At 66.3% G+C, this 55,643-nt stretch carries 55 protein-coding genes, 2 tRNA genes and 1 riboswitch (2 of these 58 only partly in view); of the genes, 43 read left to right on the top strand and 14 right to left on the bottom strand.

Translation table 11 applies throughout. From position 1 onward, the window contains the following. On the top strand, positions 1–383 hold the end of the coding sequence (locus tag DIZ22_RS20145; RefSeq protein ID WP_048936240.1) for a serine protease. It extends 448 nt beyond the left edge of the window; the window shows 383 of its 831 coding nt (coding positions 449–831); the start codon falls outside the window, past its left edge; the stop codon is at positions 381–383. Between the two features lie 56 nt (positions 384–439). Then, entirely contained in the window at positions 440–718 is a 279-nt protein-coding gene (locus DIZ22_RS20140) for a DUF3297 family protein (protein WP_004209867.1), read from the top strand. 38 nt (positions 719–756) lie between these two features. Here the strand turns inward: DIZ22_RS20140 and DIZ22_RS20135 are convergent, their stop codons facing one another. From DIZ22_RS20135 to DIZ22_RS20120, 4 genes are all read right to left on the bottom strand, one after another. Further along, positions 757–1,512 (bottom strand): CHAP domain-containing protein, encoded by a 756-nt coding sequence (locus DIZ22_RS20135; protein WP_048936239.1) that lies wholly within the window; start codon positions 1,510–1,512, stop codon positions 757–759. Positions 1,513–1,592: 80 nt separating this feature from the next. Continuing rightward, complete coding sequence (locus tag DIZ22_RS20130) at positions 1,593–2,126, bottom strand: CHAP domain-containing protein (protein WP_004209865.1); 534 nt, start codon at positions 2,124–2,126, stop codon at positions 1,593–1,595. A gap of 107 nt (positions 2,127–2,233) precedes the next feature. Beyond that, positions 2,234–3,307: a DNA replication/repair protein RecF gene (gene recF / locus DIZ22_RS20125; protein WP_048936238.1), complete on the bottom strand. Its 1,074-nt coding sequence runs from the start codon at positions 3,305–3,307 to the stop codon at positions 2,234–2,236. Positions 3,308–3,347: 40 nt separating this feature from the next. Continuing rightward, positions 3,348–3,854 carry a hypothetical protein gene (locus DIZ22_RS20120; protein WP_234893095.1) on the bottom strand — a complete coding sequence of 169 codons (507 nt, stop codon included), beginning with the start codon at positions 3,852–3,854 and terminating at the stop codon, positions 3,348–3,350. Positions 3,855–3,955: 101 nt separating this feature from the next. On the opposite strand from DIZ22_RS20120, the gene DIZ22_RS20115 reads away from it, so the two are divergent. Both DIZ22_RS20115 and DIZ22_RS20110 read left to right on the top strand, forming a co-directional pair. Next, positions 3,956–4,348 (top strand): VOC family protein, encoded by a 393-nt coding sequence (locus tag DIZ22_RS20115; protein WP_004209861.1) that lies wholly within the window; start codon positions 3,956–3,958, stop codon positions 4,346–4,348. Between the two features lie 21 nt (positions 4,349–4,369). Then, the gene (locus DIZ22_RS20110; protein WP_004209859.1) at positions 4,370–4,903 is read left to right on the top strand and encodes a peroxiredoxin; all 534 of its coding nucleotides are present in this window, start codon (positions 4,370–4,372) and stop codon (positions 4,901–4,903) included. 24 nt (positions 4,904–4,927) lie between these two features. On the opposite strand, the gene DIZ22_RS20105 is transcribed toward DIZ22_RS20110, so the two are convergent. Together DIZ22_RS20105 and DIZ22_RS22020 are read right to left on the bottom strand one after the other, a co-directional pair. Then, a complete protein-coding gene (locus DIZ22_RS20105) occupies positions 4,928–5,839 on the bottom strand; it encodes a dienelactone hydrolase family protein (protein WP_048936236.1) in 912 nt (303 codons plus the stop codon). A gap of 239 nt (positions 5,840–6,078) precedes the next feature. Next, positions 6,079–6,246, bottom strand: coding sequence for a hypothetical protein (locus tag DIZ22_RS22020; RefSeq protein WP_010336493.1), 168 nt, complete (start codon positions 6,244–6,246; stop codon positions 6,079–6,081). A 141-nt stretch (positions 6,247–6,387) separates the two neighbouring features. Here DIZ22_RS22020 and DIZ22_RS20095 point away from each other — a divergent pair, with 141 nt between their 5' ends. Both DIZ22_RS20095 and guaA read left to right on the top strand, forming a co-directional pair. Further along, positions 6,388–7,623, top strand: coding sequence for a TCR/Tet family MFS transporter (locus DIZ22_RS20095; protein ID WP_122928691.1), 1,236 nt, complete (start codon positions 6,388–6,390; stop codon positions 7,621–7,623). A 182-nt stretch (positions 7,624–7,805) separates the two neighbouring features. Continuing rightward, positions 7,806–9,377, top strand: a complete 1,572-nt coding sequence (gene guaA, locus DIZ22_RS20090; protein WP_010336491.1) for a glutamine-hydrolyzing GMP synthase — start codon at positions 7,806–7,808, stop codon at positions 9,375–9,377. A 170-nt stretch (positions 9,378–9,547) separates the two neighbouring features. On the opposite strand, the gene DIZ22_RS22420 is transcribed toward guaA, so the two are convergent. Next, positions 9,548–10,384 (bottom strand): LysR family transcriptional regulator, encoded by an 837-nt coding sequence (locus DIZ22_RS22420; RefSeq protein ID WP_048936233.1) that lies wholly within the window; start codon positions 10,382–10,384, stop codon positions 9,548–9,550. A gap of 102 nt (positions 10,385–10,486) precedes the next feature. On the opposite strand from DIZ22_RS22420, the gene DIZ22_RS20080 reads away from it, so the two are divergent. Further along, positions 10,487–11,947: an amidohydrolase family protein gene (locus DIZ22_RS20080; protein WP_048936438.1), complete on the top strand. Its 1,461-nt coding sequence runs from the start codon at positions 10,487–10,489 to the stop codon at positions 11,945–11,947. Positions 11,948–11,951: 4 nt separating this feature from the next. On the opposite strand, the gene DIZ22_RS20075 is transcribed toward DIZ22_RS20080, so the two are convergent. Beyond that, positions 11,952–12,728, bottom strand: a complete 777-nt coding sequence (locus tag DIZ22_RS20075) for a carbonic anhydrase (protein WP_122928689.1) — start codon at positions 12,726–12,728, stop codon at positions 11,952–11,954. Between the two features lie 96 nt (positions 12,729–12,824). Between DIZ22_RS20075 and DIZ22_RS20070 the strand changes: the two genes are divergently transcribed. Continuing rightward, complete coding sequence (locus DIZ22_RS20070) at positions 12,825–14,009, top strand: aminotransferase (protein ID WP_122928686.1); 1,185 nt, start codon at positions 12,825–12,827, stop codon at positions 14,007–14,009. Here DIZ22_RS20070 and DIZ22_RS20065 read toward each other — a convergent pair. The 3 genes from DIZ22_RS20065 to DIZ22_RS20055 form a co-directional block, all read right to left on the bottom strand. Continuing rightward, on the bottom strand, positions 13,964–14,476 hold the full coding sequence (locus DIZ22_RS20065; protein ID WP_048936230.1) for a hypothetical protein: 513 nt from the start codon (positions 14,474–14,476) through the stop codon (positions 13,964–13,966). The genes DIZ22_RS20070 and DIZ22_RS20065 overlap by 46 nt on opposite strands. Before the next feature lie 67 nt (positions 14,477–14,543). After that, positions 14,544–15,329 (bottom strand): SDR family oxidoreductase, encoded by a 786-nt coding sequence (locus tag DIZ22_RS20060; protein WP_048936229.1) that lies wholly within the window; start codon positions 15,327–15,329, stop codon positions 14,544–14,546. Positions 15,330–15,397: 68 nt separating this feature from the next. Beyond that, entirely contained in the window at positions 15,398–16,228 is an 831-nt protein-coding gene (locus DIZ22_RS20055) for an alpha/beta hydrolase (RefSeq protein ID WP_048936228.1), read from the bottom strand. Between the two features lie 131 nt (positions 16,229–16,359). Between DIZ22_RS20055 and DIZ22_RS20050 the strand changes: the two genes are divergently transcribed. Continuing rightward, a complete protein-coding gene (locus DIZ22_RS20050; RefSeq protein WP_048936227.1) occupies positions 16,360–17,343 on the top strand; it encodes a GlxA family transcriptional regulator in 984 nt (327 codons plus the stop codon). A 77-nt stretch (positions 17,344–17,420) separates the two neighbouring features. Next, positions 17,421–18,902, top strand: coding sequence for a DNA recombination protein RmuC (gene rmuC, locus DIZ22_RS20045; RefSeq protein ID WP_048936226.1), 1,482 nt, complete (start codon positions 17,421–17,423; stop codon positions 18,900–18,902). A 12-nt stretch (positions 18,903–18,914) separates the two neighbouring features. On the opposite strand, the gene DIZ22_RS20040 is transcribed toward rmuC, so the two are convergent. Then, positions 18,915–19,931 carry an acyltransferase gene (locus DIZ22_RS20040; RefSeq protein ID WP_080993505.1) on the bottom strand — a complete coding sequence of 339 codons (1,017 nt, stop codon included), beginning with the start codon at positions 19,929–19,931 and terminating at the stop codon, positions 18,915–18,917. A 35-nt stretch (positions 19,932–19,966) separates the two neighbouring features. On the opposite strand from DIZ22_RS20040, the gene DIZ22_RS20035 reads away from it, so the two are divergent. The 10 genes from DIZ22_RS20035 to DIZ22_RS19990 all read left to right on the top strand — a co-directional run bounded on the left by DIZ22_RS20035 (position 19,967) and on the right by DIZ22_RS19990 (position 27,007). Next, on the top strand, positions 19,967–20,596 hold the full coding sequence (locus tag DIZ22_RS20035; RefSeq protein ID WP_048936224.1) for a nicotinate-nucleotide adenylyltransferase: 630 nt from the start codon (positions 19,967–19,969) through the stop codon (positions 20,594–20,596). 12 nt (positions 20,597–20,608) lie between these two features. Next, positions 20,609–20,998 carry a ribosome silencing factor gene (rsfS, locus tag DIZ22_RS20030; RefSeq protein ID WP_004209841.1) on the top strand — a complete coding sequence of 130 codons (390 nt, stop codon included), beginning with the start codon at positions 20,609–20,611 and terminating at the stop codon, positions 20,996–20,998. A 53-nt stretch (positions 20,999–21,051) separates the two neighbouring features. After that, on the top strand, positions 21,052–21,474 hold the full coding sequence (locus DIZ22_RS20025) for a 23S rRNA (pseudouridine(1915)-N(3))-methyltransferase RlmH (RefSeq protein ID WP_004209840.1): 423 nt from the start codon (positions 21,052–21,054) through the stop codon (positions 21,472–21,474). 57 nt (positions 21,475–21,531) lie between these two features. Next, on the top strand, positions 21,532–22,782 hold the full coding sequence (locus DIZ22_RS20020) for a peptidoglycan DD-metalloendopeptidase family protein (RefSeq protein WP_048936222.1): 1,251 nt from the start codon (positions 21,532–21,534) through the stop codon (positions 22,780–22,782). Between the two features lie 119 nt (positions 22,783–22,901). Next, the gene (locus DIZ22_RS20015) at positions 22,902–23,336 is read left to right on the top strand and encodes a hypothetical protein (protein WP_048936221.1); all 435 of its coding nucleotides are present in this window, start codon (positions 22,902–22,904) and stop codon (positions 23,334–23,336) included. 124 nt (positions 23,337–23,460) lie between these two features. Further along, the gene (locus DIZ22_RS20010) at positions 23,461–24,816 is read left to right on the top strand and encodes a S41 family peptidase (protein WP_048936220.1); all 1,356 of its coding nucleotides are present in this window, start codon (positions 23,461–23,463) and stop codon (positions 24,814–24,816) included. Between the two features lie 73 nt (positions 24,817–24,889). Beyond that, positions 24,890–25,384 (top strand): disulfide bond formation protein B, encoded by a 495-nt coding sequence (locus DIZ22_RS20005; protein WP_004209835.1) that lies wholly within the window; start codon positions 24,890–24,892, stop codon positions 25,382–25,384. Further along, complete coding sequence (locus DIZ22_RS20000) at positions 25,381–25,935, top strand: demethoxyubiquinone hydroxylase family protein (RefSeq protein ID WP_048936219.1); 555 nt, start codon at positions 25,381–25,383, stop codon at positions 25,933–25,935. The genes DIZ22_RS20005 and DIZ22_RS20000 overlap by 4 nt, the downstream gene beginning before the upstream one ends. 15 nt (positions 25,936–25,950) lie before the next feature. After that, positions 25,951–26,511: a hypothetical protein gene (locus DIZ22_RS19995; protein WP_010336965.1), complete on the top strand. Its 561-nt coding sequence runs from the start codon at positions 25,951–25,953 to the stop codon at positions 26,509–26,511. Positions 26,512–26,608: 97 nt separating this feature from the next. After that, positions 26,609–27,007: a hypothetical protein gene (locus tag DIZ22_RS19990; protein ID WP_004209832.1), complete on the top strand. Its 399-nt coding sequence runs from the start codon at positions 26,609–26,611 to the stop codon at positions 27,005–27,007. A 179-nt stretch (positions 27,008–27,186) separates the two neighbouring features. On the opposite strand, the gene DIZ22_RS19985 is transcribed toward DIZ22_RS19990, so the two are convergent. Continuing rightward, entirely contained in the window at positions 27,187–27,603 is a 417-nt protein-coding gene (locus tag DIZ22_RS19985; protein ID WP_048936218.1) for a DUF1801 domain-containing protein, read from the bottom strand. 34 nt (positions 27,604–27,637) lie between these two features. Beyond that, positions 27,638–27,746: riboswitch (yybP-ykoY riboswitch) on the top strand. A gap of 93 nt (positions 27,747–27,839) precedes the next feature. On the opposite strand from DIZ22_RS19985, the gene DIZ22_RS19980 reads away from it, so the two are divergent. The 6 genes from DIZ22_RS19980 (at position 27,840) to gltB (ending at position 37,460) form a co-directional block, all read left to right on the top strand. Then, the gene (locus DIZ22_RS19980; RefSeq protein ID WP_048936217.1) at positions 27,840–28,418 is read left to right on the top strand and encodes a TMEM165/GDT1 family protein; all 579 of its coding nucleotides are present in this window, start codon (positions 27,840–27,842) and stop codon (positions 28,416–28,418) included. A 162-nt stretch (positions 28,419–28,580) separates the two neighbouring features. Continuing rightward, positions 28,581–29,510: a complex I NDUFA9 subunit family protein gene (locus DIZ22_RS19975; protein WP_048936216.1), complete on the top strand. Its 930-nt coding sequence runs from the start codon at positions 28,581–28,583 to the stop codon at positions 29,508–29,510. A gap of 183 nt (positions 29,511–29,693) precedes the next feature. Continuing rightward, on the top strand, positions 29,694–30,503 hold the full coding sequence (locus DIZ22_RS19970; RefSeq protein ID WP_048936215.1) for an undecaprenyl-diphosphate phosphatase: 810 nt from the start codon (positions 29,694–29,696) through the stop codon (positions 30,501–30,503). Positions 30,504–30,668: 165 nt separating this feature from the next. Beyond that, positions 30,669–32,120: an NAD(P)-dependent oxidoreductase gene (locus DIZ22_RS19965; RefSeq protein WP_004209812.1), complete on the top strand. Its 1,452-nt coding sequence runs from the start codon at positions 30,669–30,671 to the stop codon at positions 32,118–32,120. Continuing rightward, positions 32,120–32,839, top strand: a complete 720-nt coding sequence (locus DIZ22_RS19960) for a DUF2059 domain-containing protein (protein WP_048936214.1) — start codon at positions 32,120–32,122, stop codon at positions 32,837–32,839. The genes DIZ22_RS19965 and DIZ22_RS19960 overlap by 1 nt, the downstream gene beginning before the upstream one ends. An 85-nt stretch (positions 32,840–32,924) precedes the next feature. Beyond that, on the top strand, positions 32,925–37,460 hold the full coding sequence (gene gltB, locus DIZ22_RS19955) for a glutamate synthase large subunit (RefSeq protein WP_048936213.1): 4,536 nt from the start codon (positions 32,925–32,927) through the stop codon (positions 37,458–37,460). Here the strand turns inward: gltB and DIZ22_RS19950 are convergent, their stop codons facing one another. Beyond that, positions 37,461–37,976 (bottom strand): hypothetical protein, encoded by a 516-nt coding sequence (locus tag DIZ22_RS19950; protein ID WP_048936212.1) that lies wholly within the window; start codon positions 37,974–37,976, stop codon positions 37,461–37,463. Positions 37,977–38,116: 140 nt separating this feature from the next. Here DIZ22_RS19950 and DIZ22_RS19945 point away from each other — a divergent pair. The 17 genes from DIZ22_RS19945 to DIZ22_RS19870 all read left to right on the top strand — a co-directional run. Beyond that, positions 38,117–38,203: transfer RNA gene (locus tag DIZ22_RS19945), tRNA-Leu, on the top strand. A gap of 136 nt (positions 38,204–38,339) precedes the next feature. Further along, positions 38,340–40,607, top strand: a complete 2,268-nt coding sequence (locus tag DIZ22_RS19940; RefSeq protein WP_048936211.1) for an FdhF/YdeP family oxidoreductase — start codon at positions 38,340–38,342, stop codon at positions 40,605–40,607. Then, positions 40,604–41,455, top strand: coding sequence for a formate dehydrogenase accessory sulfurtransferase FdhD (gene fdhD, locus DIZ22_RS19935; protein WP_048936210.1), 852 nt, complete (start codon positions 40,604–40,606; stop codon positions 41,453–41,455). Before DIZ22_RS19940 ends, fdhD begins: the two co-directional genes overlap by 4 nt. A 287-nt stretch (positions 41,456–41,742) precedes the next feature. Beyond that, positions 41,743–41,901, top strand: coding sequence for a hypothetical protein (locus tag DIZ22_RS22015; protein ID WP_164488919.1), 159 nt, complete (start codon positions 41,743–41,745; stop codon positions 41,899–41,901). Positions 41,902–41,909: 8 nt separating this feature from the next. Further along, positions 41,910–44,345 (top strand): TonB-dependent receptor, encoded by a 2,436-nt coding sequence (locus tag DIZ22_RS19930; protein ID WP_048936209.1) that lies wholly within the window; start codon positions 41,910–41,912, stop codon positions 44,343–44,345. 22 nt (positions 44,346–44,367) lie between these two features. Beyond that, the gene (locus DIZ22_RS19925) at positions 44,368–45,777 is read left to right on the top strand and encodes an MFS transporter (RefSeq protein ID WP_122928683.1); all 1,410 of its coding nucleotides are present in this window, start codon (positions 44,368–44,370) and stop codon (positions 45,775–45,777) included. Between the two features lie 31 nt (positions 45,778–45,808). Continuing rightward, a complete protein-coding gene (locus DIZ22_RS19920; RefSeq protein WP_010336953.1) occupies positions 45,809–46,747 on the top strand; it encodes a TauD/TfdA family dioxygenase in 939 nt (312 codons plus the stop codon). A 92-nt stretch (positions 46,748–46,839) separates the two neighbouring features. Continuing rightward, the gene (locus DIZ22_RS19915; protein ID WP_048936207.1) at positions 46,840–48,474 is read left to right on the top strand and encodes an arylsulfatase; all 1,635 of its coding nucleotides are present in this window, start codon (positions 46,840–46,842) and stop codon (positions 48,472–48,474) included. A gap of 152 nt (positions 48,475–48,626) precedes the next feature. After that, complete coding sequence (gene lptB / locus DIZ22_RS19910) at positions 48,627–49,412, top strand: LPS export ABC transporter ATP-binding protein (RefSeq protein ID WP_010336951.1); 786 nt, start codon at positions 48,627–48,629, stop codon at positions 49,410–49,412. 45 nt (positions 49,413–49,457) lie between these two features. After that, positions 49,458–50,975, top strand: coding sequence for an RNA polymerase factor sigma-54 (gene rpoN / locus DIZ22_RS19905; RefSeq protein WP_048936206.1), 1,518 nt, complete (start codon positions 49,458–49,460; stop codon positions 50,973–50,975). Positions 50,976–51,182: 207 nt separating this feature from the next. Next, positions 51,183–52,034, top strand: coding sequence for a D-amino-acid transaminase (locus DIZ22_RS19900; RefSeq protein ID WP_048936205.1), 852 nt, complete (start codon positions 51,183–51,185; stop codon positions 52,032–52,034). A 220-nt stretch (positions 52,035–52,254) separates the two neighbouring features. Beyond that, the gene (locus tag DIZ22_RS19895) at positions 52,255–53,244 is read left to right on the top strand and encodes a MarR family transcriptional regulator (protein WP_048936204.1); all 990 of its coding nucleotides are present in this window, start codon (positions 52,255–52,257) and stop codon (positions 53,242–53,244) included. A gap of 68 nt (positions 53,245–53,312) precedes the next feature. Then, a tRNA-Val gene (locus tag DIZ22_RS19890) sits at positions 53,313–53,388 on the top strand. 149 nt (positions 53,389–53,537) lie between these two features. Next, positions 53,538–53,717: a hypothetical protein gene (locus DIZ22_RS19885; protein ID WP_048936203.1), complete on the top strand. Its 180-nt coding sequence runs from the start codon at positions 53,538–53,540 to the stop codon at positions 53,715–53,717. 54 nt (positions 53,718–53,771) lie between these two features. Continuing rightward, positions 53,772–53,999, top strand: a complete 228-nt coding sequence (locus DIZ22_RS19880; protein WP_048936202.1) for a zinc-finger domain-containing protein — start codon at positions 53,772–53,774, stop codon at positions 53,997–53,999. Between the two features lie 56 nt (positions 54,000–54,055). Further along, positions 54,056–55,498, top strand: coding sequence for a metalloprotease TldD (gene tldD / locus DIZ22_RS19875; protein ID WP_048936437.1), 1,443 nt, complete (start codon positions 54,056–54,058; stop codon positions 55,496–55,498). Between the two features lie 87 nt (positions 55,499–55,585). Beyond that, on the top strand, positions 55,586–55,643 hold the 5' portion of the coding sequence (locus tag DIZ22_RS19870) for a DUF924 family protein (protein WP_122928681.1). Its footprint extends 518 nt past the window's final position; only the first 58 of its 576 coding nucleotides appear in the window; it begins with the start codon at positions 55,586–55,588; its stop codon lies beyond the right edge, outside the window.

The raw sequence follows: 55,643 nt of genomic DNA, 5'->3' as shown, positions 1-55,643 counted from the left end.
TGGTCCTGTCCGAACTGATCGGCCGGGCCGAAGCGCGGCGCGGCAGCAGCGGCATCGACCAGCCGGTGCTGGTCTGGGCCGAGCGTGGCCGCCTGCCCGAGGGCGATGGCACCCTGTCGGGGATCAGCGGCGGCCCGGTCTTCTCCACCGATGGCCGGGTGGTCGGCATCAACAGCGCATCGACCGACCGGCGCGGCCGCATCCTGACCGTGGCGCCCGACGCGATGATGCGCCTGACCGCCGCCAGCCGTGCCGTTGGCGACCAGCCGGTGCCCTATCCCTTTGCCGGGCTGACCGACGCGCAGGAACGTTTCGCCAACTGGCTGGACGATGGCGTCATCCGCCGCATCTTCTGCGATGTCGATGACGGGCGCGGCGGTTGACGCCTGCGGGCAGGAAAGAGTAGGCGCTGCGCAGCATTTTCAGGGAAATTGAGATCATGAGCGACACGCCCCCCGACCATCTGTCCACCAACCCGCGCAGCCCCCATTTCGACATGGAGGTGCTGCAGCGCGGCATCGGCATCCGTTTCAAGGGCCGTGAACGCAAGGATGTGGAAGAATATTCGATTTCAGAGGGCTGGATTCGCGTTGCCGCCGGCAAGACCCGCGACCGTCACGGCAACCCGCTGACCATCAAGCTGTCGGGTGAAGTCGAGGCCTGGTTCGAAAACCCGGCCGAAGGCGCCGAGGGCGACAAGGCCGCCGACGCCGAATAAGCTTATAAGGCCGGTCCCCGCTTGATCGCGGGGGCCGGTCAGTTCATCAGGGATTCGCGCTTCACGTCGGCGATGACGTCGCCCAGCGAGCGATCCGACGGGCTGTTGTCCGCATATTCGATGATGAACGGGTCCGCCTCGATACGGGGCGCCGCCTTGCGCCGGGGCGCAGCAGGCTTGGGCGAAACCGCCGCCACCATCGCATGCGTCTGAACCGACGCCATCCGTGTCGCCGCCCTGGGCAGCGGCGCAAGCTCCGCACCGTCCTCACCATCGCCTGTCTCGGCCGCGACGCTGGCATAGCGAAGGCTGCTGCCCAGCGCCGGATCGGGCGTGAAGGGATGCAGCTTCGCCCTGGTCGGATAGATGAAGCCGAAGGTCGGGTTGATGCGGGCGCCCATCTGGCCGGTCGGGCTGTGCCAGACGCGCACCTGGCTCCAGTCGCCCGCATCCGACACGTCGATCGCCAGCACATCCTCCTCGATCGCGCCGGGCGACGACCAGTTGGCGTGGCGGATCAGCACGCGGCGATCATCCAATATCCGGCTGACCACGGCGACATGGCCCAGGGTCATCGGCCCGACGGGCCGGAAGGCGAGCACCGCCCCCTTTTTGGGGATGCTGCCGCGCTTGTAATGATCCTGTGCCTGGTCCCACCAGGTCAGCGCATCACCATAGATTTCCACGCCCGACACGATGCGCGCATAAGGAACGCACTGCAGCGCCGTGGCGCCCAGCACGGGCGCCGCCGTCAGGCCGGACAGCAAAGCCATCCAGCGGACATATCGAAACATTTAATGCGACCTCTAAGCGTCGAGTATCGCCCCACCGCGATCGACCCTAGAGCCCCATCCGTAAGGATTGGGTTAACGGCTCAGAAAGCACCCTTGGCGCTGTCGGTGCCGGCGGTGGCGCGATCGGCCAGGGCGATCTGGACCGGCTGATCGATTTCCGGCTTGTCGGCATAGATGAAGCCGTTGGTCGGGTTCGAACGCAGGCCAACGTCGCCGATCGGGCCATACCATACGCGCACGTCGGTCCAGTCATTGTTGGGCGACACGTCGATAGCGCGGACATTGCGCTCGACACCGCCACGATAGGACCAGTTGGCGTGGGTCAGCAGCACTTCGCGATCATTGACGATCTTGCTGACCATGGCGACATGGCCGACCGGCATGGCGCGGCTGGACGCGAAGGACAGGACGGCGCCGACGCGGGGCTCATGACCACGGTCGTAGCGACCGGCGGCCTGGTTCCACCAGGTGTTGGCATTGCCGAAAATCTCGATGCCCGAAACTTCGCGGGCGAAGGGCGCGCATTGCAGGACACCGGCGGTGGCGGGAACGGCAGAGAAGGCACCGAGCGCAAGCATGGCGGCTGCGAACAGCGCGCGAAAACCACCGATCATTCCTTGCGACCCCCGACTTGTAGGTAGGTATAATCCCCGATGACCTCCTTAGGGCAGACGCCGTTCGTCTTGAAAACCGCCGAGCGATGAGTCGTTGCTGCGATGCGTCATGCTGCGGAACGAAAAACATGCCCGGCCGTTACATGGAGCCGGGTTGCACCGTTCAACTCGTTGAAAAGACTATCTTCCGTGCCGGTCATCCAGACCTGGCCGCCGGTTTCGCGCAATCGGTCGAACAGCGCAGCTCGTCGCGACGGGTCGAGATGCGCCGCCACTTCGTCGAGCAGAAGCACCGGCGGCTGGCCGCGATCAGCCGATACCAGAGCCGCATGCGCCAGCAGGATCGAAAGCAGCAGCGCCTTCTGCTCGCCGGTCGAACAGAGCGCCGCCGCCTGATTCTTGGCGATGTGGATGACATCCAGATCATGACGATGCGGGCCAGAAAGGGTGCGGCCGGCCGCGGCATCGCGTCGCCGCTCGCGGGCAAGCCGCTGGCCGAGCGGTTCGTCACTGGCGCCGTCCTCCTGCGCGATTCGGATGAGGGGCCGGGCGAAGGGCTCGTCGGGCTGATCGACCAATTGCCGGTTGAGGCGCGCGACCAGATCGGCGCGGGCGGCCGCGAGCGCCGTGCCATGCTCTTCCATCTGCGCCTCCAGCGCGCCGATCCACGCCGGGTCCGCCCGGCGCAGATCGGTCAGCAGCCGGTTGCGCGCCCGCATCGCCGCTTCATAACGGGCGCTGTGCGCGGCATGGCCGGGATGGAGCGCCAGGGTGAGGCGATCGAGGAAGCGCCGGCGACCGCCGGGGCTGTCGAGGAACAGCCGGTCCATCGCCGGCGTCAGCCAGACGATCGAGAGATGGTCGGCCAGCGCATTGGCGGACGAGGCGACCCCGCCGATCCGCACCTGCCGCCGGTCGGGCGCATCCGCGCTGACGCCGGTGCCCAGCACCACGCCATCCACCTCCGCCGCGATGCCGAAGCTGCCGCCGCCATCCTGCCGCGCCATCGCCCGCAGCGCCGCGCCGCGCAGCCCCCGGCCGGGCGCCAGCATCGATACCGCTTCCAATATGTTGGTCTTGCCCGCCCCATTGTCGCCGGTCAGCAGGACGAATGGCTGGTCGGGCACGATCAGCGCGTCCGCATGGTTGCGGAAATCACTCAGGGTGAGGCGGCCGATCATCGCGCCGCTGTAGCGAGGACTGCGCGCCGGGGGAAGCGGTTCAGGCCGCCGGGGTGCAGCGCTTGCGCACGATCGCCGTGCCGTCATTGGTGATGGTAAGCTGCTGCCCATCGGTCGAGGGACGCAGCATCAGGGTCCGGGTCCAGCTTTCGCCCTCACCCGTGAAATTGGCGACGACCGCCAGCCGCCCCTCCCCCTCGCGCGTGACACGCTGAACTGTGCCGACGCTTTCGTGGAAGATCAGGCTGGCCGCGGTCAGTTCCAGCGCCTGGGCCGCCGCCCGGTCGCCGCAGCGTTCCTTGGTGCCGGTCCAGCGCCCCTGCAGCGCGATCGGGATCGCATTGGCGTGAAGCGCGTCGCCCCTGGCCACGGGCAGGTCGGGCGCGGGCTCTACCGGGGTGATGGCATTGGCGCCGGGCGGGACATCGCGCGTGCTCGGCAAGGCCTGGTCCAGGATGTTGGTGACCATGCCGGACTGATTCTGTTCCTTGCTGCCGCAACCGGCGAGCAGCAGCAGCGGAAGGGCGAGGAGGAAATGGTTACGCATGCGATGCCAACCCGGCAGGGCGGCATCGGGTTCCCCCAACCCTCGCGTGACCGGCCATCGCGGCCATGCTATCACCGCCGCGACAATCGAGGAGGGATGCCATGCCGGTCCTGGGAATGGGCGGACTTTTCTTTCGCGCGCGTGATCCGCAGGCCCTGTCCGCCTGGTATCGCACTCATCTGGGCGTCGGCGGCGGATGCAGCGCCGATCCCGACATTCCGGCGGTCAACGAATATGTCTGGCAGACGCTGGGCGGACCGATGGTCTTTTCGCCGTTCAAGCAGGACAGCGACTATTTCGCCGCCGACAAGAGCTTCATGATCAATCTGCGCGTGTCCGATCTCGACGGGCTGCTGGCGGACTTGCGCGCGGCGGACGTTGAGGCCATCACCAAGCCCGAATGGGATCATCCCGATGTCGGGCGCTTTGCCCGCATCCATGATCCCGAGGGCAATGCCATCGAATTGTGGGAACCGCCCACCCCCGCCGCCTGACCGACCCATGGGAGCTAGATTATGAAGAGCGCGAAGATCATCCTGGCCCTGGCGGCCGCAGCCCTGGGCACGCAGGGCAGCATGGCGGCACTGGCGGTCGGCGCCAAGGCGCCGGAATTCACCACGCGCGGCGCGCTGGCCGGCAAGACCTTCACCGTCACCCTGTCGCATCAGTTGAAGCGCGGGCCGGTGGTCCTCTATTTCTTCCCCAAGGCCTTCACGCCGGGCTGTTCCGCCGAAGCGCGCGAGTTCGCGGAGAATATCGACAAGTTCAAGGCGGCCGGCGCCACCGTGATCGGCATGTCGGCGGATCCGGTCGACGATCTGGTCGCCTTCTCCACCAAGGAATGCGCCGGCAAGTTCGCGGTCGCCTCGGCCGGGCCGAACATCGTGTCGGGCTATGATGTCGCGCTCAAGATGCGGCCGGGCATGACCGACCGCACCTCCTATGTCATCGCGCCGAGCGGCCGCATCGCCTTCGTCCATAGCGAGATGAGCTATGCCGGCCATGTGAAGAGCACACTGGCTGCGGTCGAGGCGATGAAGCAGAAATAAGGCGCAACGGCGAAGGGGTGCCGGTCACCCCTTCACATATTTGTCGAACCAGCCGATCGTTTCATTCCAGGCGGCCTTCGCCGCCGCCGCATTATAGCTGGGCCGATAATCGGCCATGAAACCATGGTCGGCGCCGGCATGGACCGTGATCGCATCGGGTGGCGACTTGCCCGCCGCCTTGAGCGCCGCGCGCATCGCTTCGACATCGGCCTGGGGTATGCCCTTGTCCAGTTCGCCATATTGGCCAAGCACCGGCGCCTTGAGCTGCCCCACCTCCTCGATCGCCGACAGGGTCTGGAGGTCGTTCTTCTGGGTCACGAGCCGACCATAGAAGGCGACGCCGGCGTCGAGCGCGGCACTGTGCGCGGCATAGAGCCAGACCACCCGGCCACCCCAGCAGAAACCGGTGATGCCGCGCCGTGACGCGTCGCCGCCATGGGCGCCGGCAAAGGCATAGGTGGCATCGATGTCGGACAGGACCTGCGCGTCGGGCGCCTTGCTCACGATCTCCGCCACCAACTGCTTGAAGTCGCTGACCTTGGTCGCGTCGCCATGGCGGGCGAACAGATCCGGCGCGACGGCATGATAGCCGGCTTTCGCGAAGCGCCGGCACATGTCGCGCACCCATTCATGGACGCCGAAAATCTCATGCACGACGACGATCACCGGCGCCTTCTTCTTGCCCGCCGGGCGGGCGACGAAGCCGGGCATGGCGAAACCGTCACTGGTCGGGATCGAGACGGCTTCCTCCACCAGCCCGTCGGGCGCGGTCTGGATGGTGCTGGCCGCGACCGGCTGGCAGGCGGCGGCAAAACCGGCGGCAAAGGCGCCGCCGGCCAGGATGTGACGCCGGCTGAGCCCGGTCGAGGCAATCCAGTTGCGATCCTCCGCCAGCCGCTCGACGGGGGACGGCACATCATCGCGATCGGTGGTCATCGGCGCTCTCCTGCTGTGGACGGGCGCAGACTAGCCCAAGCCCACGGTCGCGCAAGCCGACAGGACAATCCCATGACGCCATCGCCGCCATCGGCGTTCCGATCGATCCAATTTTGGGCGAGACGCAGGAAATATGGCAGCTTGTCCGCAGCTTGTGGCGGACTTGATTTCGATCAGCATGATTTTTCGGAACATCGCTGCGCCGGCCCAAGTTGAGCGCAGGCGGGTTACGATGCCCGTTAGGAGAGTGTGAGATGGCAAACCAGAACCAGAATCCCGGTCAGCAGGGCGGTCAGCCCGGCAAGCCCGACCAGCAGAACCAACAGGATGAACAGCGTCGCCAGCAAGGCGGCGGCCAGCAGGAACGCCGCGACGATCAGGATCGCGAGCAGCGCTGATCCCTTCATGCATCCCATAGCATGAGCTGGGGCCGTCCCGCCGGGGCGGCCCTTTTTTTGGGGTGCCAGACATGGTGAAACGGCGCCCCATGCCTGAACATCGCGCCATCGCGCTTGGCATCGCCATCCCGGCAGGATAGCGCCTGCGCCATGACCGCCCCCGCCCATCCGCGCCGCACCGCCGCCATCGCCTTCATCCTGGTGACGGCGCTGCTCGACGTCATGTCAATGGGCATCGTCATTCCGGTGCTGCCGCAGCTGATCGAGACATTGTCCGGCTCCAGCAGCAGCGCGGGCCTGTGGAATGGCCTGTTCGTCGCGCTCTGGGCGGCGATGCAGTTTCTCTGCTCGCCGGTGATCGGGTCGCTGTCGGACCGCTTCGGGCGCCGGCCGGTGATCCTGATCTCGGTCGCGGGGCTGGCGCTGGACTATGTGCTGATGGCGCTCGCGCCCAATCTCTGGTGGCTGGCGCTGGGCCGCATCCTTGCCGGCATCACCTCGTCCAGCTTCACCTCCACCTTCGCCTATATGGCCGACATCACCCCGCCCGAGGGGCGGGCGCGCGGCTATGGGCTGATCGGCGCAGCGTTCAGCGCGGGCTTCGTCGCCGGGCCGCTGCTGGGCGGGGTGCTGGGCGAGATTTCGCACCGTGCGCCCTTCTGGGCGGCGGCGGGCCTGTCCGGCCTCGCCTTTCTCTATGGCCTCATCGTGCTGCCCGAATCGCTCGCCCCGGAAAAGCGCATGGCGTTCAGCTGGCGCCGCGCCAATCCTTTCGGCGCGCTGCAATTGCTGCGCTCGCACCCCGAATTGTCCAGCCTCGCGATCGTCAATTTCCTCCTCTATTTCGCCCATCATCTCTTCTCGGCCGTGTTCGTCCTCTATGCCGGCGACCGCTATGGCTGGGGCGCCTGGCAGGTCGGCACCCTGCTGGCGATGGTCGGCCTGCTCGACATGGCGGTGCAGGGCCTGCTGGTCGGTCCGGTGGTGAAGCGACTGGGCGACCGAACGACGATGGTCGTGGGCCTCGGCTTCGGCGCGGTCGGCATCGCCGCCATGGGCCTGGCGCCCACAGGCTGGCTGTTCGTCGCCGCCATGTTCCCCAACGCGCTCTGGGGCCTCGCCATGCCGACCATCCAGTCGCTGATGACGCAGCGCGTCTCCGAAAGCGAACAGGGCCAGTTGCAGGGCGCCAACAACAGCGTCGGCGCGATCGCCGGCATCGTCTCCCCGCTCTTCTTCGGTGCGGTCTATTCCGCCTCGGTCGGCACCCGCCCGATCCTGCCCTTCATCGGCAGCGCCTTCCTGATCGCGGCGCTGGTGCTGGCCGGTGCCGCCTTGCTCGGCCACGCGGCAGGACGCAAACAGGATGGTCCTGCGCCGGCCTAGAGCATTCTGAAGTCGGCTGGAACAGCCGACGACTCGCAGAATGCGGCAAACAAAAGAAAATCAGAGCATCATCCGATTTACCCTAATCGGATGATGCTCTGAACCGGGAAAACTGGACATATCGGGGCGGTGCGACTAACCGGGCGCGAATCCCTTCCCACGCTCGATATAAAGGCGATTCGATGACGCTGCCCCTTCAGGATTCCATCCTTATCGTGGACTTCGGCAGCCAGGTGACTCAGCTCATCGCCCGGCGCGTACGCGAAGCCGGCGTCTATTCCGAGATCGCCCCCTTCACCCAGGCCCAGGCCGCGTTCGACCGCATGAAGCCCAAGGGCATCATCCTGTCCGGTTCGCCCGCCGGCGTGCCGGAGGAAGGCAGCCCGCGTGCGCCGCAGGCCCTGTTCGACGCCGGCGTGCCGATCCTGGGCATCTGCTACGGCCAGCAGGTGATGAGCCATCAGTTGGGCGGCGAAGTGCGCCCCGGTCACGAGACCGGCGAAGGCGGCGAATTTGGCCGCGCCTTCCTGACCGTGACCGAACCCTGCGCCCTGTTCGACGGACTGTGGGAAGTCGGCGAACGGCATCAGGTGTGGATGAGCCATGGTGACAAGGTCACGAAATTCGCGCCCGGCTTCAAGATCGTGGCCGTGTCGGACGGCGCGCCCTTCGCGGTGATCGCCGACGAGGAACGGAAATTCTACGGCACGCAGTTCCACCCCGAAGTCGTGCATACGCCCGACGGTGGCAAGCTGATCGCCAATTTCGTCCGCCATGTCTGCGGCCTGGCCGGTGACTGGACCATGGCCGAATTCCGCCAGGTCAAGATCGCCGAGATCCGCGAGCAGGTCGGCAATGGCCGGGTCATTTGCGGCCTGTCGGGCGGCGTCGACAGCGCGGTGGCCGCCGTGCTCATCCATGAAGCGATCGGCGACCAGCTCACCTGCGTGTTCGTCGATCATGGCCTGATGCGCCTGGGCGAAGCCGAGCAGGTGGTCAGCCTATTCCGCGAACATTATGGCATCAAGCTGGTCCATGTGAACGCCGAGGAGCGCTTCCTGGGCGGCCTTGCCGGCCTCACCGACCCGGAAAAGAAGCGCAAGTTCATCGGCGGCGAATTCATCGCCGTGTTCGAGGAGGAAGCCGCCAAGATCGGCGGCGCCGACTTCCTGGCGCAGGGCACCCTCTATCCCGACGTGATCGAATCGGTCAGCTTCACCGGCGGGCCCTCCGTGACGATCAAGTCGCACCATAATGTCGGCGGCCTGCCCGAACGCATGAACATGAAGCTGGTCGAACCGCTGCGCGAACTGTTCAAGGACGAAGTGCGCGTGCTGGGCAAGGAACTGGGCCTGCCCGACATCTTCGTCGGCCGCCATCCCTTCCCTGGCCCCGGCCTTGCCATCCGCATCCCCGGCGAAGTGACCAAGGAACGCTGCGACATCCTGCGCAAGGCCGACTTCATCTATCTGGAGGAAATCCGCAACGCGGGCCTCTACGACGCGATCTGGCAGGCCTTTGCCGTGCTGCTGCCGGTCCGCACCGTCGGCGTGATGGGCGATTACCGCACCTATGACAGCGTCTGCGCCGTGCGCGCGGTCACCTCGACCGACGGCATGACCGCCGACATCTACCCCTTCGACGCCGCTTTCCTCAGCCGCGTCGCGACCCGCATCATCAACGAGGTCAAGGGCATCAACCGCGTGGTGTATGATTACACCAGCAAGCCCCCCGGCACGATCGAGTGGGAGTAAAGCCGAAATAGCGAATGTCCGGGGGACATTCGCCGGCTTTACTCGGCCGCGCGAGCGGCCGTGGGTATCGAACTCAATCGCCGTCCGGGGGACGGCGATCCGGTTTATTCGGCACCGCAAGGTGCCGCACCGCTTAGACCCAGTTGCGGCCGCGCAAGCGGCCGCCGCCCTTACCGCGCCGCCAGCACCGCCGCCATCTGCGCGACCAGTTCGGCGGTCGGCCCGGTATCGTCCCAGGCATAGAGCGACACGCGCATTTCGGCCTCCGCCCCGAAGGGCGCATAGGGTCGCACCGCCCGCCCGGTCGCCGCGCGCATCGGCACCAGCGACAGGCCCATGCCCGCCTCCACCGCGGTCAGCACGCTGGTGAGGTCGCTGCCGGTGAAGGCGACATGGCAGCGCCGCCTCTCCCGCCCGATCCGGTCGAACATCGCGTCGCGATAGAGGCCGCCCGCCGGAAAGGCGACCAGCGGCAACGGATCGGGCCAGTCGCCCTGCCGGTCCGCGCTTTCATGCCAGCCGATCGGCTCGGCGAAACTGGCGCGGCAATCGGCGCTCGGCGTCGGTTCCTTGACAGCGATGATGTCAAACTCGCCCGCGCGGTATCGGCGCGTGAGATCGCGGCTGAGCCCGGTGGTGACGTCCAGCCGCACCGCCCGATATTGTTCGGAAAAGCGGGCGAACACCCGCATCATGGCGCGACTGGCGATGTCGTCGGGCAGGCCGATGCGGATCGACGCGCTGCCGGCCGGATCGGCAAGCAGGCTTTCCGCCTCCTGCTGCAGCGACAGGATGCGCCTTGCATGGCCCAGCAGCCGCTCGCCCGCCGCCGTCGGCCGCACCGGCCGCGCCGCCCGATCGACCAGCATATGCCCCACCGCCTGTTCCAGCCGGCCGAGCTGCTGGCTGATGGTCGACTGGGTCATGTGCAGCCGCTGCGCCGCAATGGTGAAGCTGCCGCTGTCGGCGATCGCGACAAAGGCACGGAGCAGGCGCGGATCGAGCATGGCATTCCATTTGGATCATGAATGATTGCCATTCATATATGTTGTTTGTCGATGATGCAGCCCCTGCCTATCCTGCGCGCCGCACAAGAACCGGGGATTTTCATGAAGACGCTTCTCGCCGCGCTGCTGGCCGCCACTGCCCTGTTGCCCCTGCCCACCGCAGCGAAGGCCGCGCCGGCCCGCGCCGACCTGTTGATCCGCCATGCGACGCTGGTCGATGTCGAGCATGGCCGGCTGGTCCCCAACCAGGCGGTCGCGACCAGGGGCGACCAGATCGTCGCGGTCGGCAACGACGGCACGATTGCCGCCGCCTGGCGCGCGGGCAAGAATGTCGAGGCCAAGGGCCGCTATCTGATCCCCGGCCTGTGGGACATGCATGTGCATTTCGGCGGCGGGCCGGAGCTCATCGAAGAGAATAAGGCGCTGCTGCCGCTCTATATCGCCAACGGCATCACCACCGTGCGCGATGCATCGGGCGACCTGCCCTATGATGTGCTGCGCTGGCGTAGCGAAATTGCCGACGGGCGGCTGTTCGGCCCGACCCTGCTGAGTTCCGGCCCGAAGATCGAGGGGATCAAGCCGGTGTGGAAGGGCACGCTGGAAACCGGGTCGCAGGCCGATGTCGACCAGGCGATCGCCAAGCTGAAAGAACTGAACGTCAATTTCGTCAAGATCACGGACAGCACCCTGAAACCCGAGCTGTTCCTCTATGCCGTGCGCCAGGCGCGCGGCGCCGGGCTGCGCGCGTCGGGGCATATTCCGATGGCACTCACCGTCGGCCAGGCGATCGCGGCCGGGATCAGCTCGATCGAGCATATCGACTATGCCCACAAGGCGGGCGTGAAGGACGAGGCGCGGATCACCGCCGATTTCGCCGCCGGCAAGATCGACCGGGCACAGGCCAGCGCGCAGCTGGATGCCGGCTTTGACGAAGCTACTGCCATGGCCGCCTATCGCGACATGGCGGCGCGCGGCGTGTTCGTGACGCCCACGCTCAGCATCTCGCGCACCGTCGCCTATCTTGACCAGAACGATCACAGCGCCGATCCCGAACTGGCCTATATCGGCCCGCGCCTGCGCAAGACCTATGACTGGCGGATCGAGCGCGCGGCCAAGGCGACGCCCGAGCAGATCGCCCAGCGCCACGCCATTTACGAGCATAATGCCGCGATCCTGCCGCTGTTGCAGCAGGCCGGTGTGACGATCATGGCCGGCACCGATGCGGGCTTCCTCAACAGCTTCGACTATCCCGGCTTTGCCCTGCACCAGGAACTGGCGCTCTATGTCGATCGCGGCCTGACCCCGGCCCAAGCGCTGGCCAGCGCCACCCGCGCCGGCCCGGCCTGGTTCGGCCTGCTCGACCGTTATGGCGCGGTGGCAGAAGGCAAGCAGGCGGATATGGTCCTGCTGACCGCCAATCCGCTGGAGGATATCCACGCCACAAAGGCGATCGACGCGGTGATCCTGCGCGGCACGCTGCAGGACCGCGCCCGGCTCGACGCGCTGCTGGCAGAGACGAAGGCGAAGGTCGCCGCCTGGAATGCGGCGGCAACCCGGCCCTGACGGATCAGCCGCGCATCAGCATGTCGGCCGGCACCGGCAGCATGTCGACCTTGCCGGTCGCCACGTCATAGACGGCGGCGACCACCTTCAGCGTGCCGGTCTTCACCTTCTCCTCGATCACCGGTGAGGCGTTGACCAGAGTCGCCGCCTGCACCAGTGCATTGGTACGGGTGACGATGGCCGCATCCTTGCTGCGGGCGAGATAGAGGGCGGGCAGGATCGCGGGGAAGAGCGCACTGATCTGGCCCGGTACCTCGGGATTGTCGATCGCCGCCTTCACCGCGCCGCAATTGCTGTGGCCCATGACGACCAGTGCCTTCAGCCCCAGCACCGCCACGCCATATTCCAGGCTGGCGACGATTTCGGGCGTGGTGATGTTGCCGGCGATGCGGGTGACGAACAGCCGGCCGATATATTCGTCGAATACCATCTCCACCGGCACACGCGAGTCGGCACAGGAGAGGACGCCGACCACGGGCCATTGTCCCTCGGCCGCGCGCGCCTTGATGATCGACAGGTCCTGCAGATGGGCGGTCGGCTTGCCGGCGACGAAACGGGCATTGCCGGCCATGATCTCGGCCAGAGCGGCGTCCGGCGTCATAGACGCATCCGGGCCGTCGACGGGGCGCGCCGCCATTGCGGGTGCGGCCGGCAAGGCGGCCATGGCCACCCCGCCCGCCATCGTCATCGCGGTCAGAAAGGCGCGGCGGGAGGACGCGGCGCCATCCTCCTCCTGCGTCCCGTACGGCTGGTCATGCATGCCATCGACGTCCGAACACATGGGTCTGTCTCCCTGTGATGAGGAGGCGCCATGATGCCGGACTGGTTTGCGCAGGGCAATGGAAAGACCTAGACCGCTGGCATCGCCGACGATCCGATGGAGCCCCGCTTGCCCGACACCCGACTTGGCCATCCCGTCTATCGCGATATGCCGACCACCATCTTCGAGCATATGTCGGCCCGCGCGCGGGAAACCGGCGCGATCAATCTGGGGCAGGGCTTTCCCGAAGGGCCGGGACCGCAGGATGTGCTGCAGGCCGCGGCGAATGCGCTGCTGACCCGGTCCAGCCAATATCCGCCGATGCCGGGCCTGATCGAACTGCGCACGGCGCTGGCCGATCATTATGCCCGGCGTCAGGACCTCGACCTCAGCCCGCAGGACATCATCGTCACATCGGGCGCGACCGAGGCGATTGCCGCCAGCCTGCTGGCGCTGGTGCGGCCGGGGGACGAGGTGCTGATGCTGGCACCGCTCTATGATGCCTATCTGCCGCTGGTGGAGCGGGCTGGCGGCGTGGCCAGGGTGGTGAAACTGACGCCGCCCGACTGGCGCGTCACCCGCGACGCGCTGGAGGCGGCGATCACGCCCAGGACCCGTATCCTGCTGATGAACAATCCGGTCAATCCGACCAGCATCGTGCTGCGTGAGGCGGAACTGGCGCTGCTGGCCGACCTCTGCATCAGCCATGACCTGATCGCGCTGTGCGACGAGGTATGGGAGGAGACCGTCTATGACGGGCTGCCGCATCGCCCGCTGATCGGCTTTCCCGGCATGCGCGAGCGCACGGTCAAGATCGGGTCGGCGGGCAAGATCTTCTCCGTCACCGGCTGGAAGGTCGGCTGGATGTGCGCCGCGCCGCCGATCGCCACCCTGCTCGCCCGCGCCCACCAGTTCCTGACCTTCACCACCCCGCCCAACCTGCAATGGGCGGTGGCGCAGGGGCTGGGCTGGCCCGAAGATTGGCTGAACGATCAGCGCGCCGCCTATCAGGCGTCGCGCGATCGGCTGGCGGCGGGATTGGAAGCCGCCGGCTATGTCGTGCTGCCCAGCGGCGCCACCTGGTTCCTGTCGATCGACCTGCCCGCGTCGGGCATCGCGATGGACGATGTGACCTTCTGCAACCGGATCATCGACGAAGCCGGGGTGGCGGCAATCCCGATCTCCGCCTTCTACCCCGATGATCCGGTCACCCATCTGGTCCGTCTCTGCTTCTCCAAGTCGGACGCGACGCTGGATCAGGCGATCGAGCGGCTCGCCGCCTTCCGCGCGAGCCTTGGCTGACGCAGGATCGCCGCGCCCAGGATCAGCATGACGATCAGCAGAAGACCTTGGGCGGCGAGGAAGGGCGGCTCCGTGCCGGTCGGCGCCAGCCGATTGAGCGCCGGCACCTTGAGGAAACCCTTCACGACCAGCACGAACAGGTTGAGCCACAAAGCGATGGTCGCGGTCACCGCATAAATGCCCCGCGCCCGGCCGCGCAGGCCAAGGCCGTAAAAGGCGGCGAAGGCGATGATCAGCACCAGCGTCGAGAGAATGCCGACGCCGATCGCCGGGGTGAAACCGCGAAAGGGAAAGAGGAAGCCGGTGAGGCTGGTGAGCAGGGTCGTCACCAGGAACAGGCCCTGCATTTTTGGCAGGACATGTCTCCTGGCCATGGCCGGCAGGGCGACAAGGCCGCTGACAATGCCGATCAGGCTGATCGCGACATGCAGGGCGATGAAGGCGGGAATGGAAAGACCGAGGATCATGATTTTTCTCCCTGATTTCCAATGATCCGTCGGGCTCGCATGATGAGCGAGCCGGACGGGAGCCATGTCAGGCGGTCACCCGATAACGGGGCGCCGCATCCTTGAGCGACAGGTTGGGCCGAAGCGCGGCCCGCGCGGCGAGATAGGCGTCGAGGTCAGCCCGGTCCGGCAGGGCCGGAATGGTGATGGCCTCGCCCATGTCGAGTCCGGCCAGTGCCGCGTCGACCATCACCTCGACATCCATCACCATGTGCGGCGGCAGGCCGGCAATCTGTTCCGCCGTCCAGATGGCGGTGCGGGTGATGCCGGGCAGCACCGCCTGCACCTTCACGCCCTTGCTGCCCAGTTCGACCTGCAGCGCCTCGCTAAAGGCCAGCACATAGGCCTTGCTTGCGGGATAGACGGCAGTGAAGCCGTCCGGCATCAGCGCCGTGACCGACGTGATGTTGATCAACGTGCCCGCGCCCTTCGCCGCCAGCCGCGGCGCAATGGCGCGGGACAGCCGCGTCACCGCCAATATGTTGAGGTCGATCAGGCCGGTGAGATAGGCCGGGTCGGTCTCGACAAAGGCCTGTTCCCCGGCAATGCCGGCATTGTTGACCAGGCCGGTGATCGCGTCATCGTCGCGCAGCCGCGCCTCGACCCGCGCCAGATCGTCAGCTTGTGACAAGTCGGCGGCGATCACTTCCACGCTGACGCCGCTGTCGGCGCGCAGGCGGGCGGCCAGCGCCTCCAACTTCTCGGCGCGGCGGGCGACCAGGATCAGATTGGCGCCGCGCCTGGCGAAGCGATCGGCATAGACGGCGCCGATACCGTCCGACGCGCCGGTGATGAGAATGGTGTCTTTGGTCATGGGATGTCTCCTTGGAGCCACCCCCGTCCGCTTCCGCACCTGTCGAAAACGAACGGGGGTCGGAATTGTCAGCCGTTGATAAAATCGAGCAGGTCGGCGTTGAACCGGTCCTGGTGAGTCTGCGTCAGCCCATGGTCGGCGCCTTCATACACGATCAGCACCGCATCCGTAACGATCTTCACCGTCGATAGGGCGGCTGCACCGATCGGCACGATCTGGTCGTCATCGCCATGCAGGACCAGGGTAGGCACATCGACCTTCGCCAGGTCGGCATGGAAATCGCTTTCGGAAAAGGCGCGGATCGAGTCGAGCTGCCCCTTGAGGCCGCCCATCATCCCCTGCCGCCAGAACTCCTCGCGAATGCCCTCGGAGATGACCGCGCCGTCCCGGTTATAGCCGTAGAAGGGGATGGTCAGATCCCTGAAGAACTGGCTGCGATTGTCGAACGTGCCCTTGCGGATGCCGTCGAACACGTCGATCGGCAGGCCGCCCGGATTGGCTTCGGTCTTGAGCATCAGCGGCGGCACCGCGCCGATCAGCGCCAGCTTGGCGACCCGGCTGGTGCCATGGCGGCCGATATAGCGGGTGACTTCGCCGCCGCCGGTCGAATGGCCGACTAGGATGATGTCCGACAGGTCCAGCGCCGCAATCAGGTCAGCCAGATCGTCGGCATATTGGTCCATATTATTATTGTCCCACACCTGGTCCGACCGGCCATGGCTGCGGCGGTCATGGGCGATGGTGCGGAAGCCCTGATTGGCGAAATAGACCATCTGCGCGTCCCAGGCGTCGGCGCTGAGCGGCCAGCCATGGGAGAAGATAATCGGCTGGCCGTCGCGCGGTCCCCAATCCTTGTAGAAGATGCGGGTGCCGTCCTTGGTGGTGACATAGTTGCTCATGTGAAATTCCCTTCTTCTGTTCCAGAAGGGCGTCCTTCACGCCCTGTGCTTGCACTATTAGGGGCGATGGCGGAGGATCGGGATTGGCGGTTCCGACATTAAGCGGGCCGATTCCGACAAAGGACCAGGACATGGCCGACAGCAGCCTTCCGCGTGCCGAAGTGGGCTTATTGCTCTATCGCAACTGCCAGCAGGCGATGGTCCATGGCATGACCGACCTGATCGACATTGCCGGACAATTCTCGGTCCAGCATGGCGGCCCGGTGGTGCGCGTCAGCCATTGGCAGATGCAGGCCGATAGCTGCTTCGCCCGCAGCCATGACACGCATGAAGGATTGGGCGGCACGCCCGACATCTGGCTGGTCCCCGGCCGCCTGACCGGCGTGCCCGAGGCGGAGGAAGCCGCGCCCTATGCCCGCTGGCTGCTCGATCGCCATGCCGCTGGCGCCACCCTCGCCTCCAATTGCGGCGGCGCCTTCCTGCTGGCGGCGACCGGCCTGCTCGACGGCCGCCCTGCCACCACCCACTGGTGGTTCGCCGACGCCTTCCGCACCCGCTTCCCCGCCGTGCAGCTCGATTGCGACCGCATCGTCATCGACGATGGCGATATCATCACCGCCGGCGGGCTGATGGCCTGGACCGACCTTGGCATGCGACTGGTCGACCGGCTGCTTGGCCCGACGGTGATGCTCGACACCGCCAAATTCTTGCTGATCGACACGGCCGGGCGGGAGCAGAAGCATTTCGCCCGCTTCCTGCCGCGCCTGACCCATGGCGACGAGCCGATCCTAAAGGTGCAGCACTGGCTCGCCGCGCGGGAGGCGAAGGCGGTCAGCGTCACCGAGATGGCGGCGCAGGCCGCGCTGGAGGAACGCACCTTCCAGCGCCGGTTCAAGGCGGCGACGGCCATGACCCCGATCGAATATGTCCAGCATCTGCGCGTGGCAAAGGCGCGCGAGCATCTGGAATTTACCCGGCGCACGATCGACCAGATCGCCTGGAGCGTCGGCTATGAGGATGCCGCCGCCTTCCGCAAGCTGTTCCACCGCCTGGTCGGCCTGTCGCCCGGCGACTATCGCGCCCGCTTCGCCGCACCCAGCGCACAGGCGGCATGATGGCAGGCATGAGGAAGGTTCTTGCGACCTTCGACGCGCCCCGCTAAGTTCCCGTTTCGTTCCCAAAAAGGATAGTTATGGACAGCCTTGCCGCCCTTCTCATTCCCGTCGCGCTGCTGATCGGCCTCGCCGTCGGCTGGCTGCTCAAGGGCAAGGCGCTGGCGCCGCTGACCGCCGAAAAGGCCGATCTGACCGGCAAGCTCGACATCGCCACCGCCCAGCGCAACGGCGCGATCGCCGAACTGGCGGTGGAGAAGGAACGGGTCGCGCAGGGCATGGCCCAGCTCGCCCGGCTCGAATCCGCGCAGGCCGCATCCGAACAGCGGATCGAGGCGCTACAGGCCGCCGCCAGCCAGCGCATCGAGGTGATCCAGACCGAGCGCGAAGCCGCGCTGCGTGACCTCGCCGCGCTCCAGTCCGACATCCATGCCCGCACCCAGGCGTTCGAGCAGCAGATCGCCGCGCTCAAGGACGCGAAGGAACAGCTTTCCGCCCAGTTCAGCGAAATCGGCGGCAAATTGCTCGAATCCGCCCAGACCCAGTTCCTGACCCGCGCCGACCAGCGCTTCGCCCAGGCGAGCGAGAAGAGCGAGGCGCAGTTGAAGACGCTGCTCAACCCGGTCGAAACCACGCTCAAGCGCTATGAGGAAGGCCTCGCCCGCGTCGAGAAGGACCGGGTCGGCAGCTATGCCGAACTGCGCGAGGCGGTGCAGCAGGTTCATCTGGGCCAGGGCCAGGTGCGCGAGGAAACCGCCAAGCTGGTCAACGCCCTGCGCGCCGCGCCCAAGACGCGCGGTCGCTGGGGCGAACAGCAGTTCAAGAATCTCATCGAAACCGCCGGCCTTTCCCCGTTCGTAGACTTCAAGGAGGAGGTGTCGGTCGCAGTCGAGGACGGCCGCCTGCGCCCGGACTTCGTCATCAACCTGCCCGGCGACCAGCAGATGGTGGTCGACGTCAAATGCTCGCTGGTCGCCTATCTGAACGCAGTCGACCAGGTCGACCCCGCACAGCGCGACGCCCATATGCTCGACCATGCCCGCGCCATGCGCACCCATGCCGACGCGCTGGGGCGCAAGGCCTATTGGGAACAGTTCGACAAGGCCCCCGACTTCGTCATCATGTATGTGCCCGGCGACAATTTCGTCACCGCCGCGCTGGAGGCGGACATGGAGCTGTGGGAACGCGCCGCCAAGAATCGCGTCATCATCTGCGGCCCGGCCACCTTCCTGCCGCTCGCCCGCACGCTGGCGGGCCATTGGCGCCAGGCCAAGATGCAGGAACAGGCGCAGCAGGTCGGCCAGCTCGGCAAGGAACTCTATGAGCGCCTGTCCGTCGCCGCGACCCACCTCAAGCGCCTCGGCTCCGGCCTCAACAGCGCAGTCTCCAACTATAACAGCTTCATCGGCAGCTTCGAAACCCGCGTCCTGTCCACCGGGCGCAAGTTCCGCGATCTCGACATCGAGACCGGCGGCAAGGAGATCGAGGCGATGGAACCGCTCGACGTCCTCGCCCGTGACGCGCAGGCCGACGAAGCGCGCGCGCTGCCGGCGGCGGAATAGGATCGTCTCGGGCTAGCTTGCCGCCACAGGCGCGGACGGAAGCGTCGCGGATCCCGGACGACGCGGCCGCGCCTGCATCCAGGCAATCAGCCCCGCAACCGCCAGGCTGGCGGCAACGCCGCCGGCCACGGGCACGCCCAGCATCAGCCCCGTCATGCAGACCGGGGCATGAACGGCATAAAGCGGAAAGGAAAGTGCCCCCGCCGCCGTCATCCACCGCGATTGTCGCTGCCAGCGCAGCCCGCCCGCCAGCATCAGCGGACAGACCAGCAGGATGAAGACCATGCCACTGATCCAGCCATCCGCGTCGATCACCGTGCCGATGCCAAAATAGAGCGGCATCGCGACCAGGGCCGCCAGCGGCGGAACGGCAATGGTCGGCCTGTCGCGCCACCAGCGCCACAATATGACCCCCATGCCATAGGCGCACATCACCCGCGGCAGGCCGAAGAAGAAGCTGGCAGGCTGCGCCCCCACGTCCATCCCCACACGACTGGCGACAACCGCGAACAGGGTCGCGCTCAGCAGCACGACATGCACCAATATCCTGGTCGACAAGCGGCGCAGGACAAGGCCGTGGGCCATGTTGGCGATCAGTTCCAGGAGGATCGACCAGGCCGGCCCGTTCAACGGATAGAGACGCCCGGTGAAGAGGCTGGGAATCAGCAGCAGATTGGCAAGGGCCACCGGCCAGAGCGACATCTCATTGGTGAGGAGGAAGCCGGGCAGCGCGATCAGCCCGGCTATGGCCATCACTGGCAGGAAGCGTCGATATCGCGCACGAACAAAGTAGATGGTCGACAGCCCCTGCCCCAATCGCGCTTCATAAGTGCGCGCCATCACATAGCCGCTCAGCATGAAGAAGAAGTCGACCGCCAGATAGCCGTTGCCCCGCGCGTCGCCCGTGGTCCAGGTCAGCGCATGGAACAGCAGGACGCTGAGTGCGGCAATCCCGCGCAATCCATCGAATCCGATCAGCCGCCCCTGCATGGCGCGGCTATAGCGGGCAAGCCTTAAGAATCTGCCCATTGCCGCCCCGCCCCGGCGCTGGCATGGCTGCCCCCATGAAAAAGATCGGCCTGCTTGGCGGCTCCTTCAATCCGGCGCATGGCGGGCATCGCGCCATTTCGCTGTTCGCCAGGGACGCCCTGGGTCTCGACGAAATCTGGTGGCTGGTATCGCCCGGCAATCCGTTGAAGCCCGCCAGGGGCATGGCGCCGCTGCCCGTCCGCCTTGCCCATGCGCAGAAAATCGCCCGCCGCGCGCCGATTCGCGCCACCGCGATCGAGCGCCAATTGGGCACGCGCTACACCGTCGACTCGCTGCGCGCGCTCCGCCAGCGCTACCCCCGCAACCACTTCGTCTGGCTGATGGGCGCCGACAATCTGGCGCAATTTGGCCAGTGGCGCGACTGGCGCGGCATAGCACGACAGATGCCCATTGCCGTCATCGCCCGTCCGGGCTATGATGACGCTGCCCGTGGCTCTACGGCCATGAGTTGGCTGCGGCGCTTCGTCCGGTCCGCGCGCCAGAGTGCAGACTGGACGAATTGGAGACCACCGGCGCTCGTGCTATTGCGCTTTCGCCCTGATCCAAGATCGGCAACCCTGCTACGGCAGGCGGACCCCCTCTGGCATCGCGAATATGAAGCAACGTGTGTGCGCGATCCGCTCACGCGCCGGATGATCGTCTAGATTGGAGTTTAATTGACTAACCTCGCCCCTGCCAACGATACGGCGCCTGCCGCCGATAGCGTGGCCGCCCTGCACGCCCTTGTCATGCAGTCGCTCGACGACGACCAGGCGCAGGAAACCATCTCCATCCCCCTCGAAGGCAAGAGCAGCATCGCCGATCATATGGTGATTGCGAGCGGCCGTTCGTCGCGTCAGGTCGCGGCGATCGCCCAGCATCTGGCCGAACGGATCAAGAAGGCCACCGGCCGCTCCGCGCGGGTCGAAGGCCTGCCGGTCGCCGACTGGGTGCTGATCGATGCCGGCGACGTGATCGTCCATCTGTTCAAGCCGGAAGTGCGCAGCTTCTACAATCTGGAACGGATGTGGGGCTTCGTCGACGCGCCGGTCGCGGGCAACGCCTGATCCTTGCCGTCGCGCCCTTCGACATGGGCGCGATGACAGGCTAGGGGGGAGCCATGCTCCTCCACATCATCGCGCGCGGCAAGATCGGGCGCTCGCCCGAAGCCGATCTGGTCGACCGCTATGTCAAGCGGCTGACCATGCCGCACAAGATCACCGAAATGCCCGACCGGGGCGGCAAGCTGCCGCCCGTCGGCCCCGGCACGGTGACGGTCATGCTCGATGAAAAGGGCAAGCAACTTTCCTCGATGGACTTTGCCCGGCGGATCGAGGGCTGGCGCGACACCGGCACGCGCGAGATCCGCTTCCTGATCGGCGCGGCCGACGGCTTCGACGATGCCGAACGGACCAATGCCGACCTGCTGATCGCCTTTGGCGCCATGACCTGGCCGCACATGATCGCCCGCGCCATGCTCGCCGAACAGCTGTGGCGCGCCTGCTCGATCCTCGCCAACCACCCCTATCACCGCGAAGGCTGAGGCTCGACATGCCCACGGCTTGCGCCTAGTCAAAGCCCTATCGGGCGGGACAAGCGGTTGAAGCGCAGCATCATCAGCAACAGCATCACGGGCATCGCACTGGCGGGCATCGTGGCCCTTGTCGCCACGCGCCTGCCCGCCGCGGACGATGCCGCGATCATCCTGCCCGGCACCGCCGGCACCACGCTGGCACAGGAACAAAAGGCGCTGCGCGACGCCCGCCGCCAGTCGGTGGAGGCTGCCGACCGATCGGTCCGGCTGGAGCGCCAGGCCGGCATGGCCCGTGACGAGGCCGAACAGGCCGGCCGCCGCGCCGCCGCCATGGCCGCCCGCATCCAGCAGGCCGAGGCCGATGTGCAGGCCGCCCAGGCCCGCATCGCCATCATTGCCCGGATGCAGCGCACCCAGGCCGCGCGCCTCGCCGCCAGGCAGGAACCGGTGGTGCGACTGACCGCCGCGCTGCAGATGATGAGCCGCCGCCCGCTCGCCCTTGCCCTCGTCCAGCCCGGATCGATCAGCGACGCCGTCCATATGCGCGCGGTGCTGGGACAGGTGCTGCCGGTGATCGAGCAGCGCACCGCTGGCCTGCGCGCCGAGCTGGACCGCAGCCGCGCGATCCGCGCCACCGCGCAGCAGGCCGCCGACGCCCTGACCAAGAGCCGCCGCGATCTTACCGATCGCCAGGCCGCCCTGCGCCAGCTCGAAACGCAAAAGCGCGTCGCCGCCCGCGACTATCGCGCCAATGCAGGCCTCGAAAGCGAACGCGCACTGGCGCTGGGCGAGAAGGCGCGCGACATTGTCGACCTGATGGACCAGCTGGAGGTGGCGAGCGACCTGCGCGATCGCCTGGCGCAACTGTCCGGCCCGGTGCTGCGCCCCGCCCGCCCCGACCAGGCCGGCGCCCCTGCCCCCGACCGCGAGGCGCTGGACAGCGGCCCGCCGCCCTACCGCCTGCCCGTCGTCGGCCAGCTCGTCACCGGCATGGGCGAGGTGAATGACGGCGGCGTGCGCTCGCGCGGCCTGACCCTGGTGACCCAGGCCGGCGCCCAGGCAGTCGCGCCGACCGCCGGCCGCATCGCCTTTGCCGGTCCCTATCGCGGCTATGGCCAGATTCTGATCATCGACCATGGCCAGGGCTGGACCACGCTCATCACCGGCCTGCACCGCGTCACCGCCCAGGTCGGCGAAAGTGTGCGCCAAGGCGACCCGGTCGGCCTCACCGCCGCCCAGGGCCGCCCCACCGTCACCATCGAACTGCGCCGCAACGGCCGCCCGGTGGACATCGTGCCGCTGGTGGGGCTGGGCTAACGCAATCGCAAGACTTGCCGCTTACGCCTGCTTGGGTGAACGCTCATACGCCTTTGCCCCTGCCCGCACATGAGATCTGGCCCGACCTGTGGCAGAGCGCCAGTGCTTGGCGGGGACGGATGATCGAAGAGTTTGCCCGCGCCGAGGCGGCCGTGACCGAGGCGTTGATCCAGCTTTCCAATGTCCCGACCAAGGGCAAGAACATCAATCTGCCCCATCTTGTGGGCCAGCGATTTGCCGCACTGGCCGAGGCCATCGGGACCGACGGCCCATTTGCCGTTGAAGGCAAGGCACTATCCAAGGCCCTGGAAGAGTTCATCGCCTTTGAAACGCTGCGCGCGACCTTGTGCCATGGCACACAGACCATCACCGTCGATCACAAAGGCCGATGGCACGTCACCTTGCGTTTGCAGGCATTACGGAACGGCAAAGTCGTGCGCGAGACGTTGGTGCTCGACGAAAACGAAGCCATCGAACGTTGCAAAATGATTCATGCGGCGCGGCAACGGCTCGAGTCCAAGATCAGCCTCATGATCAAGGCTCTCGCCGGATAAGGCAATAATCACCCCCATTAACCCCACGCTCATCGACGCCAGGCAACATTGGTCGAAGCGCGCTTTTGCGTTGGATAGCGAATCGACGTATATCGATCCCTTGATGCGGACTCCAAGGACAGCCATGAAATCCACCTTCCTGCAGGGCGCGGTCGCGCTCGGCGCGCTTGCGCTCATCCCCGCCACCACCGCGGCGCTCGCCGATGGCGAGGCATCGAGCTACAAGGCGCTCGACGAATTCATGGACGTCTTCCAGAAGGTCCGCAGCGATTATGTCGAGAAGGTCGACGACGAAAAGCTGATCAAGGGCGCGATCGACGGCATGCTTGCCAGCCTCGACCCCCATAGCAGCTTCCTCGACGCGCGCGATTTCCAGAATCTGCGCACCCAGACCGAGGGTAGCTATGGCGGCCTTGGCCTGTCGGTCACGCAGGAGGATGGCGCGGTCAAGGTGATCGCGCCGACCCAGGATACGCCAGCCTGGCGCGCCGGGATCAAGGCGGGCGACTATATCACCCATATTGACGGCCAGCTCATCTATGGCGGCACGCTGGATGAAGCAGTGGACAAGATGCGCGGCGCGCCCGGCACCAGCATCAAGCTGACCATCGTGCGCACCGGCCGCGACAAGCCGATCGACCTGACCCTCACCCGCGAGATCATCGAGATCAAGCCGGTGAAGTGGGAAGTGAAGAACAATATCGGCGTCATCAACATCGTCAGCTTCTCGGCCAATACGGGCGCCGATGTCCGTTCGGCGATCCGCAGCATCGACAAGAGCCTGGGCCACAAGCCGACCGGCTATATCCTCGACCTGCGCTCAAACCCCGGCGGCCTGCTGGACGAAGCGGTGTCGACCAGCGACGTCTTCCTGGAGCGCGGCGAGATCGTATCGCAGCGCGGCCGCAACAAGGGCGATGTCGAACGCTATTATGCCAAGCCCGGCGATGACGCGCAGGGGCTGCCGGTGATCGTGCTGGTCGATGCGGGCTCCGCATCGGCCTCCGAAATCGTCGCCGGCGCGCTGCAGGATCAGCATCGCGCGCTCATCATGGGCGAACGCAGTTTCGGCAAGGGCTCGGTTCAGACCATGCTGCCGCTGTCGAACACCACCGCGCTCAAGCTCACCACCGCGCGCTACTTCACGCCTTCGGGCCGCAGCGTGCAGGAAGGTGGCATCCAGCCGGACATCAAGGTGCCGCAGCTCAGCGACCCGGATTACAAGGATCGCCCCAAGTTCCGCGAAAGCGACCTGCGCCGCCACCTGATCAACGAGATCAAGACCGACGACGCCGCGCTGGAAGAGGACAGCAAGGAAGATCCGCGCTTCGCCCAGACCGCCGAGGAGCTGAAGAAGAAGGGGATCGAGGACTTCCAGCTCGATTATGCGCTCAAGACCATTTCCCGCCTCGCCGGCACGCCGGGCGCCACCATCGCCCAGGCGCAGCAGGCCGCTGCGCGCAAGCCCGGCGCGAAATGAGTCGTGCCCGTTCGGATGACCGGACGGGCAAGTTCAGCATGACGAAAGGCGGACAAGGGTTTAAGCGGGCGATATGAACAGCTTGTCCCCCGCCCTGGGCCGCGCCCGCCTGCTTGCCCTGCTCGTGCCCCTGATTGCGCTGGGCACGGCCTATGCCTCCCAATATCTGGGCGGCCTGCATCCGTGCGAAATGTGCTGGTGGCAGCGTTACCCCCATATGGCGGCGATCCCGCTGGCGCTGGTCGCCTACGCCCTGCGCGGCCGCGCCTGCATGAGCGGGCTGTTCGCCGGTTTCGCCGGCATCGCCATCGGCATCAGCGGCGCCATCGGCCTGTTCCATGCCGGGGTCGAATATGGCTGGTGGGAAGGGCTGACCGCCTGCTCGACCACGCCGACCGGCGGCAGCAGCGCCGATATTTTGAGCCAGATCATGGCAACGCCGATCACCCGCTGCGATGTCGCGCCCTGGAGCCTCTTCGGCATTTCGCTGGCAGGCTATAACGGCCTCTTGTCGGGCGCGGCCGCGCTCGCCATCTTGGCCCTGCTGCTGAAAGCGAGGAAGGCATGAGCGCCACCAAGGATTTCCCGCGTCCCGGACGTCGCACCAATGCAACTGATCGCGCCTCCATGGTGCGCGTCGACCAGGCCGGCGAATTCGGCGCGGTGCGCATCTATGCCGGGCAGCTTGCGGTGATGGGCGATCGCCATCCCTATGGCCGGCTGATCGCCGGCATGGCCGCGCAGGAGGAACGTCATCGGGCCGCCTTCGACGCGCTGATCGCCAAGCGCGGCGTGCGCCCGACCGCGATCCATCCGATCTGGAATGTTGCCGGTTTCGCCCTAGGCGCTATGACCGCCGCGATGGGGCCAAAGGCCGCCATGGCCTGCACCGCCGCGATCGAGACCGAGATCGACCTTCATTATGAAGAACAGTTGCAGCAACTGGGCGAGGATGATCCGGAACTCTCTGCCCTGATCAAGGATTTCCAGGCGGAGGAGGTCGAGCATCGCGACGCCGCCATCGCCCATGGCGCGGAACAGGCCCCGGCCTATCCGCTGCTGTCCGGCGCGATCCGCCTGGGTTGCCGCGCCGCCATCGCGCTGTCGAAGCGCATCTGAATAAGGGACGGACCGATGATGAAGACCCCGTTGATCGCTCTGGCCGCCGGCCTGATGCTGGGCACCGCCGCCCCCGCGCTCGCGCAGCAGGACAGCGCCCCCACGGCCGCCACCAGCACCGGCTCCGAAAAGGTCAATCTGGTCATCGTCTATGGCGATGATGCCTGTCCCCAGAGCCAGGGCGACGGCATCGTCGTGTGCGCCCGCAAGGGCGAGGAGGAACGTTACCGCATTCCCGAGCCGCTGCGCGGCGACCCCAACAAGCCCAGCAACCAGGCCTGGGGCGAGCGGGTGAAGTCGATGGAATATGTCGGTCGCGACGGCACCGAAAGCTGCTCGCCGGTCGGCGGTGGCGGCGCCACCGGCTGCTTCGCCAAGCTGTCGCGCCTCGCCAAGGCGGAACGGCAGCAGGCCGACAATGCCAGCTGGAAGGATCTGGTCGAAGCCGAGCGCGCCAGGCGCCTGTCGACCATCGACGCCGACAGCGAGGCGATCGAAAAGCGCGTTCTGGCCGAGGAAAAGGCCGACGCCGATGCCAAGAAGGCGCAGGAACAGGAAGTCCCGCCCCGGCCGTGACGGCATGGGGCGTCCTGCGGCGTCTGTTCATATCGATCCCGCGCCAGTGCAGCGCGGGACGAGCGGGGTGCAACCGGGGCGAATGAAGGAATTGATGATGCGTCTCCCCCGCCCCCTGCTGATCGCCGGCCTGGCCGCGCTGGCCCTGCCCGCCGCGCCGGCCGTCGCCCAGGATGATCCGCCGCAGAAGATCTTCAACCTCATCGTCTATGGCGATGATCCCTGCCCGACCGGCCAGGGCGAGGAAATCGTGGTCTGCGCCCGCAAGCCCGAATCCGAACGCTATCGCATCCCCAAGAAGCTGCGCGAAAAGCCCGAAGAAGTGGGAGGCCCCGGCTGGGGCAGCCAGGTCGCGACGATGGAACAGACCCAGCGCCAGATCCTGCCCAACAGCTGCTCGGCCATCGGCAGCAACGGCTTCACCGGCTGCACCGCCCAGATGCTGCAACAATGGTTCGCCGAACGGCGGATGCAGCAGAGCAGCAGCACGCCCTGAGCCGCTGCAGGCGAGCGGGCCTGAATAGCTAGAGCCATGCTGAACTTGTTTCAGCATTCATCAAACCCCAGCACCGGTGGACCTGTTGGGAAGGACAGGCCCTGAAACAAGTTCAGGGTGACGGTGATGGGTGACACAGGCGATGACCACCAACAGGGCCTAATGTATCAACACACGCCCTAGCGCGGATACAGCCCGTCCATATGCGCCAGGCTCTGCACGATCAGCGCCTCCAGCACGTCCATGTCGATATCCGCCAGCCGCTTGACATAGAGGCAGCCCTTGCCGCGCCGATGCTTGCCCAATGCCATGAAATCGGCGTCGTCGAGACCGGCGAGATAGAAGACCAGCTCCGCCTTGCGCGGCGCAAAGCCGATCCGGCACATGTCGCCCTCACGCCCGCTGTCATAGCGATAATGATAGCGGCCAAAGCCGATGATGCTCGGCCCCCACAGCCGTGGCGGCTCGCCCGACAGCCGCGCCATCAACGCCGCGACCATCCGACCATCCGCCTGTCGCTCGGCCGGTTCGACCGTGTCGAGATAGGCGGCGACATCCGCCATCGTCTCCGTGGTCTTGTTCTCACCCGTCGCCATCGGCTTGCCTTTCGCGGCCTGTCCGACTACAGGCTAGCGCGTCATCTGGGGAGTAGCCAGCCGTTCCGCTGAAAGGGACGGGCCATATGTCAACATATTTGGCCGAGAGGCCATGGCATATGGGATGCGGTATCAGCCGCATCGGGCGAGACCAATGGCATCGGCTTCCCAGTCCGGCCGGGCGGGGAAGACGGTGGCATTGTGTCTTTTGTCAGAGCCCGGCCCGGACGTTCTTCATGGAAGCCTTCCTCACCTCCACCGCCCTCGTCGCGCTCGCCGAAATGGGCGACAAGACGCAGTTGCTGGCCATGCTGCTCGCCACCCGCTTTCGCAAGCCGGTGCCGATCATCCTGGGCATCTTCGTCGCGACCATCGCCAATCATTTCCTCGCCGCGCTGGTCGGCCATTCGATTGCCGGGGTGCTGACCCAGCCCTGGTTCCGCTACGCTGTCGCCGCCAGCTTCATCGCCATGGCACTCTGGACGCTGGTGCCCGACAAGATCGACGAGGATGCGCCGCTCAAGGCCCCGTCCAAGGCCGGCGTGTTCGTGACCACGCTCGTTGCCTTCTTCCTGGTCGAAATGGGCGACAAGACGCAGGTGGCGACCGTGGCGCTGGGCGCCCAGTTCGACAATCTGCTCGCCGTCACCGCCGGCACCACCTGCGGCATGATGCTGGCCAATGTCCCGGCCGTGCTGTTCGGCGAAGCACTGGCGAAGCGCGTGCCGATGCGCGCGCTGCAGATCGGTGCGGCCCTGCTCTTCCTTCTCTTGGGCCTTTGGATGATCGCCGGACTGCAGGGCTGGATCGGCTGATTGGCTGGTCGCGTTTTCCGAGCCATCGGGTGATACCACCCGATTAGAAAACGCTCCAGAAAAGGGAACGCCGCCGCCGGCGGGCGGTTGTCAGCGGGCGGCGGAAGTTGCAAGGGAAACGGCACGAACTTTCCCCTTTTCGAACAGCATGGGACGCGCGTGATGAAGGACAATCTGGTAACCATCTTCGGCGGCGGCGGCTTTCTCGGGCGCCAGGTCGCCCAGGCGCTGATGGCACGCGGCGCGCGCGTCCGCATCGCCCAGCGCGACCTCGCCAATTCGGTCAAGGTGAAGGCGCTCGGCAATCTGGGCCAGACCCAATTCGTCGCGGCCAATATCCGCAAGCCCGACACCGTCGCCCGCGCCCTCCACGGCAGCGACATCGTCATCAACCTGGTCGGCATATTGAGCGGCGATTTCGACGCCATCCAGCATGAGGGCGCCGCCAATGTCGCTCAAGCGGCGGCCGCTGCCGGCGTCACCGCGCTGGTCCATGTCTCGGCGATCGGCGCCGACGCCAACAGCCCCTCGGCCTATGGCCGGTCCAAGGCTGCGGGCGAAGCCGCCGTGCTGGCCGCCTTCCCGACCGCGACCATCGTGCGCCCGTCGATCATCTTCGGCCAGGAGGACCAGTTCCTCAACCGCTTCGCCGGCGTCGCCAGCAGCGGCCCGGTCGTGCCGGTGATCGGCGCCGCCACCAAATTCCAGCCCGTCTATGTCGGCGACGTCGCCGAGGCGATCGCCAATGCGGCGCAGCAGCCCGGCGCCTTTGGCGGCAAGACCTTCGAACTCGCCGGCCCGCAGGTCATGAGCATGAAGGAAATCAACGCCTGGGTCGCCAAGGCGATCGGCCGGGGCGACAAGCCGCTGGTCGAGGTGCCCGGTGCCTTCGCCTCACTGCTGGCGATGCTGCCCGGCGGCCCGATCACCCGCGACCAGCTCGCCATGCTGGGCCAGGACAATGTCGCCGCGCCCGGCGCGCCGGGCCTTGAGGCGCTGGGCGTCGCCCCCACGCCGATGGCCGCCGTCGCCGAACGCTGGATGGTCCCCTATCGCAAGCATGGCCGCTTCGCCGGCCGCGTGAAGGCCTGATCCATTCCCGCCATCGGCTCGACGGGCCGATGATCGGCCACGACCGGCCGTGGCCATGCCGCTTTGCCTTTTCGCTGCACTGCGGCATGGTGCATCCCTGACATATAGGCATTGCCCGGCCCTCTCCCTTCGCGGGGGGAGGGCTTGGCTTATGCGCCCCCTGCTTGAGGATCCGACATCCCCATGGACATGCATTATCTGACGGTCATCCTGCTCGGCATCGTGGAGGGATTGACAGAATTTCTCCCCGTGTCCTCGACCGGCCACCTCATCCTGGCGAGCGAGTTGCTCGGCTATGATGCGTCGGTCTGGGCGATGTTCAACGTCATGATCCAGCTCGGTGCGATCCTCGCCGTCGTCGTCCTCTACTGGCGCACCTTCTGGGCGGTGGCCATGGGCCTGCTCCGCCTCGACCCGGTCAGCATCCGCTTCGTGCGCAACCTGCTGGTCGCCTTCATCCCCGCCGTCGTCATCGGCCTTGCCCTGCACGATTATATCGACACGCTGCTCGGCTCGCCCCGCGTCGTCGCCGTCGCGCTGGTGGTCGGCGGCGTCGCCATCCTGGTGATCGAACGCCTGATCAGGGAACAGCGCTTCCACGGCATCGCCGACATTCCGCTGGTCCGCGTCATCGGCATCGGCTTCATCCAGTGCCTCGCCATGGTGCCGGGCGTCAGCCGCTCGGGCGCGACCATCATGGGCGCGCTGACCTTGGGCGTCGAACGCCGCACCGCCGCCGAATTCAGCTTCTTCCTCGCCATCCCGACCATGCTCGGCGCCTCGACGCTGGAACTGCTCAAGAAGGGCGACCAGCTCACCAGCGCCCAGGTCGGCTGGGACAGCATCGCGCTCGGCTTCGTCGTCTCCTTCATCGTCGCGCTGCTGGTGATCAAATGGTTCGTCGGCCTGGTGTCGCGCCACGGCTTCGCACCCTTTGCCTGGTATCGAATCATTGCCGGCATCGGCGCGCTGGTCTGGCTCAGCCTGAGATAAGGCCGATACGGACCTAATATTTGAAAGATAATTACAGCGCCGCGACAGTCTTTTCCCAAACCGCCAGATAATAGGTCAGCTTAGCTGTCTTAAATGCCAGAATCCGCGTGACTCCGCGGGTTTTCCTGCTATGCGCACTGCAAACAATCGTTGCAGGGAAATGCCATGGCTGAAAATCCGATGCTGAAGTTCGTGGGCAAGGAACAGGCCTATCCGGAAAAGCGCGGCGCTGATGCGCGCGCCGAGGACTTTCTGGAAATCAGCAAGTCCTTCATTCTGGACAAGGCCGAGGAGCAGGCGTCGCGCTGCTCGCAATGCGGCGTGCCCTATTGCTCGACCCACTGCCCGCTGCACAATCATATCCCCGACTGGCTGCGCCTGACCGCCGAAGGGCGCCTGCGCGAAGCCTATGAGCTGTCGAACCTGACCAGCACCATGCCGGAAATCTGCGGCCGCATCTGCCCGCAGGACCGTCTGTGCGAGGGCAATTGCGTGATCGAATTTTCCGGCCACGGATCGGTCACCATCGGCTCGGTGGAAAAGTTCATCACTGACACCGCCTGGAAGGAAGGCTGGGTCGAACCGCTGGTCCCCGGCGCCGCGCGCGGCCAGTCGGTCGGCGTCATCGGTGCCGGCCCCGCCGGCCTCACCACCGCCGAATATCTGCGCGTCGCGGGCTATGAAGTGCATGTCTATGACCGGCACGACCGCGCCGGCGGCCTGCTGACCTATGGCATCCCCGGCTTCAAGCTGGAAAAGGATGTCGTCATGCGCCGCGTCCAGCGCCTCAAGGATGGCGGCATCATCTTCCACGAAGGGTTCGAAGTCGGCCGCGACGCCAGCATGGAACAGCTGCGTGCCAAGCATGACGCGATCCTGATCGCCACCGGCGTCTACAAAGCCCGCGACATCAAGGCGCCGGGCGTCGGCGCACCGGGCGTGGTCAAGGCGCTCGACTATCTCACCGCCTCCAACAAGGCGGGCTTCGGCGATGCCGTACCCGGCCATGAGGATGGCACCCTGCTCGCCACCGGCAAGAATGTCGTCGTGATCGGCGGCGGCGACACCGCGATGGACTGCGTCCGCACCGCCATCCGCCAGGGTGCCAAGTCGGTAAAGTGCCTCTATCGCCGCGACCGCGACAATATGCCCGGCTCGCAGCGCGAAGTCGCCAATGCCGAGGAGGAAGGCGTCGAGTTCGTCTGGCTGACCGCCCCGATCGCCTTCGAGGGTACGGAGCATGTCACCGGCGTCAAGGTCACCAAGATGCGCCTGGGTTCGCCCGACGCATCGGGCCGCCGCGCGCCCGAGCCCGATCCGGGCAGCGAACATACGCTGGAAGCCGATCTGGTCATCAAGGCGCTGGGCTATGATCCCGAAGACCTGCCTCGCCTGTTCGGCGCCGACGACCTGTCGGTCACCCGCTGGGGCACGCTGCGCGTCGATCACAAGACGATGATGACCAGCATGGACGGCGTCTTCGCCGCCGGCGACATCGTGCGCGGCGCATCGCTGGTGGTCTGGGCCATCCGCGATGGCCGCGACGTGACCGACCATATGCACAAATATCTCAAGGCCAAGGCCGTCGCCGCTGCCAGCGAGAAGGTTGCCGCGTGATGCGCCTCGCCTTCCTGTCCCTGTTTCTGCTGGCGGCCCCGGTCGCCGTGCAGGCGCAGACGCCGGCGGCGCCTGTAGCCGCCGAGCAGCCGGTCGATCCGGCGCTGCTCGCCAAGGCGCAGCCGATCGCGGCCCTCATCCTGCCCGACGGCACGATGGAAAAGATGATGGGCCCGATGATGCAGAAGATGATGGGCCCGATGATGGACAGCATGACCAAGATGCCCATCCGCGAGTTCCTGAAGGTCGGCGGCATCGACCCCGAACGGGCCGAAGGTCTGGGCGAAGGCACGATGGAGGAAATGATGGCGATCCTCGATCCCAATTTCCGCAAGCGGATGGACGTGATCGTCAACACCATGATGCCCGCCATGGGCCGCTTCATGGGCCGTTACGAACCGGACATGCGCGCCGGCATGGCGGAGGCTTTTGCCTATCGCTACAATGCGAACGAGCTGGATCAGATCGCCGCCTTCCTGAAGACGCCGACCGGCGCCAAGTTCGGCGAGGGCTTCATGCAGCTGGCAACCGACCCCCATTATATCGGCCGCATGCAGAAGATCATGCCCGACATGATGAAGGCCATGCCGGAGATCATGCAATCCTCCCAGGCCGAACTCGCCAAGCTGCCCAAGCCGCGCACCTATAAAGACCTGACCAAGGCCGAACGCGACCGCCTCACCGCATTGCTCGGGGCGGACACGCAAAAGGCAAACTGACGATCGACGCCGGCACGCCGGCACCAACAGAATGAAGGCGGCCGTGCCCCAAGAAAGGGACGGCCAGATGCAAGGGTAAGTCATCATGACCGACACCAATTTCATGGCCAGCCCCGAAGAGCGCGCACGCATCGCTGCCGAGGGCATGTATCATCCCGAGATGGAGGGCGATGCCTGCGGCGTCGGCCTGGTCGCCGCGACCGACGGCCGGCCCAGCCGCCGCGTCGTCTCCTCCGCGATCGATGCGCTGAAAGCCGTGTGGCACCGCGGCGCGGTCGATGCCGATGGCAAGACCGGCGATGGCGCCGGCATCCATGTCGACCTGCCGGTCCGCTTCTTCGACGATGCGATCGCCGATTCGGGCCACAAGCCGCTGCCCAACCGCCTCGCCGTCGGCATGATCTTCCTGCCGCGCACCGACCTCAGCGCGCAGGAAACCTGCCGCACCATCGTCGAAGCCGAGATCATCGACGCGGGCTACACCATCTATGGCTGGCGCCAGGTGCCGGTCGACGTCTCCGTCATCGGCGAGAAGGCGCAGCGCACCCGTCCCGAGATCGAGCAGATCATGATCGCCGGCCCGATGCCCGAAGAGCGCGACGTCGGCGAGTTCGAGAAGGATCTCTACCTGATCCGCCGCCGCATCGAGAAGAAGGTGATCGAAGCGCAGATCAGCGATTTCTACGTCTGCTCGCTGTCGTGCCGCTCGATCATCTACAAGGGCCTGTTCCTCGCCGAATCGCTGTCGGTCTTCTATCCGGACCTGCAGGACGAACGGTTCGAGAGCCGTGTCGCCATCTTCCACCAGCGCTATTCGACCAACACCTTCCCGCAATGGTGGCTGGCCCAGCCGTTCCGCACCCTCGCCCATAATGGCGAGATCAACACGATCCGCGGCAACAAGAACTGGATGAAGAGCCACGAGATCAAGATGGCGTCGCTGGCCTTCGGCGAGCAGTCGGAGGACATCAAGCCGGTGATCCCGGCCGGTGCGTCGGATACCGCCGCACTGGACGCCGTGTTCGAGGCGATCTGCCGTTCGGGCCGCGATGCGCCCACGGCCAAGCTGATGCTGGTGCCCGAGGCATGGCAGGCGGAAAGCGCCGAACTGCCCAAGGCGCATGCCGACATGTATGAATATCTCGCCTCCGTGATGGAGCCGTGGGATGGCCCGGCCGCGCTCGCGATGACCGACGGCCGCTGGGTCGTGGCCGGTGTCGACCGCAACGCGTTGCGCCCGCTGCGCTACACGCTGACCGGCGACAATCTGCTGATCGTGGGTTCGGAAACCGGCATGGTCGTCGTGCCCGAAACCACCATCGTCCAGAAGGGCCGCATGGGTCCGGGCCAGATGATCGCGATCGATCTGCAGGAAGGCGAAGTCTATGACGACCGCGCGATCAAGGATCGCATCGCGGGTGAGCGCCCCTATGGCGACCTGATCAAGGACTTCCTCGACATCACCGACCTGCCCGACGTCCCCAGCGCCCTGCCGGCATGGGACAAGGCGGAACTGACCCGTCGCCAGGTCGCGGCCAACATGACGCTGGAGGATATGGAACTGATCCTCGCGCCGATGGTGGAGGATGCCAAGGAAGCGATCGGCTCGATGGGCGACGACACGCCGCTGGCGGTCATCTCCGACAAGCCGCGCACCATCAGCCATTTCTTCCGCCAGAATTTCAGCCAGGTCACCAACCCGCCGATCGACCCGTTGCGCGAACGGCATGTGATGAGCCTCAAGACGCGCTTCTCCAACCTCCACAACATCCTGGAGGAAGATGCGCAGAACAGCCATGTGCTGGTGCTGGAATCGCCGGTGCTCAACAGCGCCGAATGGGCGCGGCTCAAGGCTTATTTCGGCCCGGCCGTGGCCGAAATCGACTGCACCTTCCCCTCGACCGGCGGCCAGGAACAGCTGCGCGCGGCGATCGCCCGCATCCGTGAGGAGGCCGAGCAGGCGGTGCGCGAAGGACGCAGCGAACTGTTCCTGACCGACGAGCGTGCCGGGCAGGACCGGGTCGCGATCCAGGGCGTGCTGGCGGCCGCGGCCGTCCACACCCATCTCGTCCGCAAGGGCCTGCGCAGCTATGCGTCGATCAACGTGCGGTCGGCCGAAGCGCTCGACACCCATTATTTCGCGGTGCTGATCGGCGTGGGCGCAACCACGGTGAACGCCTATCTGGCCGAAGCCAGCATCGCCGATCGCCACGCCCGAGGCCTGTTCGGCGACCTGACCCTCGACCAGTGTTTCGAGCGTCAGCGCACCGCGATCAACGAGGGTCTGCTCAAGATCATGTCCAAGATGGGCATCGCGGTCGTCAGCTCCTATCGTGGCGGCTATAATTTCGAAGCGGTCGGCCTGTCGCGCGCCCTGGTCAACGATCTCTTCCCCGGCATGCCGGCGAAGATTTCGGGCGAAGGCTATGCCTCGCTCCACTATTCGGCGATGCTGCGCCACGACAAGGCCTATGACAGCGCGGTCGTCCGCCTGCCGATCGGCGGCTTCTATCGCCAGCGCAACGGCGGCGAGGCCCATGCCTATTCCGCCCAGCTGATGCACCTGCTGCAGACCGCCGTTGGCACCGACAGCTATTCGACCTATCTGCAATTCTCGCGCGGCGTGCGCGACCTGCCGCCGGTCTATCTGCGCGACCTGATGGAGTTCAACTTCGCCCGCGAGGCGGTGCCGATCGACGAGGTGGAAGCCACCACCGAGATCCGCAAGCGCTTCGTGACGCCGGGCATGTCGCTGGGCGCACTCAGCCCCGAAGCGCATGAGACGCTGGCGATCGCCATGAACCGCATCGGCGCCAAGGCGGTGTCGGGCGAGGGTGGCGAGGATGCCGCGCGCTTCAAGCCCTATGAGAATGGCGACAACGCCAATTCGGTGATCAAGCAGATCGCGTCGGGCCGCTTCGGCGTTCATGCCGAATATCTGGGCAGCGCCGAAGAAATCGAGATCAAGGTCGCACAGGGCGCCAAGCCCGGCGAGGGCGGCCAGCTGCCCGGCTTCAAGGTGACCGAGTTCATCGCCCGCCTGCGTCACTCGACGCCCGGCGTGACGCTGATCTCGCCGCCGCCGCACCATGACATCTACTCGATCGAGGATCTCGCGCAGCTCATCTATGACTGCAAGATGATCAACCCGCGCGCGCGCGTCTGCGTCAAGCTGGTCAGCCAGGCCGGCATCGGCACGGTCGCGGCCGGCGTTGCCAAGGCGCATGCCGACGTGATCCTGGTCGCCGGCCATGTCGGCGGCACCGGCGCCAGCCCGCAGACCTCGATCAAATATGCCGGCACCCCCTGGGAAATGGGCCTGTCGGAAGCCAATCAGGTGCTGACCCTCAACGGCCTGCGCCACCGCGTGAAGCTGCGCACCGATGGCGGCCTCAAGACCGGGCGCGACATCGTCATCGCCGCGATCCTGGGCGCCGAGGAGTTCGGCATCGGCACGCTGTCGCTGGTCGCCATGGGCTGCATCATGGTGCGCCAGTGCCACAGCAACACCTGCCCCGTGGGCGTCTGCGTGCAGGATGAGAAGCTGCGCCAGAAGTTCACCGGCACCCCGGAAAAGGTCATCAACCTGATGACCTTCATCGCCGAGGAAGTGCGCGAGATCCTGGCCCGTCTGGGCTTCCGCAGCCTGGACGAAGTGATCGGCCGCACCGAACTGTTGAAGCAGGTCAATCGCGGCGCCGAGCATCTCGACGATCTCGACCTCAACCCGATCCTGGCCAAGGTCGACGCCCCCGACGAGCATCGCCGCTTCAGCCTGCCGCAGTGGCGCAATGAAGTGCCCGACAGCCTCGACGCGCAGATGATGAAGGATGCCCGCGCCGTGTTCGAGCGCGGCGAGAAGATGCAGCTGACCTACACGGTGCGCAACACGCACCGCGCCGTCGGCACCCGCCTCTCCTCGGCCGTGACCGAAAAGTTCGGCATGTCGACGCTGGCGGACGGCCATCTGACCGTGCGCCTGCGCGGTTCGGCCGGCCAGTCGCTCGGCGCCTTCCTCTGCAAGGGCATCACCCTGGAAGTGTTCGGCGACGCTAACGACTATGTCGGCAAGGGGCTTTCGGGCGGCATCATCAAGGTGCGCACCACCGTCTCCTCGCCGCTCTCGTCGAAGGACAATACCATCCTTGGCAACACCGTCCTCTACGGCGCGACCAGCGGCAAGCTGTTCGCGGCGGGCCAGGCCGGCGAGCGCTTCGCTGTCCGCAATTCGGGCGCGAAGGTGGTGGTCGAAGGATGCGGCGCCAATGGCTGCGAATATATGACCGGCGGCACCGCCGTGATCCTGGGCAAGACCGGCGCCAATTTCGGCGCGGGCATGACCGGCGGCATGGCCTTCATCCTCGACGAGGATGGCAGCTTCCCGAGCCGCGCCAACCCGGAAAGCATCGTCTGGCAGCGTCTGGACAGTGCCCATTGGGAAGGCGAGCTCAAGGCGCTGATCGCTGAACATGCGGTCGCGACCGACAGCAAATGGTCGAACACCATCCTGGAGGATTGGGATCGCTGGCGCCGCTACATCTGGCAGGTCTGCCCGAAGGAAATGGTCAATCGCCTGACCCATCCGCTGAGCGACGCATCGACCCCGGTCGCTGCCGAATAATTACTGCGGCAAGCCCGCCTCTGCCGGTTCTGCGGGGACAGGCGGGGACGGCGCCGTCGTCGCCGCGACCGGCCTCAGCGCCGGTCCCGGTTCCGCCTCGCCCGCCGCGAATCGCTCGATCCGCGGCGGCAGGCGATCGACCCGCACCGTCGGCTGCGGCAGCGGCGGATACCCCAACGCCGCCGATTCGACCGGCTGTTCCTCTTCCGCCAGATAGTCGCGCACCGCCGGATCGCGCGATTCGCCGATCATGCCATCGGCATCCAGCCCCGCCATGTCGGCCTGCATCCGCCGTTCCTCCAGCGTCGGCCCGCATCCGGTGCAGGTCACGAACGCCGGTCCGCGCTCGGCCTCCGGCAAATTCGGCACCGTCGCCATGTCGCCGTTATCCAGTTCCGCCTCCAGCGCAGGCCGCACCGGCTTTTGCGGGCTGGTGACATAGGCGCCCAGGCCAAGCCCCATCACCGCGGCAACCACCAACGCGCCGCCCGATCCCACCCAGAAATGCAACGACATGGGGCCAGCCCCCTTTCGCAACCGACTTTCTGCCAAACAAAGATAACGTTGATGCCGATCACTGGTTGCATGACCCAAAAGCCTTTGCTAAGGGCCGCCTCCTACCAAGGCACCGGCCCCGCCGGTTTCCCTGTTGATGTGCGGTCGTGGCGGAATTGGTAGACGCGCAACGTTGAGGTCGTTGTGGCCGAAAGGCCGTGGAAGTTCGAGTCTTCTCGACCGCACCATCACTTTCCCGATAGCTGCAGATGATGATGACAGCCCCCTGCGGGCACGCCCCATCCTGCCTGCCCGGCCTTGGTTCTCCAGCCGAATTTTCCTATATCCCACGCGGGGCACCGCGATGATGTGGGACAGACGACCATGGACAAATCCGCCGAAGACCTGATCCCCGACACGGTGGAAGGCGTCTCCAGCTATGACGGCCCGGCCGGCGGCTGGGGCGCCCTGCGTGCAGTGGCCAAGACGGTCGCCGAACAGATGCGCGCCAGCCCCGACACCCGCGCCCTGCTCCAGATGAACCAGCCCGACGGCTTCGACTGCCCCGGCTGCGCCTGGCCCGACCCCAAGCACACCTCTTCGTTCGAATTCTGCGAGAATGGCGCCAAGGCCGTCACCTGGGAAGCGACGGTCAAGCGCGTCGATCCCGATTTCTTCGCCCGCCACAGCGTCAGCGAATTGTGGAACTGGACCGACCACAAGCTCGAAGATGCCGGCCGCCTGACCGAGCCGCTGCGCTATGATGCCGCGACCGACCATTTCGTGCCGATCAGCTGGGACGAAGCCTTTGCCCGCGCCGGCGCCGCGCTCCAGGCGCTCGACCATGCCGACCAGGCCGAATTCTACTGCTCGGGCCGCGCCTCGAACGAATCCGCCTTTCTCTACCAGCTGTTCGCCCGCGAATTCGGCACCAACAATTTCCCCGACTGCTCGAACATGTGTCATGAGGCTACCAGCACCGGCCTCCCCAAGTCGATCGGCATCGGCAAAGGCACGGTGACGCTGGAGGATTTCGACCATGCCGACGCGATCTTCTGCATCGGCCATAATCCGGGCACCAACCATCCCCGCATGCTGAGCACGCTCGCCACCGCCTCCAAGCGCGGCGTGCCGATCATCGTCGCCAACCCGATGCGCGAACGCGGGCTGGAACGCTTCAAGTCGCCTCAGCATCCCACCGAAATGCTCTCGCCCGGCGCCACCCCGCTCGCGTCCGCCTATCATCAGGTGCGGATCGGCGGCGACATGGCGATGCTCAAGGGCATGATGAAGGCGCTGCTGGCGATCGAGGCACAGCAGCCCGGCACGCTCGACCACGGCTTCATCGCCCAGCATACAGAGGGCTTCGACGCCCTGCGCGCCGATATCGAGGCGACCCAATGGCCGTGGATCGAGCGCCTGTCCGGCCTCACCCGCGAAGCGATCGAGAGCATGACCCATGTCTATGCCAGGGCCGACCGGGTCATCATCTGCTATGGCATGGGCATCACCCAGCATCGCCACGGCACGCAGAATGTGCAGGCGCTCGCCAACCTGCTGCTGCTGCGCGGCAATTTCGGCAAGCCCGGCGCCGGCATCTGCCCGTTGCGCGGCCATAGCAATGTGCAGGGCGACCGCACCGTCGGCATCACCGAACTGCCGACCGAAGCGATGCTGCAACGGCTCGACACCGCCTTTTCCATCCAGTCGCCGCGCAAGCATGGCCATAATGCGGTCGAGGCGTTGGCCGCCATGCACGCTGGCGAATCAAAAGCGCTGATATCGCTCGGCGGCAATCTCGCCGTCGCCATGCCCGATCCCGACGCCTGTTTCGCCGCCGTGCGCCGGCTCGACCTGTCGGTCAACATCCTCACCAAGTTCAACCGCACCTGCCTGCTGACCGCGCGCGAGACACTGATCCTGCCCTGCCTTGGCCGCACCGAACTGGATCTTCAGGCCGCCGGCCCGCAATGGGTGACGGTGGAGGACAGCATGTCGATGGTCCACGCCTCGCGCGGCAAATTGAAGCCCCCCTCGCCCCATGTGCGCTCCGAACCGGCGATCGTTGCGGGCCTGGCCAGGGCCGCCATGCCCGCCAGCCGCACCGACTGGGACGGCATGGTCGCCGATTATGACCGCATCCGCGACGGGATCGAGGCGGTCTATCCCGATTTCCGCGACTTCAACATCCGGGTGCGTGAACCGGGCGGTTTCCGCCTGACCGTCGGCCCCAGCGACCGGATCTGGAACACGCCCAGCGGCAAGGCGCAGTTCATCACCCACCCGGCCGCGCCGGACGAGGGCGCGCTGCCGCTGCTGCTCACCACCATCCGCAGCCATGACCAGTATAATACCACCATCTATAGCTATGATGACCGCTATCGCGGCATCCATGGCCGGCGCGACATCATCTTCGCGAACGAGATCGATCTGGCGGAGATGGGCCTGGCCCATGGCGACAAGGTCGATGTGACGACGCCGGCCGGGCGCGAATTACGCGGCTTCACCATCGTCATGCACGCCATCGCGCGCGGATCGCTCGCCGCCTATTATCCCGAGGCGAACAATCTCGTCCCGCTCGACGATTATGATCCGGCCAGCGGCACCCCCGCCTACAAGTCGATTCCCGTCATGGTGCGCGCCGCCCGATGAGCGACGCCGACCGGCCTGCCCGCTTCACCCGGATCACCCCGGACGGCGGCCGCGCACCCGTCACCCGCGCGGTCGCGGTCGAATGCCCTGTCGCGCTCGAATATAATGGCATCGGCTATGCCGTGCTGATGGCGACCCCGGCCGATCTCGACGATCTCGCCACCGGCTTCGCCTTGTCCGAACGGCTGATCGATAGTGCCGCCGACATCATCGACATCGACATCCATGAAGCGCCCCAGGGCCTGCTACTGCGCATCCGCCTGATCGCCGATCGCCATGACCGCATCCTCGCCCGCGTCCGCCACCGCGTCGCCGAATCCTCCTGTGGCCTGTGCGGCATAGAGAATCTGGAGCAGGCGCTGCGCCCGCTGCCGCGCGTCACCGCCGTCACCCAGGCCAGCGACGATGCCCTGTTCCGCGCCCTCGATGCGCTCGACGCACGCCAGCCGGGCAATCAGCGCACCGGCGCGCTCCACGCCGCCGCCCTCGCCGCGCCCGACGGCACGCTCCGCCTCGCGCGCGAGGATGTCGGCCGCCACAACGCCTTCGACAAGCTGATCGGCGCTATGGCCCGCGCCGGCCTTGGCTGGGATGGCGGCTTCGCCCTCCTCTCCTCGCGCTGTTCCTATGAACTGGTGGAAAAGGCCGCGCTCGCGGCCTGCCCGCTGCTCGTCACCCTTTCCGCCCCGACCAGCCTGGCGCTCGATCGTGCCGCCGAATCGGGCCTGCGCCTCATCACCCTCGCCCGGCGCGACGCCATGCTCGAACGGGCGGACGGACCGGCACAGCGCAATTTGGGCACGGCCAAGCAAAACTTGGTTGAGCCAGACACTCTATCTTATAAGTAGAGATTGCCTCAAACGGAGCGGACTGGTCCCCGCCCGGATGACGACATCGGCATCGGACCCGCGGCTTTTGATCGGGATGCAGCTTGCTCCGCGTCACCAACAGCTAAAGCGCACGATGCTCGGGCGACGACGCCAGCTTCGTGTTCCCCCCAACGAAACGGGGAATGAAACGATGTGCCATCCATCTGAAATCTAGGGCCTGACGCCCGCCACGCAGCGCGCTGCTTGTCAGCGCGCCTCCATCCGCCCGTCCTCCGCCGATGCGTCGTGCGGGAAAGGGGGATCGCATGCCCGTGGAAGCTCGCGGCCGACGCGCGTCGCCGCACCCAGCCTATTCCGTGTCGCTGCTCCAGGCGGCCGCCGCGCTCTACGGCCTGAACGCCGTGCACGACGATGCCCTGCGTCCGCAGCCCACAAGCAGAACAGACAAGAAATTCAGGGAGTAAGCCTCTTCATGTCCCAAGTCCTCGCGCCCAGCCGACCCCGGCACGGCCTGTCCCTCCGTCGCCTGCTGCTCACCGGCGTCGCCATCGGCCTGTTGCCGAGCGCCGCTCATGCTGCCGACGAACCCGCCGCCGCGGCACCTGCGCCCGCGCCCGAAGCCGCTGTCGATGAAGGCGATTATGGTGCCCCCATCCTGGTCACCGCCCGCCGCCGCGCCGAAAAGGCGCAGGACGTGCCGGTCGCCCTCTCGGTCGTCGGCGGCGATCTGGTCGAACAGCGCGGCGACTATACGCTCGCCGCCGTGCAGCAGGTCGCGCCCAGCCTCCAGCTGTTCAGCTTCAACCCCCGCAACACCAACATCAACATCCGCGGCCTCGGCTCCAACGTCGCGCTGACCAATGACGGCCTCGAAAATGGCGTCGGCGTCTATATCGACGATGTCTATTATGGCCGCGTCGGCGCCAGCCAGTTCGACCTGGTCGACCTCGAACGGATCGAGGTGCTGCGCGGGCCGCAGGGCACCTTGTTCGGCAAGAACACCACCGCCGGCGCGATCAACATCACCACCCGCCAGCCGAGCTTCGATTTCGGCGGCCAGGTGGAAGCGACGCTGGGCGACTATGGCTTCCATCAGCTGCGCGGCTCGGTCACCGGCGGCCTCACCGACTGGGCGGCGGTGCGCATCAGCATTGCCGACACCCATCGCGATGGTTTCCTGACCAATGTCCATAACGGCAAGAAAATTCACGATTACGACAATTTCACCGCGCGCGGCCAGCTGCTGCTGACCCAGGGTGAGGGCTTCAGCCTGCGCCTGATCGGTGACTATGCCAAGCAGACGCTCAATTGCTGCGTCCGCCTGCCCAGCACCGTCTTCACCACCTATGATGACGGCAACATCATCGCGAACAATTTCGCGATCCGCGCCGCCCGCGCCGGCTACACGCCGCTGGCCACCGATCCCTTCGCCCGCAAGGTCGATGTCGATGGCCAGTTCCAGGCGAACATGAATCAATGGGGCATTTCGGGCAAGGCCGACTGGGATGTCGGCCCGGTCACGCTCAGCTCCATCACCGCCTATCGCGCCTGGAACTGGTATCCGCGCAACGACAGCGACGCCACCTCGCTCTCGGTCAACACGCTCAACCATCAGGAAAATAACCAGCGCCAGTTCAGCCAGGAATTTCGCGTCGCCTCCAATGGCGACACCCGCCTCTCCTATGTGCTGGGCGCTTATTATTTCTGGCAGATCATCAACGGGTCGGGCGCCGCCGGCTATGGCGTAGACGCGCCGCTCTGGCTCTTCCCCAATGCCGATCCGGTGGTCAGCAATGCGGCTGTCAACGGCTTCGTCGCCCGCTCCAGCTCCAATCCGGAAACCAAGAGCGCCGCGCTGTTCGGCCAGGCCAGCTACGCCATCATCCCCGACAGCCTCTCGCTGACGCTCGGCCTGCGCTACACGCACGAGAAGAAGCAGGGCAGCTACAGCCAATGGTGGGCGGAGGGGAATGATCTTTCCAGCCTGACCGCGGCCCAGCGCACCGCAGCGATCGCACTGCGCAACAGCCTCAACCCCGTCACCAGCTACTCGACCGGCTTCACCGACAACAGCCTCTCGGGTCTGGCCACCCTGTCCTACAAGGTGACGCCGGACGTGCTGGTCTATGCCACCTATTCGCGCGGCAACAAGTCGGGCGGCCTCAACCTCACCAACATCCCGGCCGGGGTCAGCCCCGATGTCGGCGGCGAGAAGGTCGACAATTACGAAGCGGGCGTGAAGAGCCAGTTCTGGGGCGGCAAGGCAACGCTCAACGCCGCCGCCTTCTGGACCAATATCTTCGACTATCAGACCGCGATCACCGAACAGATTGTCGGCACCAACAGCACCCGCAATTACATCACCAACATCCCCGAGGCGCGCGCGCGCGGCTTCGAACTGGACGGTGCGCTGGCGCTCAGCCGCTATGTCAACCTCAACGCCTCGCTCGCTTATACCGACGCCTATTATGTCGACTTCAAGAACGGCCCCACCCCGGTCGAGGCACTGAACCCGACCACCGGCGGCTCGGCCGTGACCGACCTGAGCGGCAAGCCGCTGTCGGGCGTGCCCGAATGGTCGTGGAGCGCGGGCGGCGACTTCGCCATTCCGCTCGGCACCACCAAATGGGGCGACGCCCAATTTTACGGCCGCGCCGACTATAGCTGGCGTTCCTCCTACTACACCGCCGTGTCGGACAGCCGCTACTCGCTGGTGCCCAGCTACGGCGTCGCCAATGCGCGCATCGGCGTGCGGCTGGACGATGGCCTGATCGACATGTCGCTCTGGGCCAAGAACCTGTTCGACAAGGATTATGTCGACACGCTCTCGGTCGCGAACACCGGCCTCGTCACCGCCACCGTCGGCGATCCCCGCACCATCGGCGTCACCCTGCGCAGCAAATTCTGACCCCCAATACGGAGGCAAGATCATGGCTACCCTTCCCTACGCAGACTATCTGGATGACCGGAGCATCATCCGGCCGGAACCCGCCCGCGTCGGGGAGGGGGAGCCCTCGCGCCTGCGCCTCACCGGCTTCGCCTCGATCGCGGTGCCGATCGCCGGCGCCGGCCTGCCGCTCGCCTTGTTCGTGCCGCAGCTTTACGCCACCCAGTTCGGCCTCTCGCTCGCGACCATCGGCTTCATCTTCCTGCTGGGCCGCATCTGGGATGTCAGCGCCGATCCGCTGGTCGGCGCGCTCAGCGACCGCACCCGCAGCCGCTTTGGCCGGCGCCGCCCGTGGATCGCGGCCGGCGGCCTGTTGTTCGGCCTGTCCTCCGCCCTGCTCTTCTTCCCGCCCGCCGCGCTGGTGACGCCCGCCTATCTCGGCGCCGCCCTCTTCTTCTTCTATCTCGGCTGGTCGATGATCGAGATACCGGCCTCCGCCTGGGCCGGCGAGCTGTCGCGCCATTATCATGGCCGCACCCGCGTCGTCAGCTATCAGGCGCTGCTGCGCGCCATCGGCCTGCTCGCCGTGCTGGTGCTGCCGACCATCCTCGACCAGGTCGAGCCGGGCAATGGCACGCTTAAGCTGCAATTGGTCGGCGGCTTCATCATCGCCACCCTGATCCCCAGCCTCGCCCTCACCCTCTTATCCGTGCCCGAACCGCCAGTGCCCGCCACCCCGCCGGTCCGCCAGAGCTTCTGGCGCGCCACCAGCGTCATCTTCTCCGACCGGCTGCTGCTGCGTGTCCTCGCCTCCGACGCGGTGGTCACCGCCGGCCAGTCGATCCGCGCCAGCCTGATCGTCTTCTTCGCCGTCTGGTATATGGGCCTGCCCGCCTGGGCGAGCGGCCTCTACCTGCTCCAGTTCATCTTCGGCGTCGCCGCCGCGCCGATCTGGCTGCGCATCGGCACCCGCATCGGCAAGCGTCAGGCCGCGATCAGCGGCGAAATCGCCCAGGCGGCGATCAATATCGGCCTGCTCTTCGTCTTCCCCGGCGGCCTGCCGCTGCTGCTCGCCCTCACCATTGCCCAGGGGCTGACCCAGGGCTCGGGCAACCTCATGCTGCGCGCCATGGTCGCCGATGTGGCCGACGCCCATCGGCTGCGCACCGGCCATGACCGCACCGGCCTCTTCTTCTCGGTCTTTGCCCTCTCGGCCAAGCTCGGCCCGGCGATCGGCATCGGCATTGCCCTGCCGCTCATCGCCTGGCTCGGCTTTGCCGCCGGCCCGCACAATGATGCCACCGCGCTCGAAGGATTGAAGACCGTCTTCGCCCTCGGCCCGGCCCTGGCCCACATCATCGCCACCCTCATCATCTGGCGCTTCCCGCTCGACGAAGCCGCCCATGCCGAAATCCGCCGCGCCCTCGACCAGCGCGACGCGATCCCCGCCTGACCGTCCACGCATAAACTCAAGGAGACCTGCCATGACCATCCTGACCCAGAGCTTCCTCAACGCCGCCGATGCCGACGGTCCGCTCGATGTCGTTCCCGTCGCCGGCCGCATCGGCGCGGAGATTCGCGGCGTTGCGCTGGGCGGCGACCTTGACGACGCCACCATCGCCGCGATCCGCGCCGCCCTCGTCCGCCACAAGGTGATCTTCTTCCGCGCCCAGCATCATCTCGACGATGCCGGCCAGGAAGCCTTTGCCGAACGGTTCGGCAAGCCCGTCGCCCACCCGACCGTCCCGGTCGTGCCCGGCTCCAAATATCTGCTGGAACTGGATTCGAAGGAGGGCCGCGCCGCGTCGAGCTGGCACACCGACGTCACCTTCGTCCCCGCTTACCCCGAATCCTCGATCCTGCGCGCCATCGTCATCCCGCAGGCGGGCGGTGACACGCTCTGGGCCAATACGGCAGCCGCCTATGAGGAACTGCCCGAACCATTGCGCCAGCTCGCCAACAGCCTGTGGGCGGTCCATTCCAACCTCTACGACTATGCCTCGGTCGTCACCAACGCGAACGAGGAAGCGGTGAAGCGCTATCGCGAAGTCTTCGCCTCGACCGTCTATGAAACCGAACATCCGCTGGTCCATGTCCATCCCGAAAGCGGCGAGCGCTCGCTGATCCTGGGCCATTTCTTCAAGCAGTTCGTCGGCCTCAGCCAGGCCGACAGCCAGCGCCTCTTCGCCACATTCCAGGATGCCGTGACCCGGCCGGAAAACACCGTGCGCTGGCGCTGGCAGCCGGGCGACGTCGCCATCTGGGACAATCGCGCCACCCAGCATCGCGCCATCGCCGATTTCGGCACCCAGCATCGCCAGCTGCGCCGCGCCACCATCGCCGGCACCGTCCCCGTCTCGATCGACGGCCGCAACAGCCGCATCATCAAGAAGGAAGATGGCAAGATTGCCGAAGCCGCCTGAGCAGGGCTTGCTCACCCCCCCAACCTGCCCCTGACCTTCGGCACACTGGGCCGCGTTCCTTCCGGACGCGGCCCCTTTTCACGGAAGACCCCATGAAGCTCCGCACTGTCCTTGCCAGCCTGGCGCTGGCCACCGCCCTCACCACGCCCGCGGCGGCGCAGGAAAAGCGTCCCAATTTCCTGGTGATCGTCGCCGACGACCTGGGCTATTCCGATCTCGGCGCCTTTGGCAGCGAGATATCCACACCCAATCTCGACCGGCTCGCTCTGTCGGGCGTGCGCCTGACCGGCTTCCACACCGCGCCCACCTGCTCGCCAACCCGGTCGATGCTGCTGTCGGGCACCGACAATCATCGCGCCGGCCTTGGCACCATGGCGGAAATGCAGGCCCCCAATCAGGTCGGCAAGCCCGGTCATGAAGGCTATCTGCGCACCGACATCGCCGCCCTGCCCGAAGTCCTGACCGCCGGCGGCTATCGCACCCTCTTCTCTGGCAAATGGCATCTCGGCCTCACGCCGCAGCAGGATCCCCATGCCCGCGGTTTCCAGCACAGCTTCGCGCTACTGCAGGGGGCGGGCAATCATTATGGCACCGACATTTCGGCCACGCCCAAGCCCGGCTTCACCACCTATCGCGAGGATGGCCGCACGCTCGAAAGCCTGCCCAGCGACTATTATTCCTCCGACGCCTTCGCCACCAAGCTGATCGACCAGATCAAGGCGACCAAGGACGACAAGCCCTTCTTCGCCTATCTCGCCTTCACCGCGCCGCACTGGCCGCTACAGGCCCCGGCCGAAACCATCGCCAAATATAAGGGCCGCTATGAGGCGGGCTATGAAGCGTTGCGCGCCGAGCGGCTGAAGAAGCAGGTCGCGCTCGGCCTGGTCCCGGCCAGCGCCGCGCAGCATCCCCTTGAAAACAGCAAGCCCTGGGCGCAGCTGACCCCGGACGAAAAGAAGACCGCGTCGCGGACGATGGAAATCTATGCCGCGATGGTCGACCGGCTCGACCAGAATGTCGGCCGGGTGATCGATGCGCTCAAGGCCAGCGGCGAATATGACAACACCGTCATCCTCTTCCTCGCCGACAATGGCGCCGAGGGGATGGACCTGGTCCATGCCAAGAATCCCCGCTTCCGCGCCCGCGCCGAGGCGGCCGACAACAGCTATGACAATCTCGGCAAGGACAGCAGCTATATCAGCTATGGCCCCGGCTGGGCGCAGGCGGCAACCACCCCCTCCTGGCTCTACAAGGCGTTCGCGACCGAGGGTGGCACCCGCACCACCGCCTTCCTCTCCGGACCAGCGGTGAAGAAGCCCGGCAGCATCGCCCATGATTATCTCAATGTCATGGACGTCGCCCCCACGCTGATCGACCTTGCCGGCATCGCCCCGCCCAAGGGGACGTTCCAGGGCCGCACCGTCCAGCCGATCCGTGGCACCAGCTGGGCGCCCTGGCTCGCCGGCACGGCGCAGACGGTGCATCCCGCCAGCGAGGCGATCGGCACCGAATTGTTCGGCTCGCGCGCATTGCGTCAGGGCGACTGGAAGATCACCGATGCCGGCGATGGCCAATGGCATCTGTTCAACATCGCCGCCGATCCGGGCGAGACCACGGACCTGTCCGCCCGCGAACCGGCGCGCCGGGCGGCGCTGGAAAAGGCGTGGGACGCCTATGCCAGCGATGTCGGCGTCGTCCTGCCCAACCCGCGCATCATGGTGGAATAACCCGCGCATCAGGGGGATGGCACGCCCATCCCCCTCTTCTCCATCGCATTTTCCCCTTGCCCCGGCGGCGATCCCATGCACAAAGCTTGCCAATTGCCGCAGGCGGACCCATGTCCGCCGCACCCCGATTTGGCGGCACAAGGATTGAAGTGATGGACGATGTGACGATCCAGGACAGGGCCGCTTCGGCGCGACCGCTCGCCCCGCAGGAAGTGGGCGAGGGCCTGTCCGTCATCTCGATCGCGAAAAGCTATGACAAGCGCGTCGTCCTGTCCGACGTGTCGCTGACCGTGGGCAAGGGCGAGGTCGTCGGCCTGCTCGGCCCCAATGGCGCGGGCAAGACGACCTGCTTCTATTCGGTCATGGGCCTCGTCCGTCCCGACCAGGGCCGCATCATCCTCGACGGCCAGGATATTACCGGCCTGCCCATGTATCGCCGCGCGATCCTGGGCCTGGGCTATCTCCCGCAGGAAACCTCGATCTTCCGGGGCCTGACGGTCGAACAGAATATCGGCGCCGTGCTGGAAATGGCCGAACCCAACAAGGCCGCCCGTGCCGAGAAGCTGGAACAGCTGCTCGACGAATTCGGCCTCACCCGTTTGCGCGATTCTGCCGCCATGGCGCTGTCGGGCGGTGAACGGCGTCGCTGCGAAATCGCCCGCGCGCTGGCCGCCGATCCTTCGATCGTGCTACTCGACGAGCCCTTCGCCGGCATCGATCCGCTGTCGATCGCCGACATTCGCGACCTGGTGAAGCAGCTCAAGACGCGCGGCATCGGTGTCCTCATCACCGACCATAATGTGCGCGAGACGCTGGAAATCGTAGACCGCGCCTGCATCATCTACAGCGGCCAGGTGCTGTTCGCCGGCAGCCCGACCGAACTGGTCGCCCATCCCGATGTTCGCCGCCTCTATCTGGGCGAGAATTTCCAGCTCTGACATGATCGGCCGGCGCCCCCTCGCTGATGCAGGACGGCCCGGCTGATGGCGCTTGGGCCACGCCTCGACATCCGCCAGAGCCAGTCTCTGGTGATGACGCCGCAGCTCCAGCAGGCGATCAAGCTGCTGGCGCTGTCCAATCTGGAGATCGAGGCGTTCGTCGCGGGCGAACTGGAAAAGAACCCGCTGCTCGAACAGGGTGCCGCCGATGACGGCGGCCGGGACGGCAGCGGCGTCGACCGCGAGGTGGAGGCGCCGACCCTGGCCGCTGAAACCGGCGCCAGCGACGATCTGATCGCCCAGGGGCTGGGCGGCGCCGACAGCCCGCTCGATGTCGATCATGGCGCGGAAACCTTCATCGACGATGGCCCGGCCGACCGCATGGCCGCGGGCAGCGGCTCAGGCTCGCTCGAAATGCTCGGCGGCGGCAGCGGTTCGGGCGAAGCGGTCGATTTCGACAGTTTCGCCAATGCCGCGCCCAGCCTGCAGGAACATCTGATGGACCAGGCCCGCAGCACGCTGTCGGGCATGGACCTGCTGATCGCCACCCAGTTGATCGGCCAGATCAGCGAAGCGGGCTATCTGGAGGCCAATCTGCTCCAGACCGCCCATGGCCTGGGCGTGCCACTCTTCACGGTCGAGGCCGTGCTCGAAGTTATCCACAGCTTCGATCCCACCGGCGTGGGCGCCCGCTCGCTCGCCGAATGCCTCGCCCTTCAGGCAAAGGAGGCGAACCGCTACGATCCCTGCATCCAGCGGCTGCTCGCCAATCTCGACCTGCTGGCCAAGGGCGCCCTGCCCCAGCTGCGCCGCATCTGCGGCGTGGATGAAGAAGATCTGGCCGACATGATCCGCGAACTGCGCGGCTATGATCCCAAGCCCGGCCTGCGCTTCGCCAGCGACAGCGCCACGCCGGTCACGCCCGACCTGTTCGTCAGCCGCACCCGCGAGGGCTGGGGCATAGAGGTCAACAGCGCCACCCTGCCCCGCGTGCTGGTCAACCGCACCTATTATGTCGAACTGGCCGGCGGCCCGCAGGACAAGGCGAGCAAGGCCTGGCTGGCCGACTGCCTCGCCAGCGCCAACTGGCTGGTGAAGGCGCTCGACCAGCGGCAGAAGACGATCATCAAGGTAGCGAGCGAGATCGTCCGCCAGCAGGAGGATTTCTTCCGCAATGGCGTCGCTTATCTCAAGCCGCTGACGCTGCGCGCGGTCGCCGACGCGATCGAGATGCATGAATCGACCGTCAGCCGCGTCACCTCGAACAAATATCTCTCCTGCCCGCGCGGCCTCTATGAACTCAAATATTTCTTCACCAGCGGCGTCGCGGCGGCGGATGGCGACGGCGCCGTCTCGGCCGAGGCGGTGAAGAGCCATATCAAGGCACTGATCGGCGCGGAGGAGGCCCATGCCATCCTCTCCGACGACACATTGGTCGACCTGCTGCGCGCCAAGGGCATGGACATCGCCCGCCGCACCGTCGCCAAATATCGCGAATCCATGGGCATCGGCTCCTCGGTCCAGCGCCGCCGGCAAAAGGCACTCAAGGGCAAGGCCGCCTGAGCCTGTCCTACAGCGGGCCTTTCCCCTATCATCGGCGCTGCCATCCCCTGACTTTCCGATAGGATCAGGCCAGCGCAAGATAATGTCACGATGTGCGGGAAATATGCGAAGTTAAGCGCCGCAAATCCTATTTCGCCGCCTTGACCCCGGCCGCCGCGGCGGCAAAAGCGGCGGCGTAAATCACCAGATCAAGGATCGCCCGCCGCCATGTCCGTCGCCTATCTCAACGGCCAGTTTCTGCCGCTCGAAGACGTCCGCATCTCCCCGCTCGATCGCGGCTTCCTGTTCGCCGACGGCATTTATGAAGTGGCGGCCGTGATCGATGGCCGGCTGGTCGACAGCGCCAGCCATCTCGCCCGGCTGGAACGTTCCTGCACCGAAATCGGCATCGCCCTGCCGCTGACCCTGGACGAGATCGAGGCGGCGCAGAAGGCGCTGGTCGCCCATAATGGCCTTGGCGAGGGCCTGGTCTATCTCCAGATCACCCGCGGCGCTGACGTCACCCGCGACTTCATCCCGCCGGCCGGGCTGCAGCCCACTCTGTTCATGTTCGTCCAGAACAAGACCTTCCTCGACGTGCCCGCCGCGAAGACCGGCGTCGCGGTCGCCACCATGGCCGACCTGCGCTGGGCGCGGCGCGACATCAAGAGCGTCGGCCTGCTCGCCCAGGCGATGGCCAAGATGGCGGCCAAGGAAGCCGGCGCGCAGGAAGCCTGGATGATCGAGGATGGCTTCATCACCGAAGGCGCCTCCTCCACCGCCTTCATCGTCACCGACGAAGGCATCGTCACCCGCCCCTACAGCCAGTCGGTGCTGGCCGGCTGCACCGGCGCGGCGCTGACGGCCCTTGCCGAGGAAAGCGGCATCGCCGTCATCCGCCGCTCCTTCACCCTCGCCGAAGCGCTCGCTGCCAAGGAAGCCTTCATGACCAGCGCCTCGACCTTCTGCCTCTCGATCGTCAGGATCGACGGCCAGCCGGTCGGTGACGGCACCCCCGGCCCGGTCGCGACCCGGCTGCGCGAACTCTATATCGACTTCGCCCGCCGCACCGCGGTCTGACCTGCGACGAAATGAGTCCATTTCGGATCGAATAGGCAGAAAAGGGCGCCCGCATCAACCGGCGCCCTTTTCGTTTCCGCATTCCCCCCGATATCGTGGGTGCGTGACGGCCATCACGACAGCCCCGTGCATTTGCGCCATTATGGAGTCAGCGCCGGCTGCGCCCGGTGGGCAAGCGGCTAAGCTGCGGAACATAACAGGCACGGGAGATTGCGTGGTGATGGCCGATCCCTTCTCGACCGATCATGATAGCCCCTATGCCGCGCCGGATGACCGGCGTGGGCTGCTGATCGTTGCCGATGACGAATGGTTCGACGATGCCGCCATGCTGGCCCATGCCGCCGGCCTGCGCCTGCTCGGCACCGTGCCGCTCGATCAGGCCGCCGTCCGGCTCGACATGCAGGTCGGGTGCGATGTCGTCCTGCTGCACTGCCACCAGCCTGATCCGCTGCTCGAACGGCTGATCGTTCAGGTCGAGACGATCGCGATCCAGAATCGCATGGCGGTCGTCCTGCTCGCCGGGATCGAGACACTCGACATGGCCTATGCCTGCATGCGCAGCCCGCAGACCCAGTTGCTGTGCAGTCCCGACAATAGCGACATCGCCGCCGCCCTGCTCGCCGCCGCGCACGGCGATGCTATGCCCCATAATCTGCATGACGCCACCCATGAAAGCGACGGCAACCGGCTGCAGCGGCTGAGCGAGGAAGTCAGCCGTCTTGCTCGCACGATCGAAGCCCTGACCGATCGGCCGCGCCCTACGCTGCCCGCGTTCGACATGCCCGCGCGCATTGCCGATCGCCAGGGCAGCTATACGGGCATGCCGGCCATCGCCACGATCGGTGCGGCCACCATGGCGGAAACCGCCTCCGTCACCGCCGCCCAGGTCTGCGACCTGCTCCGCGCCCGCCGGCTGCGCGCCGATTTCCTGCCCGGCGACCTGTTCGCCGATCCGGCCTGGGACATGATGCTCGACCTGCTCGCCGCCCGTCTGGAACAGGCCCATGTCTCTGTCTCCAGCCTGTGCATCGCGTCCGCCGTGCCGCCGACCACGGCGCTGCGCTGGATTCGCACATTGACGGACAAGGCCCTGGTCGAGCGTCGTGCCGATCCGCATGACGGCCGCCGCATCTTCATCGCGCTCGCCGACGACGCGGCCGAGAAGCTCATGCGCTGGTTCAGCGCCAGCCATCGCTATCGCGCGCACTGATCTACCCCATCGGATAAAGGCCGCTTGACCCGCGCCCAAAAAAATCTAGAAGCGCCCGCACCCCATGGGGGCGATTAGCTCAGTTGGTAGAGCGTCTCGTTTACACCGAGAATGTCGGCGGTTCGAGCCCGTCATCGCCCACCAGTTTCGCCGAATGAGAAGCCGTCAGGGGGACGGCTGCCAGCGAAACTCCCGAGCGACAGCGAGGGCTTAGCCTTCCAGGCAAAACCAGCCCCGATCCGCACCCGTAACATTCATCCTGCAGCAAGCATGGTTCCGGCATCTTCCCGCCCATGCCGATCAGCTTCTTCCTTGGCGGCTCCGTCGCGCCGATATTGCTGATGCTGTCGCCCTTCGCGGTGATGGCGGTCGGCAATTGCGCCGACTGGCAACCCAAGACCCCAAGCGCAAGGATCGCGGCAGAGCCCCCCGCCGACGCCGGCTGCACCCAGCCCCGCTATCCGCTGATGTAATCGCGCGCTGCCAGATATTGCGGCGCCGCGTTACCGCTGCTAATTCCGCCTCCCATGATCCAGCCGCCCGAAATCATCCGAGTCACCAAGTCCCGCGTCTCCTGCGACGGTTCGGGTGACATTCCCGCCGCCCTTGGCCATCCGCGCGTCTTCCTGGAAATCGACGAGCATGGCTATGTCGATTGCGGCTATTGCGATCGCCGCTTCGTGCTGGCCGGCGGCGTCGCCGACAATGCCGAGATCGGCAACGAGCCGGACATCGCCTCGGGCGCCAGCCTCTAAGGCACCCTCTAAAATTTCCATTGGGCATCCGTCATGCCGCGCCTATATCGGGCGGCATGACCGATCTCGCTTCGCAATTCACTGATGCCCGCGGCCTGCTCTATCGTCCGGGCCTGCTCGATCCCGATGGTGCGCGCCGCCTGACCGCGCAGGCGCTTGCGGCCTGCGACGATGGCGAGCTCTACCTCCAATATCGCGCCAGCGAGAGCTTCGGCTTCGACGACGGCCGGCTCAAGACCGCCGATTATTCGACCGATGCGGGCTTTGGCCTGCGCGGCGTTTCGGGCGAGATGACCGGCTTTGCCCATGCCAATGACCTCAGCGAAGCGGCCATCGCCAAGGCGGCGCAGACGCTGACCCTGCTCGATCCGGCCAAGGGCCAGCCCGCCCCGCCGCCCCAGCGCACCAATCGCCACCTCTATACCGACGCCAATCCGCTGGAGCTGGTGCCCTTCGCCGAGAAGGTGACCCTGTGCGCCGCGATCGACGCCGCCGCCCGCGCCCGCGACCCGCGCGTCGCCCAGGTTTCGGTGAGCCTAGCCGGCAGTTGGTCGGTGATCGAGATCGTCCGCGCCGACGGTTTCACCGCCAGCGACATCCGCCCGCTCGTCCGCCTCAACGTCTCGGTCATCCTGGAGGAAAATGGCCGGCGCGAAACCGGCGTGTTCGGTATCGGCGGCCGCTATCTCTATGATCAGGTGATGGACCCCAAGATCTGGAACCGCGCCATTGACGAGGCGCTGGCCCAGGCCGAGGTCAATCTCCGCTCGGTCGCCGCCCCCGCCGGCGAGATGACCGTGCTGCTCGGCCCCGGCTGGCCGGGCGTGCTGGTCCATGAAGCGATCGGCCATGGCCTGGAAGGCGATTTCAACCGCAAGGGCACCAGCGCCTTTTCCGGCCGCATCGGCCAGCGCGTCGCCGCGCCGGGCGTCACCGTGGTCGACGATGGCAGCATCCTCGATCGCCGCGGCTCGCTGTCGATCGACGACGAAGGCACGCCGACCCAGGAAAATATCCTGATCGAGGACGGCATCCTCAAGGGCTATATGCAGGATCGCCTCAACGCCCGGCTGATGGGCGTCGCGCCGACCGGCAATGGCCGCCGCGAATCCTACGCCCATGCGCCGATGCCGCGCATGACCAACACCTTCATCAAGGGTGGTCAGGACGATCCGGAAGAGCTGCTGTCGCGCGTCAAGTCGGGCATCTTCGCCAAGAGCTTTGGCGGCGGCCAGGTCGACATCGTCTCGGGCAAGTTCGTCTTCTCCTGCACCGAGGCCTATAAGGTCGAAAATGGCAAGATCGGCGATCCGATCAAGGGCGCGACCCTGATCGGCGACGGCCCGACCGCGCTGACCAAGGTGATCGGCATTGGCAATGACTGGGCGCTCGACGAAGGGATCGGCATGTGCGGCAAGGGTGGGCAGAGCGTGCCGGCCGGCGTCGGCCAACCGACCCTGCTGATGGATGGCCTGACCGTCGGCGGCACCGCCGCCTGACCCCATTCCTTCCATGGCGGCGCGGTCACCCGACCCGCCGCCGCCATGGGCCGAGGAACCGGGCGGCGATCGATACGTATTTTGCGTATGAACATGCTGACCGACAGCCATGACGCCGTGACCGCCGACTGGGCGGCGGCCCTGC

The organism is Sphingobium sp. LF-16 (genome assembly GCF_003711185.1).
Taxonomy (GTDB): Bacteria; Pseudomonadota; Alphaproteobacteria; order Sphingomonadales; family Sphingomonadaceae; genus Sphingobium; species Sphingobium yanoikuyae_A.
The sequence above is the reverse complement of the archived record's forward strand: the minus strand, read 5'-3'. Positions and strand labels throughout refer to the sequence as shown.

What these genes read in the sequence shown, in the direction of transcription:
- DIZ22_RS20140 (WP_004209867.1), top strand. Translation starts at nt 440, where the DNA reads ATGAGCGACACGCCCCCCGACCATCTGTCCACCAACCCGCGCAGCCCC.
- DIZ22_RS20135 (WP_048936239.1), bottom strand. Translation starts at nt 1,512, where the DNA reads ATGTTTCGATATGTCCGCTGGATGGCTTTGCTGTCCGGCCTGACGGCG.
- DIZ22_RS20130 (WP_004209865.1), bottom strand. Translation starts at nt 2,126, where the DNA reads ATGATCGGTGGTTTTCGCGCGCTGTTCGCAGCCGCCATGCTTGCGCTC.
- recF (WP_048936238.1), bottom strand. Translation starts at nt 3,307, where the DNA reads ATGATCGGCCGCCTCACCCTGAGTGATTTCCGCAACCATGCGGACGCG.
- DIZ22_RS20120 (WP_234893095.1), bottom strand. Translation starts at nt 3,854, where the DNA reads ATGCGTAACCATTTCCTCCTCGCCCTTCCGCTGCTGCTGCTCGCCGGT.
- DIZ22_RS20115 (WP_004209861.1), top strand. Translation starts at nt 3,956, where the DNA reads ATGCCGGTCCTGGGAATGGGCGGACTTTTCTTTCGCGCGCGTGATCCG.
- DIZ22_RS20110 (WP_004209859.1), top strand. Translation starts at nt 4,370, where the DNA reads ATGAAGAGCGCGAAGATCATCCTGGCCCTGGCGGCCGCAGCCCTGGGC.
- DIZ22_RS20105 (WP_048936236.1), bottom strand. Translation starts at nt 5,839, where the DNA reads ATGACCACCGATCGCGATGATGTGCCGTCCCCCGTCGAGCGGCTGGCG.
- DIZ22_RS22020 (WP_010336493.1), bottom strand. Translation starts at nt 6,246, where the DNA reads ATGAAGGGATCAGCGCTGCTCGCGATCCTGATCGTCGCGGCGTTCCTG.
- DIZ22_RS20095 (WP_122928691.1), top strand. Translation starts at nt 6,388, where the DNA reads ATGACCGCCCCCGCCCATCCGCGCCGCACCGCCGCCATCGCCTTCATC.
- guaA (WP_010336491.1), top strand. Translation starts at nt 7,806, where the DNA reads ATGACGCTGCCCCTTCAGGATTCCATCCTTATCGTGGACTTCGGCAGC.
- DIZ22_RS22420 (WP_048936233.1), bottom strand. Translation starts at nt 10,384, where the DNA reads ATGCTCGATCCGCGCCTGCTCCGTGCCTTTGTCGCGATCGCCGACAGC.
- DIZ22_RS20080 (WP_048936438.1), top strand. Translation starts at nt 10,487, where the DNA reads ATGAAGACGCTTCTCGCCGCGCTGCTGGCCGCCACTGCCCTGTTGCCC.
- DIZ22_RS20075 (WP_122928689.1), bottom strand. Translation starts at nt 12,728, where the DNA reads ATGTGTTCGGACGTCGATGGCATGCATGACCAGCCGTACGGGACGCAG.
- DIZ22_RS20070 (WP_122928686.1), top strand. Translation starts at nt 12,825, where the DNA reads ATGGAGCCCCGCTTGCCCGACACCCGACTTGGCCATCCCGTCTATCGC.
- DIZ22_RS20065 (WP_048936230.1), bottom strand. Translation starts at nt 14,476, where the DNA reads ATGATCCTCGGTCTTTCCATTCCCGCCTTCATCGCCCTGCATGTCGCG.
- DIZ22_RS20060 (WP_048936229.1), bottom strand. Translation starts at nt 15,329, where the DNA reads ATGACCAAAGACACCATTCTCATCACCGGCGCGTCGGACGGTATCGGC.
- DIZ22_RS20055 (WP_048936228.1), bottom strand. Translation starts at nt 16,228, where the DNA reads ATGAGCAACTATGTCACCACCAAGGACGGCACCCGCATCTTCTACAAG.
- DIZ22_RS20050 (WP_048936227.1), top strand. Translation starts at nt 16,360, where the DNA reads ATGGCCGACAGCAGCCTTCCGCGTGCCGAAGTGGGCTTATTGCTCTAT.
- rmuC (WP_048936226.1), top strand. Translation starts at nt 17,421, where the DNA reads ATGGACAGCCTTGCCGCCCTTCTCATTCCCGTCGCGCTGCTGATCGGC.
- DIZ22_RS20040 (WP_080993505.1), bottom strand. Translation starts at nt 19,931, where the DNA reads ATGGGCAGATTCTTAAGGCTTGCCCGCTATAGCCGCGCCATGCAGGGG.
- DIZ22_RS20035 (WP_048936224.1), top strand. Translation starts at nt 19,967, where the DNA reads ATGAAAAAGATCGGCCTGCTTGGCGGCTCCTTCAATCCGGCGCATGGC.
- DIZ22_RS20025 (WP_004209840.1), top strand. Translation starts at nt 21,052, where the DNA reads ATGCTCCTCCACATCATCGCGCGCGGCAAGATCGGGCGCTCGCCCGAA.
- DIZ22_RS20015 (WP_048936221.1), top strand. Translation starts at nt 22,902, where the DNA reads ATGATCGAAGAGTTTGCCCGCGCCGAGGCGGCCGTGACCGAGGCGTTG.
- DIZ22_RS20010 (WP_048936220.1), top strand. Translation starts at nt 23,461, where the DNA reads ATGAAATCCACCTTCCTGCAGGGCGCGGTCGCGCTCGGCGCGCTTGCG.
- DIZ22_RS20005 (WP_004209835.1), top strand. Translation starts at nt 24,890, where the DNA reads ATGAACAGCTTGTCCCCCGCCCTGGGCCGCGCCCGCCTGCTTGCCCTG.
- DIZ22_RS20000 (WP_048936219.1), top strand. Translation starts at nt 25,381, where the DNA reads ATGAGCGCCACCAAGGATTTCCCGCGTCCCGGACGTCGCACCAATGCA.
- DIZ22_RS19995 (WP_010336965.1), top strand. Translation starts at nt 25,951, where the DNA reads ATGATGAAGACCCCGTTGATCGCTCTGGCCGCCGGCCTGATGCTGGGC.
- DIZ22_RS19990 (WP_004209832.1), top strand. Translation starts at nt 26,609, where the DNA reads ATGCGTCTCCCCCGCCCCCTGCTGATCGCCGGCCTGGCCGCGCTGGCC.
- DIZ22_RS19985 (WP_048936218.1), bottom strand. Translation starts at nt 27,603, where the DNA reads ATGGCGACGGGTGAGAACAAGACCACGGAGACGATGGCGGATGTCGCC.
- DIZ22_RS19980 (WP_048936217.1), top strand. Translation starts at nt 27,840, where the DNA reads ATGGAAGCCTTCCTCACCTCCACCGCCCTCGTCGCGCTCGCCGAAATG.
- DIZ22_RS19975 (WP_048936216.1), top strand. Translation starts at nt 28,581, where the DNA reads ATGAAGGACAATCTGGTAACCATCTTCGGCGGCGGCGGCTTTCTCGGG.
- DIZ22_RS19970 (WP_048936215.1), top strand. Translation starts at nt 29,694, where the DNA reads ATGGACATGCATTATCTGACGGTCATCCTGCTCGGCATCGTGGAGGGA.
- DIZ22_RS19965 (WP_004209812.1), top strand. Translation starts at nt 30,669, where the DNA reads ATGGCTGAAAATCCGATGCTGAAGTTCGTGGGCAAGGAACAGGCCTAT.
- DIZ22_RS19960 (WP_048936214.1), top strand. Translation starts at nt 32,120, where the DNA reads ATGCGCCTCGCCTTCCTGTCCCTGTTTCTGCTGGCGGCCCCGGTCGCC.
- gltB (WP_048936213.1), top strand. Translation starts at nt 32,925, where the DNA reads ATGACCGACACCAATTTCATGGCCAGCCCCGAAGAGCGCGCACGCATC.
- DIZ22_RS19950 (WP_048936212.1), bottom strand. Translation starts at nt 37,976, where the DNA reads ATGTCGTTGCATTTCTGGGTGGGATCGGGCGGCGCGTTGGTGGTTGCC.
- DIZ22_RS19940 (WP_048936211.1), top strand. Translation starts at nt 38,340, where the DNA reads ATGGACAAATCCGCCGAAGACCTGATCCCCGACACGGTGGAAGGCGTC.
- fdhD (WP_048936210.1), top strand. Translation starts at nt 40,604, where the DNA reads ATGAGCGACGCCGACCGGCCTGCCCGCTTCACCCGGATCACCCCGGAC.
- DIZ22_RS22015 (WP_164488919.1), top strand. Translation starts at nt 41,743, where the DNA reads ATGCCCGTGGAAGCTCGCGGCCGACGCGCGTCGCCGCACCCAGCCTAT.
- DIZ22_RS19930 (WP_048936209.1), top strand. Translation starts at nt 41,910, where the DNA reads ATGTCCCAAGTCCTCGCGCCCAGCCGACCCCGGCACGGCCTGTCCCTC.
- DIZ22_RS19925 (WP_122928683.1), top strand. Translation starts at nt 44,368, where the DNA reads ATGGCTACCCTTCCCTACGCAGACTATCTGGATGACCGGAGCATCATC.
- DIZ22_RS19920 (WP_010336953.1), top strand. Translation starts at nt 45,809, where the DNA reads ATGACCATCCTGACCCAGAGCTTCCTCAACGCCGCCGATGCCGACGGT.
- DIZ22_RS19915 (WP_048936207.1), top strand. Translation starts at nt 46,840, where the DNA reads ATGAAGCTCCGCACTGTCCTTGCCAGCCTGGCGCTGGCCACCGCCCTC.
- lptB (WP_010336951.1), top strand. Translation starts at nt 48,627, where the DNA reads ATGGACGATGTGACGATCCAGGACAGGGCCGCTTCGGCGCGACCGCTC.
- rpoN (WP_048936206.1), top strand. Translation starts at nt 49,458, where the DNA reads ATGGCGCTTGGGCCACGCCTCGACATCCGCCAGAGCCAGTCTCTGGTG.
- DIZ22_RS19900 (WP_048936205.1), top strand. Translation starts at nt 51,183, where the DNA reads ATGTCCGTCGCCTATCTCAACGGCCAGTTTCTGCCGCTCGAAGACGTC.
- DIZ22_RS19895 (WP_048936204.1), top strand. Translation starts at nt 52,255, where the DNA reads ATGGCCGATCCCTTCTCGACCGATCATGATAGCCCCTATGCCGCGCCG.
- DIZ22_RS19885 (WP_048936203.1), top strand. Translation starts at nt 53,538, where the DNA reads ATGCCGATCAGCTTCTTCCTTGGCGGCTCCGTCGCGCCGATATTGCTG.
- DIZ22_RS19880 (WP_048936202.1), top strand. Translation starts at nt 53,772, where the DNA reads ATGATCCAGCCGCCCGAAATCATCCGAGTCACCAAGTCCCGCGTCTCC.
- tldD (WP_048936437.1), top strand. Translation starts at nt 54,056, where the DNA reads ATGACCGATCTCGCTTCGCAATTCACTGATGCCCGCGGCCTGCTCTAT.